The 43,493-nt window shown below is 49.3% G+C and carries 39 protein-coding genes and 1 other RNA gene; 18 read left to right on the plus strand and 22 right to left on the minus strand.

Annotated elements, in window-relative coordinates; genetic code table 11:
- Positions 1-49: 49 nt before the first annotated feature.
- From AC2215_RS18030 to AC2215_RS18045, 4 genes are all read right to left on the minus strand, one after another.
- On the minus strand, positions 50-862 hold the full coding sequence (locus tag AC2215_RS18030) for a tetratricopeptide repeat protein (protein ID WP_486811386.1): 813 nt from the start codon (positions 860-862) through the stop codon (positions 50-52).
- A gap of 223 nt (positions 863-1,085) precedes the next feature.
- Positions 1,086-1,529 (minus strand): tetratricopeptide repeat protein, encoded by a 444-nt coding sequence (locus tag AC2215_RS18035; protein WP_486811387.1) that lies wholly within the window; start codon positions 1,527-1,529, stop codon positions 1,086-1,088.
- Positions 1,519-2,166: an eCIS core domain-containing protein gene (locus AC2215_RS18040; protein ID WP_486811388.1), complete on the minus strand. Its 648-nt coding sequence runs from the start codon at positions 2,164-2,166 to the stop codon at positions 1,519-1,521. The genes AC2215_RS18035 and AC2215_RS18040 overlap by 11 nt, the downstream gene beginning before the upstream one ends.
- A gap of 215 nt (positions 2,167-2,381) precedes the next feature.
- On the minus strand, positions 2,382-3,245 hold the full coding sequence (locus AC2215_RS18045; RefSeq protein ID WP_486811424.1) for a shikimate dehydrogenase: 864 nt from the start codon (positions 3,243-3,245) through the stop codon (positions 2,382-2,384).
- Between the two features lie 570 nt (positions 3,246-3,815).
- On the opposite strand from AC2215_RS18045, the gene AC2215_RS18050 reads away from it, so the two are divergent.
- From AC2215_RS18050 to AC2215_RS18060, 3 genes are all read left to right on the plus strand, one after another.
- A complete protein-coding gene (locus AC2215_RS18050; protein ID WP_486811389.1) occupies positions 3,816-4,112 on the plus strand; it encodes a hypothetical protein in 297 nt (98 codons plus the stop codon).
- Between the two features lie 579 nt (positions 4,113-4,691).
- Positions 4,692-6,653: a hypothetical protein gene (locus tag AC2215_RS18055; RefSeq protein WP_486811390.1), complete on the plus strand. Its 1,962-nt coding sequence runs from the start codon at positions 4,692-4,694 to the stop codon at positions 6,651-6,653.
- A 24-nt stretch (positions 6,654-6,677) separates the two neighbouring features.
- Complete coding sequence (locus tag AC2215_RS18060) at positions 6,678-7,550, plus strand: formylglycine-generating enzyme family protein (protein WP_486811391.1); 873 nt, start codon at positions 6,678-6,680, stop codon at positions 7,548-7,550.
- A gap of 92 nt (positions 7,551-7,642) precedes the next feature.
- Here the strand turns inward: AC2215_RS18060 and AC2215_RS18065 are convergent, their stop codons facing one another.
- Positions 7,643-7,900, minus strand: coding sequence for a helix-turn-helix domain-containing protein (locus AC2215_RS18065; RefSeq protein WP_486811392.1), 258 nt, complete (start codon positions 7,898-7,900; stop codon positions 7,643-7,645).
- A 6-nt stretch (positions 7,901-7,906) separates the two neighbouring features.
- Positions 7,907-8,164 carry a helix-turn-helix domain-containing protein gene (locus tag AC2215_RS18070; protein ID WP_486811393.1) on the minus strand — a complete coding sequence of 86 codons (258 nt, stop codon included), beginning with the start codon at positions 8,162-8,164 and terminating at the stop codon, positions 7,907-7,909.
- 444 nt (positions 8,165-8,608) lie between these two features.
- Here AC2215_RS18070 and AC2215_RS18075 point away from each other — a divergent pair, with 444 nt between their 5' ends.
- Positions 8,609-9,562, plus strand: a complete 954-nt coding sequence (locus AC2215_RS18075; protein WP_486811394.1) for an Rpn family recombination-promoting nuclease/putative transposase — start codon at positions 8,609-8,611, stop codon at positions 9,560-9,562.
- 70 nt (positions 9,563-9,632) lie between these two features.
- Here the strand turns inward: AC2215_RS18075 and AC2215_RS18080 are convergent, their stop codons facing one another.
- From AC2215_RS18080 to AC2215_RS18090, 3 genes are all read right to left on the minus strand, one after another.
- Positions 9,633-10,172, minus strand: coding sequence for a pentapeptide repeat-containing protein (locus AC2215_RS18080; protein ID WP_486811395.1), 540 nt, complete (start codon positions 10,170-10,172; stop codon positions 9,633-9,635).
- A gap of 298 nt (positions 10,173-10,470) precedes the next feature.
- Positions 10,471-11,025 carry a pentapeptide repeat-containing protein gene (locus AC2215_RS18085; RefSeq protein WP_486811396.1) on the minus strand — a complete coding sequence of 185 codons (555 nt, stop codon included), beginning with the start codon at positions 11,023-11,025 and terminating at the stop codon, positions 10,471-10,473.
- A gap of 588 nt (positions 11,026-11,613) precedes the next feature.
- The gene (locus AC2215_RS18090; RefSeq protein WP_486811397.1) at positions 11,614-12,171 is read right to left on the minus strand and encodes a 2'-5' RNA ligase family protein; all 558 of its coding nucleotides are present in this window, start codon (positions 12,169-12,171) and stop codon (positions 11,614-11,616) included.
- Positions 12,172-12,214: 43 nt separating this feature from the next.
- Between AC2215_RS18090 and AC2215_RS18095 the strand changes: the two genes are divergently transcribed.
- The 5 genes from AC2215_RS18095 (at position 12,215) to AC2215_RS18115 (ending at position 15,525) form a co-directional block, all read left to right on the plus strand.
- On the plus strand, positions 12,215-12,481 hold the full coding sequence (locus tag AC2215_RS18095) for a YciI family protein (protein ID WP_486811398.1): 267 nt from the start codon (positions 12,215-12,217) through the stop codon (positions 12,479-12,481).
- 25 nt (positions 12,482-12,506) lie between these two features.
- Positions 12,507-12,603, plus strand: an RNA gene (gene ffs / locus AC2215_RS18100) — signal recognition particle sRNA small type.
- Positions 12,604-12,738: 135 nt separating this feature from the next.
- Positions 12,739-13,110 carry a phasin family protein gene (locus tag AC2215_RS18105; RefSeq protein ID WP_486811399.1) on the plus strand — a complete coding sequence of 124 codons (372 nt, stop codon included), beginning with the start codon at positions 12,739-12,741 and terminating at the stop codon, positions 13,108-13,110.
- A 53-nt stretch (positions 13,111-13,163) separates the two neighbouring features.
- Positions 13,164-13,670, plus strand: coding sequence for a hypothetical protein (locus AC2215_RS18110; protein ID WP_486811400.1), 507 nt, complete (start codon positions 13,164-13,166; stop codon positions 13,668-13,670).
- A gap of 241 nt (positions 13,671-13,911) precedes the next feature.
- A complete protein-coding gene (locus AC2215_RS18115) occupies positions 13,912-15,525 on the plus strand; it encodes a glycoside hydrolase family 10-like protein (RefSeq protein ID WP_486811401.1) in 1,614 nt (537 codons plus the stop codon).
- Between the two features lie 136 nt (positions 15,526-15,661).
- Here the strand turns inward: AC2215_RS18115 and AC2215_RS18120 are convergent, their stop codons facing one another.
- Complete coding sequence (locus AC2215_RS18120) at positions 15,662-16,252, minus strand: Uma2 family endonuclease (RefSeq protein WP_486811402.1); 591 nt, start codon at positions 16,250-16,252, stop codon at positions 15,662-15,664.
- Between the two features lie 105 nt (positions 16,253-16,357).
- Here AC2215_RS18120 and AC2215_RS18125 point away from each other — a divergent pair, with 105 nt between their 5' ends.
- The 6 genes from AC2215_RS18125 (at position 16,358) to AC2215_RS18150 (ending at position 20,084) form a co-directional block, all read left to right on the plus strand.
- The gene (locus tag AC2215_RS18125) at positions 16,358-16,936 is read left to right on the plus strand and encodes a Uma2 family endonuclease (RefSeq protein ID WP_486811403.1); all 579 of its coding nucleotides are present in this window, start codon (positions 16,358-16,360) and stop codon (positions 16,934-16,936) included.
- Between the two features lie 125 nt (positions 16,937-17,061).
- Positions 17,062-17,394: a nucleotidyltransferase family protein gene (locus AC2215_RS18130; protein WP_486811404.1), complete on the plus strand. Its 333-nt coding sequence runs from the start codon at positions 17,062-17,064 to the stop codon at positions 17,392-17,394.
- Positions 17,366-17,704, plus strand: coding sequence for a HepT-like ribonuclease domain-containing protein (locus tag AC2215_RS18135; protein WP_486811405.1), 339 nt, complete (start codon positions 17,366-17,368; stop codon positions 17,702-17,704). Before AC2215_RS18130 ends, AC2215_RS18135 begins: the two co-directional genes overlap by 29 nt.
- 147 nt (positions 17,705-17,851) lie before the next feature.
- Positions 17,852-18,097 (plus strand): type II toxin-antitoxin system RelN family antitoxin, encoded by a 246-nt coding sequence (locus tag AC2215_RS18140; RefSeq protein WP_486811406.1) that lies wholly within the window; start codon positions 17,852-17,854, stop codon positions 18,095-18,097.
- Positions 18,090-18,452 carry a type II toxin-antitoxin system RelE/ParE family toxin gene (locus AC2215_RS18145; RefSeq protein WP_486811407.1) on the plus strand — a complete coding sequence of 121 codons (363 nt, stop codon included), beginning with the start codon at positions 18,090-18,092 and terminating at the stop codon, positions 18,450-18,452. Before AC2215_RS18140 ends, AC2215_RS18145 begins: the two co-directional genes overlap by 8 nt.
- A 129-nt stretch (positions 18,453-18,581) precedes the next feature.
- Entirely contained in the window at positions 18,582-20,084 is a 1,503-nt protein-coding gene (locus tag AC2215_RS18150) for an RNA-directed DNA polymerase (protein WP_486811408.1), read from the plus strand.
- Between the two features lie 154 nt (positions 20,085-20,238).
- Here the strand turns inward: AC2215_RS18150 and AC2215_RS18155 are convergent, their stop codons facing one another.
- From AC2215_RS18155 to AC2215_RS18195, 9 genes are all read right to left on the minus strand, one after another.
- Complete coding sequence (locus tag AC2215_RS18155; protein ID WP_486811409.1) at positions 20,239-22,080, minus strand: adenylate/guanylate cyclase domain-containing protein; 1,842 nt, start codon at positions 22,078-22,080, stop codon at positions 20,239-20,241.
- A 1,043-nt stretch (positions 22,081-23,123) separates the two neighbouring features.
- A complete protein-coding gene (locus AC2215_RS18160) occupies positions 23,124-27,989 on the minus strand; it encodes a DUF4347 domain-containing protein (RefSeq protein WP_486811410.1) in 4,866 nt (1,621 codons plus the stop codon).
- 502 nt (positions 27,990-28,491) lie between these two features.
- On the minus strand, positions 28,492-29,286 hold the full coding sequence (locus AC2215_RS18165; RefSeq protein WP_486811411.1) for a sirohydrochlorin chelatase: 795 nt from the start codon (positions 29,284-29,286) through the stop codon (positions 28,492-28,494).
- Between the two features lie 174 nt (positions 29,287-29,460).
- A complete protein-coding gene (gene gifA, locus AC2215_RS18170; protein ID WP_486811412.1) occupies positions 29,461-29,661 on the minus strand; it encodes a glutamine synthetase inactivation factor IF7A in 201 nt (66 codons plus the stop codon).
- A gap of 170 nt (positions 29,662-29,831) precedes the next feature.
- Positions 29,832-30,821, minus strand: a complete 990-nt coding sequence (gene galT, locus AC2215_RS18175) for a galactose-1-phosphate uridylyltransferase (RefSeq protein ID WP_486811413.1) — start codon at positions 30,819-30,821, stop codon at positions 29,832-29,834.
- A 119-nt stretch (positions 30,822-30,940) separates the two neighbouring features.
- Positions 30,941-31,360 carry an NUDIX hydrolase gene (locus AC2215_RS18180; RefSeq protein ID WP_486811414.1) on the minus strand — a complete coding sequence of 140 codons (420 nt, stop codon included), beginning with the start codon at positions 31,358-31,360 and terminating at the stop codon, positions 30,941-30,943.
- Between the two features lie 60 nt (positions 31,361-31,420).
- Positions 31,421-31,870: a DUF3531 family protein gene (locus AC2215_RS18185; protein WP_486811415.1), complete on the minus strand. Its 450-nt coding sequence runs from the start codon at positions 31,868-31,870 to the stop codon at positions 31,421-31,423.
- A gap of 674 nt (positions 31,871-32,544) precedes the next feature.
- A complete protein-coding gene (locus AC2215_RS18190; protein ID WP_486811416.1) occupies positions 32,545-33,462 on the minus strand; it encodes a Sll0314/Alr1548 family TPR repeat-containing protein in 918 nt (305 codons plus the stop codon).
- A gap of 238 nt (positions 33,463-33,700) precedes the next feature.
- A complete protein-coding gene (locus tag AC2215_RS18195) occupies positions 33,701-34,090 on the minus strand; it encodes a hypothetical protein (protein ID WP_486811417.1) in 390 nt (129 codons plus the stop codon).
- Between the two features lie 459 nt (positions 34,091-34,549).
- Here AC2215_RS18195 and AC2215_RS18200 point away from each other — a divergent pair, with 459 nt between their 5' ends.
- Entirely contained in the window at positions 34,550-36,343 is a 1,794-nt protein-coding gene (locus AC2215_RS18200; RefSeq protein ID WP_486811418.1) for a CHAT domain-containing protein, read from the plus strand.
- A gap of 515 nt (positions 36,344-36,858) precedes the next feature.
- Entirely contained in the window at positions 36,859-37,578 is a 720-nt protein-coding gene (locus AC2215_RS18205; protein WP_486811419.1) for a lysozyme inhibitor LprI family protein, read from the plus strand.
- Here the strand turns inward: AC2215_RS18205 and AC2215_RS18210 are convergent.
- The gene (locus AC2215_RS18210; protein WP_486811420.1) at positions 37,575-38,558 is read right to left on the minus strand and encodes a succinylglutamate desuccinylase/aspartoacylase family protein; all 984 of its coding nucleotides are present in this window, start codon (positions 38,556-38,558) and stop codon (positions 37,575-37,577) included. The two genes, AC2215_RS18205 and AC2215_RS18210, sit on opposite strands and share 4 nt — an antisense overlap.
- A gap of 108 nt (positions 38,559-38,666) precedes the next feature.
- On the minus strand, positions 38,667-39,584 hold the full coding sequence (locus AC2215_RS18215; protein WP_486811421.1) for a UPF0104 family protein: 918 nt from the start codon (positions 39,582-39,584) through the stop codon (positions 38,667-38,669).
- A 40-nt stretch (positions 39,585-39,624) separates the two neighbouring features.
- Between AC2215_RS18215 and AC2215_RS18220 the strand changes: the two genes are divergently transcribed.
- Positions 39,625-39,816: a hypothetical protein gene (locus AC2215_RS18220; RefSeq protein WP_486811422.1), complete on the plus strand. Its 192-nt coding sequence runs from the start codon at positions 39,625-39,627 to the stop codon at positions 39,814-39,816.
- A gap of 727 nt (positions 39,817-40,543) precedes the next feature.
- On the opposite strand, the gene AC2215_RS18225 is transcribed toward AC2215_RS18220, so the two are convergent.
- A partial coding sequence (locus tag AC2215_RS18225) for an SdrD B-like domain-containing protein (RefSeq protein WP_486811423.1) occupies positions 40,544-43,493 on the minus strand: 2,950 nt, incomplete at its 5' end.

The following is a 43,493-nucleotide window of genomic DNA, read 5'->3' on the forward strand; positions in this document are numbered from 1 at the left end:
CCCTACACCCCACACCCTACACCCCACACCCCACACCCCGCGCCTAACATTAACTCAGATTTAAGAAGCTATCCAACGCCTCCACCATCGCCGGAGGCCAGCGGCGAATCCCAGCAACCCAGTCGAGATCTCGGTAGCGCGGATCTAAACCCACGGCAGCCACCCAGTTACTCTCCGCTTCCCCGATTTTTCCCTCACTCCAGAGAACGGCCGTTACCGCCGCTCGAACATCGGCAAATTGGGGATATCGGCGCGCCAGATTTTTGAAGTTGCGCAGTGCTTCTCGGGCATCTCCGAGTTGGTAGAGCATCAAAGCGTGGTTGGCGCGAGCAATCCCCAATCTCGGTTCTAACTCCATTGCTTTTTGATAGTCTGCTAGTGCCCCCTGCCAATTTTGCAGTCCGGCTTTGGCGTTGCCGCGATTGTTGTAGGCCGCCGCCTCCGACTCGTCGAGTTCCAGGACCCGATCGTAATCGGCGATCGCATCTTCCCACCGTTGCAAACCCTCATAAGCCGCACCGCGATTCAGATAGGGATCGGGGGTATCCGGGGCGAGTTCGACGGATCGATCGTAATCGGAAATGGCCGCCTCCAGGCGATTGAGACCGACTCGGACGTTACCTCGATTGCTCCAAAGTGCCGGATTGGTGGGAAATTCCTCGATCGCTTTGCTCCAAAATATTTCGGCCTCGGTAAAGTTGCCCCGTTCCATAGCACGAACGGCCTGAGTGCTGAGTTGCTCTAACTGGGCAAGTTGCGTTTGGGTGATGGGTGTGGGAGTGAGTGCGGGATGGGCAATCCCACCGAACCAGGAGAGGACGGAGAACGCGAGGGTACTCAGCCAAGCCAAAATAAAACTCATATAAATATTGCTTAGAAATTTTGCTAAAACTAGAATTGCTAGAATCGATCGCTGTTTTTTAGCTTAGCGCTAAATCTACTGGGATTCGAGATGGTTTTGGCTCGAGCCATCAATTAAGGGATTTGCGGGAAAATAATATACCAACCGTAGGGGTCAACGGCCGTTGACCCCTACGGTAAATTGTTGACAAACTGGGATCTTGTTTTTTTGCAAGTCTCTAAACTCACAAGTCAGTTGAATTCCGTAAGAATGAGCGAATCCATTGCATATACTTCAGGTCTTCTTCTTCAAAAATTCCCGAGCCACCTAAAATTAAAGCTCTGGCTAACTCATCTTTGGCTCTTTCAAAATCGTCTAACTCGTATTGAACTTGTCCCAATCTTAGATGAATGAAGGGGTTGCCGATCGCATCCGGACAATGCATGGCATCTTGAAGAAACTGTCGCGATTTTGGGTAGTCTTTTAAGATAAAGTAAAGATCGCCAATCGCTGTAAGTATCCAAGTCGATGCTTCCCAATCGGTTATCGGTTCCGGGATTAAGTCTAAAGCCTCTAAATATTTATCCAGTGCCCGATCGAACTTTTCTTCTTCTTCATCTTTCTGCCCCAACTCACACAATCGATCGATTTTTTCAAAAACGGGTTCGATATCAGGATTATCGTTCATTCCGTTTTTCTTGCTTCAACCAACGCGCGAACTTCTCCTCAAACTCAAAGGCTTCTTGCTCGAATGGATTATTTTTATAGCTTTCGTCAGCTCGCTTGTACTCTTGAAAATAGCGATAGCCAAACCCTTCTAAACTGCCATATTGTTCGTATTGTCGTACGTGAACTAGTTCGTGAGCCAGTAAAATTAATTGGTCTGTATCGTCAGGTTTGTAGGGGTCTCGCAGATAAATTCGATTGCCGTAAACTTGAGCGTTCGATTTCCCCACATCAATCCGGAAACTTGCAGAAACCCACTCATCCATCAGTTGGGCATTGTAAATAATATAAACCCGATCGACTAAATCGCCAAAATGAGGTCGCAAGTATCGTTTTTGAGTTTCATCTAAGCCTTGAGCGATACCGTTATGGGCAGCTAAAATCTGGGCGGAGGTTTGATAGCCAACGGCTCCTGCCTTTGCCCATGCAGATTCTGGCACTTGCTTGGGAACTTTTCCCTGACATAACTGCCCGGTAAACGTACTGGGATAATCGCAGAATTTAGTTGCTCGATAGACAACTGGTGCAATAATTAAACCCAGGGAAATACATCCCAACAACGCTCCAAAGTAACCGATAATTTTATGAGAGGTTTTCATTCTCTCAAGATAAAAATTCCTGTACGAGTGAGAAACACCCTAATGTTTCACGTTGATAACATTTGAAATGAGAATATTTGAAACTTGTGAAAATCTGAAGCTCGAACGGTTTATTCTCCTTTCTTTTTATATCATAAAGCTAACTTTACCGATCGCTCGATTCTGTCAAGCAGGAGACCGTTGAGCGGCACATCAGGCGGTAAAGTTCGATCGATTTAATCGCGACCCAACTTTTGGAGCAACGCTTGGCGCATCACATCCACGGGAACCGGCTGCTGCAACCACTTCTCTAATGCTGCCGCCCCCTGACATACCAGCATTTGAGAACCATCGATCGCTTTAATCCCCACCAGTTGCGCTTCCTTGAGAAATTGAGTGGGACTGGGGGTATAAATTAAATCGTAGGCGATCGCATCGGCAGCGAGTTTGGCAAAAAGCGTTGCATCCAAAGGCGATCGATCCACATGGGGAGACATGCCGACGGGGGTAGAATTCACCAGCAGCGTCGCTCCGAAAACTGCATCCGCAACGGCATCGGCGAGATAGGGCTTCAGATTGACTTCAATCGGCGAATCCTGCCAACTGGCGGCAAATCGATCGAGTTTTTCCGGATTTCGCCCGACAACGCGAATCTCTCGACAGCCGAGTTGTGCCGCACCAGCTACCACTGCCCGCGCCGCACCCCCATTACCCAGAACCACCGCCACGGTCTGACTCCAATCTCGATTCAGGGCGGTGAGGGGGGCGAGAAACCCTTCCACATCGGTATTCGTCCCTTCCCAGCCCCGATCGCTGCGCCAAACGGTATTCACTGCCCCCACCGCCTGCGCCACGGGGGAAATCTCCGCCAGAAGGGGGATGATGGCTTGTTTGTGGGGAATGGTGATATTGAACCCTACCAAGCCGATGGCAGCAAATCCAGCGATCGCCGTTTCCAGGTTTTCTGCCGCGATCGGGAAGGGGAGATAGACGTAATTGAGATCGAGGGCGGCGATCGCCGCGTTGTGCATGGCGGGGGAGAGGGAATGTTCGACGGGATCGCCGATGACCCCGAGTAGTTTGGTTTTTCCAGTAATCATCGGTTGCAGTATTGGTGACTCCCTGCCGCGAGCGACTTTTTCTAGCATAGATCGAATGGGAGACGGAGATGCAGAGGCGATCGCAGCGCGCACGTTTTTCGTCATGGTTTGGAGATTCGATCGCTTGTTTTAACGTCAGTTTTGGATAAGACCGTTTCGGGTGAGCTTAGGGTGACCGGGTGTGGGGCTTATGGGGTGGGGTTCGAGGTTTTCTACCCAGCACTCGAATCTACATCGCCTCGCTGGACTTTCAAGCATCCTTAACCCGAACTCACGTTGTTTTAAGAACATAACTCGTTCCCCATCACGGAAAATTTGTAACCACAAAGCGACCAAACTGCTATAAGTCTTAATTCAATTCGATCGAACGCCGCTGGATTGGAAAGGTTGCGTTAGCCTAGTTGACGCTTTGGATCGAGTTGCCCTGGCTGGGTTGAGGAGTCCTCCGTAACTCGATCGAAGCAATATTGACCATATCAATCGTGGATTAGGTCAGGGTGCGATCGCACCTGAAATACGATCGCACTTTTGGCCAATCCCATCTTGACTTTTCATCCAACTGGCAACCGCATGAAACAACCGAACTCGAATCCCAAACATAGCCCCATGTTCTGTTTTCGTGCCGACTGGCAGCGTTCGATCGATTTTGACGATCGCGCCGTTCCCGAGTGGTTCTGCGTTCAAACGAACTGGCAGGGATACGGGATTTCCACCGTTCCCTGGATTGCCGATGTCGCAAGGGAGTTGGGGTTATTACCGGCGGAAAATACCCCGGAATCCTGGATTGCCTATTTGGAGAGTTTGGGATTGCGGGGGGTGACAGTAGTCTCCTGCGAGGAGTTGTTTGAGGAGCGATTGTATTCTTGATGTCATATTTTGATGCACTCCACCAGAATTGAATGACATCAGCCCGATCTCTCCTGTCTGATTCAGATCTGGATTTCCGATCGCCAATCCGGATGAAAACGCCATTTTTCGGTAATACTTGGAAATATCGAGAGTTGTCGCCGACAAGTAATGCTGCATATCACTGCATTTTTGCAAAACTTCATGTGACGATTGCAGAATTGTCACAAAAAAATATGTTTTTGAAGTGAAGCGATAGAAGGAAAAATTTGAGGTTTTAAGGCGAGTGTCTTTCGGTATTACAAGGGTTTTCGCGTTTTTACATCGAACTTTAGTGCAAAAAGCAATAAAAACCCATAATGAAATCGTGTCAATACCCTACCACACCTCAAAATTCTTGTAAATTCGTTTTTTAAATGAGAATGGAGTCAATAAAAAATTGCTTGAAATTTACTAATTGATTGGAATTTAAAAACTAATCGATAGTATAGATAAGTATAAATTTTTAAAACCCACTTTCATTTCTATTTCCCCCCTGCCGACTCCCGACACGCAAGGCTATAAAATCGGATCGGCAAATTTTCCCCAGATGCAACTATCGTGAACTCACCGATCGCCCTCGAAGCTGTCGATACCCTATTTATTGCCCTGATTCTGGCAGTGGCGATCGCCGCAGGGGTTACCGAAGTTCGAGCGATTCGCGACTACCAAACCCGGCAATGTCACCCAGTTGCCGAGGCGATCGATTTTCTGCGATCGCATCCCCCCACCAAAGCGATCGAACGGGCGATACTGAGCGAAGCCTTATGGCGATGGCTGATCCAGCATCTCGACGGAACCCTCACCGGTAAACGATTTCATCCCCGCATTGAGGGCGAGCGCTTTGTTTGCCTCACCCCACCCGCCATCTTCAACCAACCCATTCCCCGCTCTCCCGTTGCCTTTGCCCCCACCCTGCTGACGGCGTTGGGGGTGTTAGGCACTTTCACTGGAATTTACCTCGGATTGCAGGGGGTAGATATTGGCGCGATCGCCGATCCCGATACCCTGCTGGCGAAGAGTTTGGCGCTGTTGGGGGGAATGAAAATCGCTTTCATCACCTCCCTGTATGGTTTGGGGGCAGCGAGTTTGTCGATTTTGGGGTTAGCTCTGGGGGAACGCATCCGCAAAAACCAGCGCGATCGCCTGCGATATCGGTTCGATGGGGTGGTTACAGTGGCAACGCCGGGGCGGCTGCTCTCGCGATTGGATAAAACCCTCGAGGCCAAAAAGGTTGGAGAGACGGGACGGGGAGAACTGACTCGGGAAGCTATTGGGGAAGCCATTGGCGAGGCGATCGGGCGATCGTTACATCCCCAGTTCGATCGCTTGGCAGAAGAATTGGCGCAAATCCGCACCGGGCAAACCACTCCCGAGGCAATTTACCAGCCGTTTCAACCCACTTTTGCCTCGATTTCTGGGGAATTACGGCAAATCCGGGAACGACAAGCCACCCAAGACAACACCCTAGAAAGGTTGCTGGGGCAAATGCGGCAAGAACTCATCGAACCGGTGGTGCAACGCCTCGATGAAAGTGCGGCGCTGACGCGGGAAGCCTCCCGATCGGTGAGCCAACTGCGCGGTTCTCTCGGGGAAATTAGCGCTAGTTTAGCCCACTCCATTCAAACCATCCAAAACTTCCAAACCGAAACCCTGGTGCAGTTACAAGAATTTGCCCAGAACTTGCAAAGTATCCTCGATGGATTTCGCCAGGAAACCGGGGCGGTGATGCAAGATGTTGCGATGCAAATCGATCGGGCGGTGAATGAAAGTATCGCCGGGATGGAAACACAACGCAGCGCATTTGAAGAGAGTGCGAATCGGGTTGCGGGGGCATTTATTCAACAAACGGAAACCCTGAAAACTGTCGGGCGAGAGGCATCGGATTTGATGCAAGATGCGCGCCAAAATTTACTCGAAACCCTGCAACAGATCGATACTCTGCTGCAAAAAACTCGCCAGACGGTGCAGGAAGAGTTAGCGACGTTTCGTTTGGAATACCAGCAGGAATTGCAGCAGTTTTTCGTCGAACAAAATAACCTCCTCGATGGGACGTTAAACCAGCAGCGAGAGGGGTTGAGTGGAGTTGCCGATAAATTACAAACGGTATTTCGCGAAGATGCTCCGAAATTGAGCGATCGCATTATTGAAAGTATGGCAAATATCGATCGGACGGCGACGGTGGTGATGGAGTTAGCGAATACGACGGGGTTGCAATCGGGAGAACGGTTGGCACAATTGCAACAACTGGCAACAACTTTGGGGGGAGAAGCCGATCGCATTGATACTGCCTATACTCATTTAGTCGATCGTTTAAATCGGAGTCTCCAAATGGGGAACGAACAGTTAGCGAGTTATTTACAACAAGCCAACGAAACCTACAGCCAAAGTCTGGAACATGTCGATCGCGCAGCGGCTGAAGTCTGCACGCAACTCCATTCCACTTCGCAGGGATTGATGGATGTTGCCAGTTATTTGGTTGCCGCCGCTGAGGATTTACGAAATAGTTCCCGTTTGGAGTAAATTGTGGGGTTTTAAGGATAACGAATGAAACTCAACACCTTTCAATTTGAGCTCGTGACGGTAGACGATCGAGGAGAAGAGATCGATCGCCGTTTGAGTGAAGCACGATCGTTTTTAGAATCGATCGACGGTGTTTTACTCGAAATAGTCGTGATTCCAGGAGGCAATCTTGAAATCGAACCATCGAACCCCAAATTTAAGGGTGAATCGTTGAGTCGCGAATATCCCCAACATCATGTTACCGTCCCTTCCTTTTTAATAGGCAAATATCCGATTACTCAAGCCCAGTGGCAAGCGGTTGCCAGCTTACCGAAAGTCGATCGAAATTTGAATCGCGATCCATCAAATTTAAAGGGAGAAAATCACCCGGTCGAAAATGTCTCCTGGTACAATGCCGCAGAGTTTTGTCAGCGACTCTCCCATGCAACCAGAAAACAATATCGACTCCCCAGCCAGGTGGAATGGGAATATGCCTGCCGTGCCGGAACAACTACCCCCTTTCACTTTGGTGCCACCCTCACTACCACCCTGGCAAACTACGATAGGACTTGGACTTTTGCCTCAGAACCGAAAGGGGAGTATCGCAAGCAAACAACAGAAGTCGGCAGCTTCCCCCCCAACGCTTTCGGACTCTACGATATGCATGGAAACGTTTGGGAATGGTGTGCCGAAAACTGGGATGAAAATTATCAACGATCGCTCAACGATCGAAACGAATGGAAGTTTGGAGACGACATCGCATGGCGATTTGAAGATGAAACGTCTTTTAAACGGCTGCGCGGTGGTTCCTGGAATAGCTATTCGGATTTCTGCCGTTCTGATGACAGTATGAATAATATCGTGAAGTTCGCTCTCGATGACGATATCGGTTTTCGAGTGTTAGGTACGCTGCCATAAACTCCACCGATCGCAATGGCTAACCGATTTTGACTGATGCCATAGGTTTTTAACACCTTTCTGAGTGCTTTCCCTGCTTTACCCATATCCACCTACGACGTCTCATCATCCGGTGGTGAAGTCTCCATCACCCGTCCCAAATAGAGAAATAGAAAATTCTTCGCGGCATCTTCGTCGAGGGTTTCGAGGGCGGCGACGATTTCGGGAATCGTCTCGGCGAGGGGATCGCGTTTTTCGTTCACCCAATGATTCACCGTCGATCGTCCGATTCCCATGACAACCGCAAGTTTATTCTGGCTGATGCCATAGCTTTGTAACACCTCTCGGAGAGCTTTTCCTGCTTTACCCATATCCACCTACGATGTCGCATCATCCGGTGGTGGAGTCTCCATTACCCGTCCTAGGTAGAGAAACAGGAAATTTTGTGCTGCATCTTCGTCGAGGGTTTCGAGGGCGGCGACGATTTCGGGAATCGTCTCGGCGAGGGGATCGCGTTTTTCGTTTACCCACTGACTGACGGTAGAACGATTGATACCGATCGCAATCGCTAAGCGATTTTGACTGATGCCGTAGGTGTTCAAAACTTGTCTGAGTGCTTTCCCTGCTTTGCCCATGTCCCCAATAGTGTCAGAGGGCGATCGGCAAGTAAATGGTTGCAAGTGAAAACGTTTGGGATATAATCGGGTTGTTCTCACTTGAGAACATTAAGAATGCAAAATTCAACCCTATGCCATGTCTTGTCATAAATCCAGCTATCCTAACCCAATTCCCGCGATCGCCAACCCATTCCTCGACGGCGACAACCCCGCCAACCGAATGATTTTAATGGGAAACCCTGAATGGATTCGGAGGGTTATTCACCGATTGCACTGTTTGGGCGTTGTTGAAGTGAGTGGTTGGAGTCCAATACTACCAATGGGTAAATCGGGAGAAGGAATGAGTCTTATGAAGTATTCGCAACCTAAAGATACCGCATCAAAATAGCAAAACCGGTACGTATAATAAGAAAACGTTCCCACATCCAGAGAGTCTAACTTATCGCATCTAAACTGACTGTCATGGCTTATCCCTTACAAGAGAAATACATCAATCTCCTCACAGATTTTGGCTTCAAACGGGTTTTTGGAACCGAACCCAATAAAGCCTTACTCGTTGATTTTTTAAATACTCTCTTACCCTCATACCATAAAATCAAGGAATTAACCTACAAAAGTAACGAAAATTTAGGCAGTACCGCCCTCGATCGCAAAGCCATTTTCGATATCTATTGCCAGGGAGAGAATGGAGAACGATTTATTGTCGAAATCCAAAAAGCAAAACAAAACTTTTTTAAAGATCGAAGCGTTTACTATGCGACGTTTCCCATCCAAGAACAAGCCCTAAAAGGCGATTGGAATTACAAGCTAACCCCAGTTTACACCGTGGGAGTCTTAGATTTTATCTTTGAGGAACACAAGAACGAAGAAACCTTTATTCATACGGTAGAACTCAAAAATCAAAATTGCGATGTCTTTTATGACAAACTAAAATTCGTTTATCTCGAGTTACCCAAATTCACGAAAACTCTCGAACAGCTCGATTCCCATTTAGATAAGTGGCTGTTTTTACTCAAACATCTCCCAGATTTAAACGAACCACCCCAAACGCTGCAAGAAAGTATCTTCGATCGACTCTTTGAAGTGGCAGAAATTGCCAATTTCTCACCCACAGAGCAAGATAGCTATGAAAATAGCCTGAAATACTACCGCGATTTGAATAATGTCGTTGATACTTCCAGGCAGGAAGGGCGAGAGGAGGGCTTGCAAGAAGGATTAGTTCGAGGGCGGCAAGAGGGCAGAGAAGAGGCTGCCAGAGCGCTGATTTTACGCCTTCTATCTCGTACCCTAGGAGAACTTCCCAGTCCTTTACAAGAGCAAATGTCTCAACTCTCCCTCGACGAATTGGAACAGTTGAGCGAGGCGTTATTAGATTTTGCGACCCTTGAAGATTTAAGGGCTTGGTTCGATCGATAATCCTCCCCTGCCTCCTCTGCCTCGCAAGAAAAACTGCCCACCCGATAACTATAACGGCCTGGATTCGAGATTACTCGGGACGACCGAAACAAGTCCGACCATCTAGGGGAACCGGTTGAACGCTGGCCATCGAACCGGTAGTTTGAGCGAATTGGGAATTCGGCGCGATCGTATCTTCGCTGAGGATAACCCCATCGAGATTGGTGGTTTCATCGACGATCGCCCCGCGAAAGGTTGCCGCACTCAAATCGGCCCCACTGAGGTTCGCACCACTGAGGTTGGCGTAGAAAAAATCGACATTTGACAGGTTTGCCCCGGATAAATCGGCCCCGGATAAGTCGGCACAACTAAAATACGATCCCCGCAGATCGAGATCGGTCAGAGTTGCCCCTTGCAAGTTCGTCTGCCGCAGTTTGACATTGTGATAGCGCTGCCAATCTTCCGGATCGGGGCTGAGGGTGACGCTAGAGAGATCGCATCCCTGGCAAGTATCCGAGGTGCCCTCAAGGAAAATCTCCCGAGCTTCCGGGTCGTTGCTTTGAGATAGCCCAGGAGCGATCGGTCCGAGTAAGACGATTAAGGCAGTCGATGCAGCAATTTGAAATTTCATCGTTGTTTAAAAGGCTATAAAAGGTATTTCCCGCAGGATGCGGGTATCGAAATTTGCCATCTCAAGTCTCAAGAAAAAACAATGTCAGCGACATCGCACGCAATGGGGGGAGTTTTGTGGTGGCTGACATTTGAGTCGGTCAAGTCTAGAACCGTCACGTCTCCCCTCAATGGATACCGAATCCAGATGAGAATGACGATCGCGACAAAAGCAATACAACAGCAATGTCTGAAGATACTATCCTTGCTTGAGCTGCGATCGCTCTCTGAAACCGTGGGAATTCGACCCGAACTCGATATTACTCCGATCGACCCAAGCAATAGGGGCGATTGTCGAAGGGAATCGGTTCGACGACATTCATCAGACCGGTATCCCGAGCAAATTGAGAATTCGGGGCGATCGTATTTTCATCGATCGTAATTCCCTCCAGGTTCGTATTCGCATCCAAAACGGCCCCGCGAAACGTTGCCGCACTGACGTTAGCCCCGCTGAGATTCGCCCCGCTGAGGTTGGTATAGAGAAAGTCGACATTAGACAAATCGGTCCCGGTTAAATCCGCCCCGGATAAGTCGGCGCAGGTAAAGTATGCCCCGCTGAGGTTGAGATTGCGCAGGGTGGCATTACTCAAGTCCGATTGTCGCATGGAGACGTTCTCGAAGCGATCGGGTCTTCTCGGGTCTTCGGTGAGGGTGACGCCACTCAGATCGCACCCCTGGCAGGAATCGGCTTCCCCAGCCAGAAACAGAGCCGGATCGTCGGTATTAAATCGAAGTTGGATTTGTTGCGCCAAAACCGGGGAAATGGCGATAGATGTTGTCACTAAACTGATGGCGGCGATCGTTTTTAATTTCATCGATCGAATCTCCTAAGTTTCATGAATTTAGTGTTGAGTTTTTTATCTGAAGTTGAGGGTGCAAAACTCGACCATCGATGAATTTCGATCGTCAATTTATGACCTCATACCAATTAGAAAATAGCAGTATTATATCAGGATGCTCGATCGAGTCAATGCCTGAGAAACCCGTTTCCTCTCGTTTGATGGTTCGAGGCTCGGAGTTGAGTTTTTGTAACCCCCTGTAGCATGAGTGCAGAGGTAATCTTTGCTACCGTTTAGTCAGCGTTATTTGAGTTTTGTGATGCTGGAGGGGACGCTTGAATAACTGTCCCAATCTTTGCCATCAGTTATCGCAATATCCCCTGTTTCTATGAAATTATCGCGAGCATTTAGTCCTCTGCGATCGGCAATCCTTCGCGCGTAGTCGCGCGCGCGAAGGGTTTTAGGCTCTTAGAGAAAGCCATAATTTCAGGAGTTTGAGCTTAGAAGAGGTTAAAGTTATCAGCTCGATGCCGACGTTGAAGCTGACGACTGATGGCCGATATCTAAATGCTTATCAATTCTCCAAAGGCGAAAAACCCAATCTCTAGATCTGACGATCTGATTTTATTGAACGGTAAACGGAAATTGAGTATCCAGATTCCAGTGACGTCCGTCATGACAGAGTAATGTCAGCTCGGGAACGGTAAATTTACGCTCGATCGATCGCTCTTTAAACTGCGGCCAAGCCTGGTGAAAATCTCGTTTCTTTAAATCCCGAAAGGCAACGGTCATGTGAGGAGAAAAAGCATGACGGGAGGGCTGGTTGGCGATGGATGCAAACCGTTGATGAAGAAACGTCTCTAACGCAGCTTGCACTTGCATTAATTCCGGAGTTTTGAAAACGTTGACGTAGATAACTCGAGGAGGAAACGCGCCGAAACCTGAAAGTATCAGAGGGATGGGAGCCTGCCATTGGGTAAATTCCGCCAGACTTTCCCTCAAGGTTTCAAGGCGATCGACCTCCCATGCAAACGGCGGTTGTAACGTCACGTGGGGCGGCGATTTTAGCGCGGCGCGACTATTATAATTTCGAGCAAAAAATTGTTTGATTTCAGTCACTTCCTCAGCCACCTCAACCGGGGGAAGTAACGCGATAAAATAAAGGTTTGCCGATGGTTTCACGAGCTACATCCTTCTAGAAAAACCGATTACCCACGAAATTAAAATGCCTTGGTTTGCCAAAATTGAAACCGGAATCGTTGAGAAATCCATTTTCGATCGATACGTTCCGGCTCACAAAGCCTACGTCCGAGACTTAATCGAGAAAGGACACCAAGCCCGATCGGGCTATTGGGAACGACGCGGCGGCGGAATGTTGCTGTTTCAAGCCGAGTCCATGGAAGAAGCCCAGGCGATCGTCTCCCGAGACCCCCTCGTCAGCAACGGCTGCGTGGAATACGAACTTTATCGCTGGTGCATCGTTGTCGAATGACAGTTCGATGGTATCATTATCTATAGACCTGGACCCATGCGGTCGCAACGCCCAAACCTTGTCAGGACCGGAAGGTAGCAGCAATACGGGATGCTTGTGGCAGGCGTGGACTCCGGGTCGCCTTATTTTGAGAGCCAAGATCGCCCCGCTTCCCCTACATTCGCTTCAATCTCACTGGGCAAATTCATCGGTTTTTTCTAAGCTGTAAGTAATAACGAGCAGATAACGCAGATACATTTTAAGGAGCCTAGATCGGTATGGCTGGTTTTGGAGATATGGTTCAAAAAGCGTTTTACCTGGGGGTGGGACTCGCTTCCTATGCCGGGGAAAAAGCAACGAGCAAGCTCTCAGAAGTGCGAGTTCAAGCTCAGAAACTTGCAGATGAAATGGTCGAACGGGGGGAGATGAGTACCGACGAAGCGCGTCGCTTTGTCGAAGAAATGATGCAGCAAGGACAGCCAACGCCCGGTACTGCGTCTCCTAAATCTGCCCCCGCAGAACCTCGGAAAATCGAAATTCTCGATGATGACGACCCAGCAGAAACTTCATCTGAGGGCGAGAATGTTTCTAAGTTGCACGAGCAGGTTCAAGAACTGCAAGACGAACTGCGTCGCTTGGAACGAGATTAGGATTGAGGGAGTGAGGGGGATTTCCGTACTTCTTCAAAATAAGAGCGGAACGATTGGCAATTGACACGACGATCGAATACGTCAATTTAATAATGGAAGATTGGGCCAAAGAATTTTTTAAAGCGATCGACACCTGGAGTGAAGATGTCGATCGCTTTTTCCAAGATATCGCCGACGAAGTCGACGAGGTGGTAGACGAGTGGGTGGAGTTCTCGGAAAACGTCGGCAAACAGGTCGAAGAAAGTCTGCGCGCCACATTACCCATCGATGAAATGGCAGCTGAATTCGATCGAGCCGTGCGGGAGTTCGTCGAACCGATGTTTGAGTTCTATCTCGATGTCGATTTCGATGTATTCGAGCTAGAAGAAGAGACCGACGAAACCGATCCCTTCGTACCTATCACCTACGTGCCGCCAACGGCCGATTCCAACCCCGCTTGTATCGGCTGCGAGAACTATCACGGTCATCTCTACGGCAAAAACCTACTCGTGTGCGGGATGCATCCCTACGGCCAGGAGGGAGACAGCTGTCCGGACTGGGAATCGAAAAATTTGAACTAACCGGCTGGGTTCTGGAGTTGAGAATTATAAAGCACAGACGGCTCGGATGTGCTAACTTATCCTATTAAGTTTCGATTTCGATGGCTTTGGGTCAAAATTGCTGCGAGCCGAGGTTTAGAGTCGGGTCGGCAGTTTTCTGGGTGGGAATCGAAAGTTTGCACCCATCGCCCAACTGTAAGGGTCCAACTCCATCGATCGAATCCTCCATTGTGTTTGCTCACGCACATCAGTACTTCAAGTAATGCGCCAACTTTTCACTCACCTGCGCCAGTTCCGATCGCAACGGAACTGGTTTTTTGCCGTGTTTCGATCCCTCCCCCATCGCCTCGGAGTCGCCATCCGCACCCGCCTCGTCCGACAAATTGCTATTTGGACCTGCCTGCTGCTGTTTAGCTTCACCGCCGCCCGAGTGTGGGCCAACCAAACCACAGCCAATGCTGGCATCGTTCGCACCAGCGACACCCTCCTCTACAGCGGTGTCGAACCCCAACGAGAGTTTCGCGGCGCCTGGGTTGCCTCCGTGGCGAATATCGATTGGCCTTCTCGATCGGGTTTATCCGTCGAACGCCAGCAAGCCGAACTCCTGGGCATTCTCGATCGAATGCAAGAGTTAAATCTCAACGCCCTGGTGTTGCAAATCCGACCCGCTGGGGATGCACTGTATGCCTCGGAACTCGAACCCTGGAGTTCTTGGCTGACGGGAACCCAAGGACAAGCCCCCCAACCCTATTACGATCCTTTGGCGTTTGCGATCGCCGAAAGTCACAAACGCAACATCGAACTCCACGCTTGGTTCAATCCCTACCGCGCCCAAAATGCCGACACCTACAGCTTGGCAGCCGATCACATGGCGCGGAAGTTCCCCCAATATGCCTATCGCTACGGGGATTTACTGTGGATGGACCCCGGTGCGGAGGAAGTTCAAGACCAAACCTATAACGTCATCCTCGATGTGGTGCGCCGCTACGATGTCGATGGCATTCACCTCGACGACTATTTCTACCCCTATCCCCAAGGTGGACTGGATTTTCCCGACGATCGCACCTACAACGCCTACCGCAACAAGGGGGGAACCCTGACGCGAGGGGACTGGCGCAGAGATAACGTCAACCGATTGGTAGAGCGCCTTTACACCGGGGTTCATGCCGTCAAACCCCACGTCAAATTCGGTATCAGTCCCTTCGGTATCTACCGTCCCGGACAACCCCCCGGCATCGAAGGCATGGACCAATACGCCCAGATTTACGCCGATCCGAAGTTATGGCTGGAACGGGGTTGGGTAGATTACATGGCCCCGCAGTTGTACTGGCCCATCGATCGATACGCCCAAAGCTACCCCGTACTTCTGGATTGGTGGCTGTCGAACAATCCCAATCGCCGTCACATTTACGCGGGGAACTATCTCAGTCAAATCGATGGCGCCGGCTGGCCGGTATCGGAATTTCAGCGTCAGGTGGATATTTCTCGCCAAGGTGCCGATCGCCTTTCTTTGGGGAATATCTTCTTCAGCATGAAGATGTTCTCGAACAATCGGCAGGGAGTGAACGACGTGTTCAAGGCTTCCGTGTATCCAACACCGGCCCTGACACCGAAAATGGAGTGGTTGGACGCACTTGCTCCCAATCCCCCCTCGCAAGTACAGGCGACTTCCAATTTAATTCGTTGGGATGGCGATGACTCCGGAGATGTTCGGTCTTGGTCCCTTTACTATAAGAAGGGTCAGACCTGGAGTTTGTGGAAAGTCCTCAATGCCGATACCGTCAGCGTGACGGTTCCACCGGGGGTTTATGCGGTCTCGGCAGTGGATGCAACAGCAAATGAAAGTCCGGCGGCGGTCATTGAAGTGGGGCAATAGACTGCAAGCCTAGAGAATCGCGATCGATTTTCGGATGATGCACCGACGATTTATCCCAACCCTGGGGAATCCATTAAAGGATCGAGATATCTCGATCCTTTAATGGATTCCCAAACTGCCCGCCAACCCCGAGGAATCAACGCCCTGCCTTGAGAACTCGATCGGCTGTTAGATTGAGATTTGGGAAGGTGGGAGAAGAAATTACCATTTGCTCGGTGAAACGTTGCTCTTCGTATGATGTTTCTTCAAGCGTCAGTACCAACACCACTTGGCGGTAGGGGTCTACGATCCAATATTCTTGAATGCCCCGTTCTGCGTACTCTCGCCGCTTTTCGATATAGTCGCGGTCGTAGTTTTTCTCTCCGGGTTCGCCGGGTGATACCACTTCCACCACCAGCATTGGGGCTGGCAAATCGGTATAGAGTAAAGCTTGTTTGAGTCCTTCGATTGCCTTCGCCGATTCTTCAGAGTGAACCATCAAATCGGGTTCGCGGGCGGTAACTTCGCGACTGCTGACGGCAATTTGCTGTTTGATGCCCAACCGATAGTAGGGAATTCCCATTTGCAAGAAGGTTGCCAGGAGGAAAATTGCAATCTGAGTATTAATCGTACTTTCGGCCCCCATCTCAACTAAGACCCCATCAACGAGTTCGTAGCGGGTATCGGTGCCGTCGTCATAGTTAAGGTACTCCTGAAGAGTCATTCGTTGGTGGGTGGAGAGCATCATAGATCGAGCCTCTGGCAATTATCCTTATTTTAGGGGAATGTTTGGGGTGGGCGCGATCGCGAATGCCTTTTATATCCTTAGAGCGTTAGGAGTTAATATCGCACCATGACACAAGCACTCGAACAACGAACCTACACGCCTCAAGAGTATCTCGAACTCGAAATTGCATCTGAAACTCGCAGCGAATACCGTCATGGAGAAATCATTCCCATGACTGGGGGTACGCCGAATCACAATGATATTGCTGGAAACTTATATATTCTTCTTAAATCTGATCTCAAAGGGAAAGACTACCGAACTTTCGTTGCGGATCAACGACTTTGGATTCCAAATGCCAGCCTCTATACCTATCCCGATGTGATGGTTCTGCCGAAACCTCTCGAACTTCAAACCGGACGCAAAGATACCGTTGTCAACCCTTGTTTTCTTGCTGAAGTTCTCTCGAAATCAACGCGAGATTACGACCGTGGTGACAAGTTTGCGGCCTACCGCAGCATCGAGAGTTTTCGCGAATATCTCCTCATCGACCAATATAGTATTCATGTCGAACACTATGTCAAAACGGCCGCGAATCAATGGCTGTTTTCAGAATACGACGATCTAAATGTCACATTATCGATGAGTACGTTTGAGGCTCAAATCTCGATCGTCGATCTCTATGAAAATATTGAGATTGACGCTTGATAATAGAGAAGGTGCGATCGCGCGCCGATCGTCCTTGCGATAACTGATATGAGCAACTTAAAGTGCTGGGTCTCTATCTGTCAATGAGAAAGATATTCAAAGAAGATAAGGAGGTAAACTCAAAGATGACCCTAACTGCGATCGATTTGCCGATGGAACAAATTGCTGAATTTTGCGATCGCTGGAACGTTGCTGAATTTTCCTTATTTGGGTCTGTGTTACGGGATGACTTTCGACCCGATAGCGATATTGATGTCATGGTGCAATTTCACGCCGAAGCTCATCCAACACTTTTTGACTTAGCCCAAATGGAGGAGAAATTAAAAGTGATGTTTCAGCGTGATGTTGACTTAGTCACTCGTAAAGGTATTGAAACAAGTCGTAACTATTTGCGCCGAAATGCTATTCTCTCTTCGACTCGGGTGATTTATGGAACGCGATCTACAATCTCTGCTTGACATACTGCAATCCGCACAAATTATTGTGGGTTATATTGCGGGGCGATCGCGAGATGAACTCAACAACGATCTCCAACTTCAAGATGCCGTCATTCGCAGGTTTTTAATTATTGGCGAAGCTGCCAGACGGGTATCTGAAGAAACTCGGCAAACTTTAACAACAATTCCCTGGACGGCAATGAATGGGATGAGAAATCGGCTGGTGCATGAATATGACGGTATCGATCTGGATGTGGTTTGGGATACCGCTGCGAACAGCCTCCCTATTTTGATATCGGAGTTAGAAAAAGTTGTTCCTCCCGAAGAATAGCAGCAGTAAGGCAGTTATTCTGGTTGAAACGTAGCTTGGGGTGGCGAAAATTGAGAAGAGCTATCGCACGCTGATAGTCCTTGCGATAACTTATATAAGCAATTGGAAGTCTTGGACATTAACCCATTACCCTCTAAAAGAGCAGAAATGAAAGCACTCAAGGTTATGGCAACCATCGACGAACAGGGACAACTGACATTAGATCGCCCCCTCTCCATCGATAAAAACAGTCGGGTTGAAGTCATTGTTCTCATTCCCGAAACCTCAGAACTTGATGAAGAAGAACAAACTCAAACCGAACTGCTAGAAGACTTTCAACAAGCTTGGCACGAAGCGATGACCGGACAAACTATCCCAGTTGCTCAACTTTGGGAGGGGCTTGAAGATGTCTGATAAGCCTATTGTCTCAGTTGAAGCTTCGCGATCGTTCCAGCGAAATCTCCGCACGCTTGCCAAGAAATATCGCCGTATTCGCAATGATGTGGAACCCATCATCAGCCAACTCCAGCAGGGAGAGTTACCTGGAGACCAAATTTCTGGAATTGGTTATACCGTCTTCAAGGTGAGAGTCCGAAATAGCGACATTCAGAAAGGTAAAAGTGGTGGGTATCGTCTGATTTACTATGCCAAAATGGCTATGGGCATTATTTTACTGACGATCTATGCAAAATCCGAACAAGTTGATATTTCTGCCGAGGATATTCGGAACATCATTACACAGTACGAACAAGGAGCGTTCGAAGATTGAGGGCATGGCTAAACAACTACGTGAAATTACTCACAAGCTATCAAATTACAATATAAGTAATTAATAATCTCTTTTTCCTTAAAATTCTCTTCTATCTATCTTCTATATATTCTGTGAAACGTTTGATGTATGAAAAAATTAGTTAAACTTGCAAACGAAGAGGCAAAACAGCACTTCTTAAAAGGAAGTAGCTACTTTAATGGAGATATGCCAAACTACATCAGCTTCGATCCAATCCTGAATGATGTTGATGCAGTCTTAAAAAGTCGAAGTTATCCTGAATTCAAGAACTCTAATCCGTGCGATTTGCAAGGTGTAAATTACAGCTTTATTGCAAATAAAGATGGGAGATTCGCGTGGAGACCATTAGAGCTAATGCACCCGGCTATTTATGTTTCCTTGATAAATACGATCTGTGAATCTCACAATTGGGAGCACATTACTCAGCGTTTTTCAGAGTTCGAAGGTGGAGCTGTTGACTGTTGTAGCGCTCCAGTAATGTCAGTTGACAATCAGACAGATGTGGCAACACAGATTAAGAGTTGGTGGCAAAGAGTTGAACAGCAATCCCTTAGCTACTCTCTAGAATTTAGTCATGTTCTCCACACTGATGTAACCGATTGCTATGGCTCTCTTTACACTCACAGCATTTCTTGGGCTCTTCATGGTATGGAAGAGGCTAAACAGAACAGAAGAAGAAATGCTCTCCTTGGCAACAAGATCGATTCACATATACAAGCAGGTCGGTATGGACAGACTAACGGTATTTCGCAAGGCTCAGTTTTGATGGACTTCATTGCGGAAATTGTGCTTGGTTTTGTTGACCAACAAATTCATAGCAAACTTGGTGAACCGAAGGATTTTCGAATTCTAAGATATCGTGACGATTACAGGATCTTTGCAAACAGTGACGATCGGGTCGAAGAAATCTTGAAAATCATCAGTGATGAATTGCGTTCTGTGGGCATGAAGCTAGGCGTTTCAAAGACTTTCATGAGCAAGAATGTTATTGAGGGATCGATCAAGCCGGATAAGCTAGCAGGCATTGATTTACAAGATCTTGGAGAGGCAAATGCTAAGACAATTCAGAAACAACTCCTACGGCTACATAAATTTGGTCAACGCTTCCCAAGCAGTGGTGCACTACGTCGTTTAGTGAGCGATTTTCATGTAAAATTATCGGAGCAAAGCGAGAGACCAGACGATCTAGAAGTACAAGTTGCAATTGCCACTGATATTGCCGTTGTTTCACCCAACACTTTTCCAGCGATTGCAGCTATCCTAAGTCATTTAATTTCGCTTGCCTCAGCTAATGAAAAAACTCACTTGTGGGACAAGGTACTGAATAAAATGAAGCGTGTGCCTTATAACGGCTACCTTGAAATCTGGTTACAGCGGGTAACGCAACCCAAGTCAGTAGGTATAGACTTTTCTAGTGATGAACGGATTTGCCAAATCGTGAACGGCGAGTCACCAGACCTATGGGAAAATACCTGGATTGCAAGCAATGAACTAAAAGCAGCATTAGATGTATCCCAAATTGTTGTCGGTTCAGTGGGTGAGGCTGAAGAAGTTATCAGCCCAGAAGAAGTCGCATTGTTTCAGCAGAATGCATGGGAATACCCTGTATAGATAAGTCAAAAAAGTTTAGATGCCACTAATTTATTTGATGCAAGCGATCGTATCATGGAAATTTTAGTCGTTGATTCGGTGGGGGTTCGAGGCGATCTACCGCTGCACACTTCACCTTCACCGTTACCCCCAATATTTTCGATCGTCTACCCTTTCACGGAATCGATTGATAAATTTCCTTCAGTTTTGCCTCCACCCCTGGCGAATAGGAAGTGAACCGAATCTCAAAGCATTTTTCCTCTAACTGCACCGATGTCACTTTGGCATACACTTCTTCGCTCGAGAAAGTGGGATCGTCCTTCCATAAATTGAGCTTGATATTGCTCATTTCCGGGGGGAGATCGTCTTTTCGCTTGAGATTCGTCTTGACTTGACCTCCCTTCAAAGAAAGTCCGACTAAAGACCCATCAAAGGTATTCGCCCCGAGATGTTTGCCTTCCAAAATCATATATTGGAGAGAAATGGGCATCGAAAGGGGAAAGAATGTCTCTTCTTCTTTCGGTAAAACCAGGTTATATTCACCGCGAACCCCTCCCACTTGATAGATGGTTAAGGGTTGTCGAACGCCTTTGGGGTGAATTTGCTTGTGCGAGTCAATTTGAACGATGTCTCGAACCTGTTGAAACGTCGATTCTGAAATTAAAATTTGCCCGCCGACGGTATAGGATTCAATTCGGTAGGTGAGATTCACTTGATTCCCGATCGCACTGTAATCCATGCGGGTTTCCGAGCCAATATTCCCCACCACCGCATCTCCCGTATTGATGCCAATCCCCATTTCCAGGGGAGGGTGACCCCATTCGTGCATGGTGTCGTTCACAGATGCCATCGCCAATTGCATGGCAACGGCACAAGCAACTGCCCGTTGCGCGTCATCATCTCGTTGGGTGGGTACGCCAAAAAAGACTAAAATCCCATCTCCCATAAACTTATTAATTGTGCCTTGATACTGCGCGATCGTCTCGGACATAGATTTGAGATAGAGGTTGAGAATCCGAACCACTTCTTCGGAAGATAATCGTTCGGATAAGGCCGTAAATCCTCTGAGATCGGAGGTTAAAATCGTCAGGGTTTTGCGATCGCCCCCCAATTTCAACTCTTCGGGTTTTTGCAGCAAATTAGTCACCACTTCCGCACTCAGATAGCGACCGAAAATCTGACCGATGAGTTGATTTTTGGCTTCTAAGTCTTGGTTGGCTTGGGCTAAATCCGCCGTGCGTTCCCGGACGCGCCGTTCTAATTCCCGGGCAATTCGCCGCAGTTTACCGATGGTTAACGCCAACCCAGACAGACCCAAGACGGATAAACCCCCCAACGTGATAAAGAGGCTTCTCAAACCGGTCTGAGTTTTGGCCATCAACCGGTCTACAGGTTGAGCGATTTCTATGATTCCCCGCACATCTCCCACGTTCCAATCCTTTTTCGGACTCTCGGGATGGCTGTTGTGACACGCCACGCAACTCGGTTCCATGACAATGGCTTCTGCATATCGAAACGCCGCATAACCGAGGGTGGTATCTTGACGAGAAAAGAGGGCGGTGGGATTTTCTCGCAAATATTCAAGGGCATCTCGCTCGAATTGGTCTCGCGGTCCCCCTTTTGCTTGTCGGTCGGGAAAAGGATAGTCGCTGTAGAGGCGAATGAAACTCCCCTCGAGTTCGTCACTGATACGCGCACCTAATTCGATCGTGTAGGTGGCTGGATTCGGAATCGCCCCGACAGTCGTTCGATAATCGTGGGTGACGGTGATTCCCTCAATAACGTTTGCCCGGTTAACCGCTTCGTCATTGTAGAGAATACGCGCCTCATTCATCACCTTCGCCGACAAGGTTGCATTTTGCAGAGCTTGGGCGACAATCAACCTGGAGGAGAGACTCGACATACTCGATAAAGCAATGCCAACCGCAAGACAAAATCCGATCGTCAGAACCCAAATAATCCGCTGAAAAATTAGGTTGAGTACCCGATTCCACCATTGAGCAATAACCTGTTGCATTCCAAAGAAATCTCAGCCAAAAGGGTTTTTTTCAATCTTATCCGCTTCGGTTATCCTCGGTCTGGGTTGAGGTGAGTTGGGTTCTATCGTCGCCGCCCAACGATCTCAACGGCGATCGCGATTGTCAGGAGTCTGATGGACGGCGAGCAGGGGGGACACAACCCCTCGCTCTCAAATCTGGTTGAATAACCATAACCTCAGTTCGGGATAAGACAGTTTCGAGTGAGGGGGGTGTGGGGTGTAGGGTGTAGGGTGTGGGGAAAGGGGTTCCAAGCTATCACTTCATACCCGGGTCGATCCTCCCGGGTATTGTTCGACCTCTTTCAACCCATTACCGGAACTGACCTTAACCATAATTCCAGTGGATGCGAGCAGCGATCGTACCCCGCATAATTACCAAAAAATAAGTAATTTGTCAATATCCTAAAGGCTATGACTCTTTTGCGTTACAAGAACTTGCGTTTTGAAATCGATCGTTGTTTTGGAGAGAGGACGATCGATGTCATGGAAGAATTATGGTTTGAGGTGAATTGGGGCAAATAGTAGCTACAACATTTAACCTAACCATGTCTCTAAACTTGACAAAATCCTATCATACCCTTGTAACCCTTGTAAATTGGTTCTCAATTACTTCTGCGATTCGCGATCGTTTGGAGGTAAAAAAGTGCCAACGATAGAAATATCTCATGGAATTGAGTCGTTGTGTTCCGGCTAGCTTGTCAATCTTCAGAGCGAGAATCCGGATACCGAACGAGTACCTCGATCGCAGTTGCCATTTCCAGTAGGGAGACTCCTGAATTGCGATCGGGTCTTTCCCTGCTCACCCTCGCGATCTCCTCATTGCTAACGTCAGGTGCGGGTTCAGCCGCAGATGGTAATGCCGACTTAGCGCGGACCCCATTTGGGAAAGCGATGTGGGTTAGGGCAATCGATCGAAGATCTCGCAACTTGGAACCTGGTTCCCCACACCCTACACCCTACACCCCACACCCCATCCGAGCCGGAAACGGTCCAATCGAACGCCTGACGTTAATGGCGATCGATTACACCAGGGCAAAATCATCAGAATCGATCGCGCTGACATTCACCCCTTGCAGAGTCACGGACAAGGCTCCAGTGGTAATTTGGGTATCGTTCCCCACTTGAGCGATACTCAACTGAGCAAAGGTTATCCCATCTTGGAGACCGATCAGATCTTCGCCGTCGGTAAAGTCGGTGATGATATTCGTGCCGTGGTTCGCTCCGAAATCGAAGCGATCGCCTCCCGCATCACCCGTAAGAATATCGTTTCCTTGCTCTGCACTGAGAATATCGCTTCCAGAACCACCAGTCATTGTATCGTTTCCCCGACCGCCGTAGAGTCGATCGTCACCGGAATTTCCCGTCAACTTGTCATCACCTTCGTTACCGAAAATGCGATCGTCTCCCGCACCGCCACAGAGCTTGTCATCTCCATCTGCGGTGTTGAGAGGATTGCCGTTGCTGCCGATGAGGGTATCGTCCCCATCGCCGCCGCAAACGGAGTCGTTGCCGAGGTCGCCGAAGAGCAGATCGTTTCCAGCTTCACCCCAAATCAGATCGTCTTGCTGTCCGCCTCGTACGGTATCGTTTCCAATGCCACCCACAATATTGTCGTTGCCGAGATTGCCATGAATGACATCGTCTCCAGCATTCCCGAAAATAACATCGCCATCATTGGAGCTTTCTGAATCGTTCGAGCGGTTCGTTCCGCCAAACATCGTATCGTTGCCAATATCTCCACGTAGCGTGTCGCTTCCTTTGTCTCCATAAATTAAGTCGTCATCTTTGCCGCCATATACCAAATCTCGTTCTTGACCGGCATAAATCGTGTCTTTTCCTTCACCCCCTTTAATCAGATCGTTCCCTTCATTTCCCGAAAGCCAATCTCGATCGCCGCTCGCACCCACGCCGTTCGTACGACCCAAACTCCCAAGAATCGTGTCGTCTCCCCGTTCGCCTTTGAGCGTGTCGTTTCCAGCTTCACCCGAGAGTAGATCGCCATCTTTGCCCCCATAGGCAACATCGTTGCCATCGCCACCGGAAATGGAATCGTTTCCCTGGTTTCCGTATAGTTCGTCGTTTCCAGCTCCCCCGTAGATTAAATCGATTCCGGGGTCGACGAAGTTGGGATCGTTCGTGCCACCAAAAACCGTATCGTTTCCTTGCTCTCCGAGTAACGTATCGCGACCCATCTCACCTTCAAGGCGATCGTTATCCTTTCCGGCGAAGACGATATCGTTATCCTGACCGGCCTCAATGCGATCGTTCCCCTCATTGCCGAGAATGACATCGTTTCCTCGGTTGCCGTAGAGAGTGTCGCGGTCTAAAGTCGAACCCACGGGAGCCGGACTCGACAATCCACCCACCAACAAATCGTCGCCATCGAAACCATCAGCGCGATCGTCTCCGGCGAGACCAAAAATGGCATCGTTTTCGATCGTACCCAGTTGGGAATCGTTGTGATTGGTTCCGATGAGGAAATTGGCAATATTCGGTAGTTGTTGCAGGGTATAGTCAAAGCCGGGAATCGGTTGAATCACGACCCCATCTAGGGTCGGTGGCGTGGGACAGCAACAAGTGTCATCTTCATCATGAGGGACGAGATTCGGAGGTGCGATCTCAACGGGGGTTTCAACTTCAGTTTGGGTAGGAGTACTGACTTGAGAAACCCGCGGTTCGCTCGGCGTACTGGTAGAAGGGGTTGGCGAATTTTCGGTAATCGTCACTTCGATTGGAAAATCAAACGTCCCTTCATCTGGATCGTTATTGGTAAAAGAAATCGTGCCGCCATAGGTTCCCGGTGTATTGGGATCTAACTCGATGGTGAAGGTTGCCGAACTTCCGGGAGTAATGGTTTCGGGAAAGTCTCCGACGAGAGTAAACCCATCGGGTAAGTCCAGGGAATCTCGATCGAGGATTAAATCGGCAGTTCCCGTATTATCGATGGTGAAGGTTTGAGTAAAGGGAGTACCAACCGGATGAGAACCTAAATCCTGAGGAGTGGGAGTTCCATCGAGAATATCGCTCGTCTCGGAAGTCGAAACCGCAATTTCCGGTTCTGACGTTGCAGTGGCAGGGGAATCGGTAGTCGGGGGAGTCGTGGGTGTTGTACCGCCGTCTCCTGGTGTCGCCGAACTGATATTTACGGTAATCGAACCCGTCCCGTTTTTCGCACCCCCCGAACCTTGAAGGTCACCGGTATTGCCATCGTTGAAGGTATAGTTAATTTGCGCAGAAGCCGGGGGAGTGCTGCTGCTGTTGCTGTAGGTAATTTGTTGCAGGACTTGGTTAACCAAAGTCTGGGTGGCGCTGTCGTTGAACGTCAGTTCCAGCGTGCCGCCACGATTCGTCGTCACCGTCCCGATGGGGGTTCCACCGACAACGAGATTTTCGCCTTCGGTGAGAGACGCTAAAGTGCCGCTCGCACCAAAGAGATCGTCCCCATTCGCTCCCCCATCGCGTTCGAGCGTGAGTGTTGCGCCGTTGTAGTTATCGGCTTCTGCAAGTTCGGGATCGGAAATCGTCGCGTTGTCATCGAGAACGATGGGACTGCCTTCTGGCGTGAAGGTGGGATTGTTGTCAAGTCCGCTAAAGGTCGGCTCGTCGTTAATAGAATCGATATTAAAGGTAATGGTGCTGTCGCTGCTGAAAGCACGACCATCGCTGACTTGGAAGTTGAAGGCAGAACTTCCCGTGGCATTTTCATCGTCGTCGGGAACGAATTGGAGATTGCCACTTTGAATGTCGGCAATGGGAATGACGTCCTCGTCGGCAACATCGACACCATTAAGTTGCAGCTTGCCTTTGGTAGGAAGGGAGGTGATTTTGACCTCTTGCAGGAGATCTCCATCATCGTCGCTAAAGCCAAAGTCCCGTGGAACGAAGGTATGGGGAGTATCTCGATCTGTGTCGATGGTGTTATCGCTAGCAGTCGGTGCGGTGTTGGAGGTATCGAAGGAAATCGTACTAACTGCGGTGTTGCTATTGGTGACACCATCGCTGACGACAACGTTAATCGTTCGATCGGTGGTATTGGGAGTCCCAGCCGTATTGTCATAGACGATCCCTGCAATCGCCTGTTGGTAAATCGATAAATCTGCCGGACCGGAGATCGTCAGTTCTCCCGTCGTGGGATTGTAAGCGGTAATCGTCAGGTTAGCATTGCTCGCAACGGTGGTGGCAGCCGGATTGAGGCTGAGGTCTTCTAAATTACCATCGAGAATATTGGTGAGGGTAATGGTTGCTGAAACCACTTCTTTCCCCGAGGTGGTTCCCGGTGCGTTGGTTTCCGCATTGCTAATTCCCACATCTGAATCGGCAATCGTTACGGCACTGCCGCCAGGGGTGAAGGTATTGGTATAACTCGTACTGCTGGTATTGCTATTATCTAAGTCGAGTTGGGGAGCGGTATTGATGACAAAGACTCCACCCCCACCAATTAAGTCGAGTCCACCGGTACCGCCTCCTTGGTTCGTGTCTGTGGGAAAACTATTAAAGTCTACGAGAGCGGCACTCGACGAGTTCCCAGCAATATCGTTGGCAAACAGCGAATAGCCATAGAAGGTCGTTGTGTCTGGAGTAGGAAGACCGTTGAGTAGGTCTTCATAACTGACAAACATCCCCGCAATGTCTTGAGGCGTGACACTATCGGTAGACCTCAGGTTTGCCTCACCGTTATCCCGGCGCATCACCTCCGTTGGAATTTTTGCCAATGAAGATCCGATCCATGCATCTTTACTGACAGAAATCAGCTTGCCAAATTCCGTCGGATTACCCTGGGCATCGATGTCCGTAATGGCTGCAATTTTAAACGCATCATTGCCACCGCGCTCGAGGATTAAAAAGCCAATTTCATTGAGGGAAGTTCCATTGGCAGACAATCCACCGGGACTCACAAAGTCAACCCGTTCGATATTATTGTTGTTCCCCTGGGGATTGCCTTGATTGCCAAAAATATTGTCGGTGCCTCGATTGATAATTTGGCTCAGTAGGATGTCTTCCATCGTGTTGGCAGACGATGGGTTGAGATTGATGGTTTCATTGGGAGTTGTCGACGTATCGATTTCCCCTTCAAACCAAATAACTTGTCTTTCTCCGGAGACGGGATCGCCAGCATTGGCATGATCGACTCGTCGAATTTTGATGTCGTCAACGAGGCTATCTAAGCTAAATTCAATAGTTTGATTCGTAACTGGATCGGTGTAGGTAAATCCATAGAGTAATAGGTTGTTGTTCTCTCCCACCTGAAACTTGTGGTCGAAGATTTGCGCGCCGTTGACCTCTTGGCTCGAATAATCTCCACTGGTATCGTCGTTGAGATCTTTATAAACGGCTCTAATATCGTTGACGCCAATGGGGAAGGCGAAGGGGTAGGCTGCCATTGCCTCTGAGGTGAATGCCAAATTCCCAGTAAAATTGGCGGTGGTAACTTCTAAGTTCCAGTCTGCACCGAGTGTGGTGTTTCCGGTACGTCGCGCCGAGGCGGCAATTTCGATTCCCGTCAGGTGGTGGAGTTTGGCGAGCAATTCTTCCCCGGCATCCCCAGCGGCGACGTTGCAGCCGTAGAGGAGAAGGTTAGATGCGCTGGAAAATGCAGTTTTGAGTGGGGTGGCGTGGCGATCGAGGGTTTCTAAATTCAGTTGGGTATTTCCCAGTTGCAAGCATCCCGGCGCACCGTGAGAGATGATGTGAATGTCCCTGTAGCGATTCTCTTCGGCAAGCGCTTGGGCAATCTGTTCGATGCCGTTTCGATGGCGATCGAGCAAAATAACTCGAATTCTCTCCTGAGTTCCAGTAACGAGGCTTCGATAGTCTTCAACACCGCGATCGATAAAAGCGATCGCCGTTTGAGCGTATGTGGAAAGAGTAGAGAATGTAGTACGTGTCACGATCGATCTGTATGAATAAACAGCGGTAGATACAGCAACAATCCCTGACGCACTCCAAGATCGAACTCGATTTCTTCCAGTGGTCTGTCAGAAGTTCGGAGTTATAATTGCAAGTTCGTTTTTTCGCAGCGCGGCACGCGAGCGATCGCCTCTAGAGCCGTTCAGCACGCTCGGAGGGGTTTTGAGCGATAAAAGTTAGGAAAGACTTAAAGATTGAATCCTCAGAAGTTGTCCGTGGATTCATTGACCAATAGAACAGAAGCGGGTAACTTTACGGCAAAATAAATGGGGACTGAAGTTAAGTGCGAGCGAGCGAAGGTAAGTATCCCGAAAAACAGACCTAATGCCAAGAGAATTGTCAGTCGAAGTGGTTTTTGAATGACCAACATTCTCTTCGTTCTGATGATGTTTCTACTTCAGTATATCGATGGAACTGTGAAGAAGTTGTGAAGGAAACCGTTCCAGAAGTTTGTTTTGGTAAAGATTTGAGAGACTTCGTTCGTTATTTCCGGTGGCACCCAACCAATTGGCGATCGGCTAAGTCGGTGACGATCGCGGCTAACCGGTTGCTGACTCCCAGCGGTTGAGCGAAGTGCAGCGCAGTTTGAGGAAATTGATTTTCCAGTTGCGCGACTTGTTTGCCGATCGCATCGACAATTCTCCCCGGAAATAAGAAGTAGGGAAGTACCTCAATGCGATAGTAACCGGCTGCCACCAACTCGCGAACGCGCTGTTCTAAAGAGGGGGCAACCGACCAGTACGCTGCTACAACCGGAATCTGGCATCGCCGATGCAACTTCTCGGTAATTTCTTCGATGGGTTGATTGCCTCCCGGACGTCGACTGCCGTGGGAGAGAACGATCTTCGCTTCAGGGGCTTTGAATGTTGCGGCGTCCTGGGCTAAGAGTTCGATGGTTCCTGAATGGCTGCCAAGGTAGGGTTGGATCGAAATTTCGAGATTATATCGATGGCGATCGAGATGGCGAGCGGCCAACTCAACTTCTGCGGGAATATCTTCCATCACGTGAACCCCCGGCAGCAGAAATAAGGGTACGACTCGAATGGTGCGAATTTGCCGGCGAACGGCACGATCGACAAGTGCCTGGATTTGCCGGTGGAGGGGTAGACGTTGCAACTCCAACGCTGCCGTTTCCACCAACGGTGGCAAACCGAATTTGGGCGATAATTGCCCACAGACCCGTCGTGCCAGGGTTTGGGCTGCGACTGCAGGACGCGGATCGCGGCTGCCGTGGGTCACCAGAAGATAAGCGGCGGATGGGGAAGCGAATGTATCCATCTAAGCAAGGCTGAGATTGAGTCTGACGCGCTGTTTTTCGATCGCATCCCTCATATTATGAAGTATTATGAAGCACTCGGACACAAAAATACCGCGCTCAAAGCATAAAGCACGGTAAAGTTCAAAAGGATTAAGAAGGACGTGTAGAGCGATAAACAATTAGAGAGAGCGTTATTAACTCATCGCCGCACCGGAGCGATCGTAAGTCACAGTACTGTTATGAGATGGTTTGCCTTGGATATGATTCCAGTTTTGAGCGATATCTTCGGGTAAGCCGACTTCTGCCGCCGTTCGAGTCAGTAACGATTGCTGGCGGTTTTTAATCAGGTGGTGGTGGCGATTCATCAAAGCACGGGAGCGATCGTAAACAGACATGGCAGGTTCCTCCGCTGAGATTCTAATTTCGATCGGATGCTTTTGCAAGCTCACTAGTAATATAACAAAAAAATCTGTAAAATTTTATACAAAATAAGTTTTGGTTGTAAAAATTTACAATTTAGTTCGAGTGCAGGATGCTCCCCACCCCCCCTCAATGCTCACCTCACTCAAACCCCTCTCAAAAAAGCAGCATTTTCTTCAGGCAAGGTACTGTTGACGTACATTCCACTTCCCAACTCGAATCCCGCAAGGATTCCCAGGCGGGGGATGATATCCACATACCAGTGAAAGTAGTCTGTTTCTCCGTCGCCTGTAGGAATCGATCGAATCACGTAGTTGTAAGCCGGATTATCGAGTCCGTCGTCGAGTTTTGCCAGTACCGTTTTCAGGATGAGTGCTAAATCGACGATTTCCGCGTCGGTAATCCGATCGAAGGAGGAGGCGTGGCGGTGCGGGAAAATCCACACCTGGAATGGAAATAGGGCCGCGTAGGGAACGAATGCGACAAAGCTACGGTTTTGGATAACAATGCGATCGCCAGCTGCGAGTTCCTCCGTCAGGATACGACAGCACAAACATTCCCCGGTGTTGTCGAAAAACTCGATCGCTTTTTGTTGGCGTTGGCGGATTTGTGGGGGAACGAAGGGGGTGGCAACGATCTGGGAATGGGGGTGAGCGATCGATGCACCAGACTCCTTGCCGTAATTTTTGTACGGGACGATCGCCGCCACGCGAGGATCGGTACGAATTTGGACGTATCGCTGGCGATAGACTCGGAGAATTTTTGCGACATCCTCCACCGGTAAGCGCGCCGTCGTGACGTGATGGTGGGGATGTTCGATAATCACTTCGTGAAATCCCACCCCCGAGACGCTACGAAAGAGCTGCTTGCCGCTGCGAGTGGGTTCTCCCGTGGGTGAGAGTGCCGGATACCGATTTTGTACCACCCGCACTTGCCAGTGATTCTCGTCCCCGAGGCGATAGGATTCGGCGGCGGTTTCCGTCTCGTTTCCCGGACAAAAGGGACAGTTCGATCGATGCTGGGGTTCGGTGGCGACAGACTGGCGATGGGTTTTAAACTCGTTGGGTTTTTGGGCGCGATCGGTCGAAATTGCCACCCAATCCCCAGAAATCGGATTGTACCTGAGTTCGCTCATGGGATATTAGACATCTGGAGGAAAAGGGTTAAGGGTTAAGGGTTAAGGGGGAAAGCCAGAAGAAATTCATCACTGAACCCTAGAGAGTGTCTGAATTTTTGATTTCGGTCAGATATCTATTAACAATATTGCAAAAAGCCATCGGGAACCAGACGCAATTCTCCCGATTCAAATCGTTTTCGATCGATCCAATAGGCTTTTTTCGATCGCGTTCCTTCGGAAAACTCAATTTCATCGAGTTGGTAGAATTTGCGATCGGCAAAATCACATCGATACAGCTGAATTATCTCGTGTTTGGATTTTTCTTTGAGGGTAAAGATGCTTTCGAGACAAGCAACATATTCAATATTGATGAGGTCTGCTTGAATTTCTTCTTGAAATTCCCGTTTGAGCGCGTCGAGGCTGGTTTCGCCGAAGTCAACACCGCCCCCTAACACGCGATAAAAATTGGTTTGGGCGATCGGATCGTAACCTTCTCCCACAAAAAGCCGATCGCTATCCTGGATAATGCCTAGCGCTAGTACTCGAATTTTACTCATACACTTTTTTCGGTTCGAGAGTCGTCGATTTCACGATTCTCTCGCGACAATTTTTCCATTTTAGTTGCGATCGGCGACATCGGAACGACTGCCTTGAGGAATCGGCCAATCGGCATTTTCACCCCCCACAATCAAAGTTTCGATGGTGACGAACTCTTCGCTGAGTTGAAACAGAGAATTCACTAAAACATCCAAAGCCACCGCATCGCTCGTTCCCAGATCGAACCAGCACCGTCCCCAGGTCCCTTGATACTCAAAATCCGACATATTGTGCATCAGAGCCATCATGCTGCGATCGGCAACTTTTTCGTTGTATTCCATATATCCAATCTCCAAACCCTCATCTTGAATTTGCAGATTTTCTGCATTGAATCCTCCTAGTTTTCCCAGAAAAAACCACGAATCGAATAACTCTTCAATATACTGCCGTTCTGCTGGGGAAGGAACCGTTGTAAATTCCAACCAAAACCAAACATCAAACGGGTTAAATTCGCGAAACTTAATTTTCATACCAATCTAGAACTTAATTTTTTGACCGAGATGGCGAATACTTCAGTTAGTGGATCTCGACAAAAATGATAATAAAACAAAATGGCAGGTCGCCCAAATAAAATTTAGGGTTAACGGTCTTTATTCTCGAACAAAAACTATAATTTTTGACAGAGATTTCAGAAACTGCGAACTTTTCGATATTTTGGGAAACATCATTGCAAAAGCCATTAGAGTTGTAACGCTTTTCCCATACTCTCCACGCCCATTCTATAGCTATGCGCGCCCTTTTCATGACACTTGTTTAAGAATAGGGAACGGGGAATGGGGAATGGAAAACACCTGCACGCGCACGATCGTGTAAATAAACTGCGGGCAGAGCCAAGGGGAGGGGAAGTCAAGGGGAGAGGTTGCACTGTAAGTATTAGACATCTGGTAGAAATCAAAAATTCGAGCGATATCGATGCCGAAGTTATGAATGTATTCTCTTTTTCCTCCTGAACCCTTAACCCTTTTCCACGCTGAGGTCGATTGAACCGAACCCGATCTTATAGCCATCGCCATAGCAATTAGGATGCTTGTGAAGGTGGGCAACGGGTGCTTCGAGGGGCAACGAGCGCAGGGGAGGGAAAGACCTCAGGGGAATTACACAATGGACTGGTGTTGTCTTAACTCCAATGGCGACCGTTATAACTCTACTCCTCCTGACAGAGTTTTTCCGATTCTGCGCGATTTGGGTTCACTTCTCGCTGGGCTTTATTGCACTCTCGCTTAATTTGCTTGCGCAAGTCATCGGGAAGCTGCGCTCTTTTATCCCATGCTTTTTTAAACCACTCCAAGCTTTCTTCGCGATCGTCGTTTTCCACGTAAATTTGAGCTTTTAGATACTGGAGTTCTGGATTGTCCGGTGTAATGTCGAGCGCTTTATTCACCTCAACTAAAGCCTCTTGGGGTCGATCCAAATCCCGATAGCCGATGGCCAATCCCCGATAGGCCAGATAATCCGGTCCGGCCTGATTTTGCAATCGTTCCAGGGAATCTTCAGGATTGGCCAGGGGGAGATTCACCGCCAGCATCAAGTCCATAAACCCCTTAATAATATTCAGTTCCGGATCGCTGGGATCGATCGCCTCCGCCTCTTCTAAATGGGCGAACACTTGCCGCAACTTCGACAACGCTGCGGGGGTTCCCCGTACCGTACCCTCGGTTTGTAGAGTGTGAGCGCCTTCGAGAAAATGCCCCACCGCTGCGTAGAGATTGCCTCGCAGGGGATTGGTGGGAATCAGTGCCTCCGCCGTCTCGCGGGTGTTGGTGGCATTGGTTTTGAATTCATCCCAGCCATCCTCGTAAAGGTATACCAGAGACGCCTTCATGGCGTGGGTTATCGGATCGTTCGATTCTGCGGCGATCGCCCCGTCAGCGGCTTTTTTCGCGCGATCGTAATCTCCATCGCGGAACATCGCATCAAAAACCGTCCGCGTTCGCGCACCCATATCGTACCCAGGACAGGTAGAAGCATCCCGGCAAAACGGGTTAGCCGCCAGCACCGGATGTGCCCAGGTTCCCAGAACCACAACGGCGGAACCGAACAGGCTAGAAGCAAGAGATGTCAACCTTCCATGTTTCATCAAACTCCTCCACAAAAAATACGCTCTCCAAAAATGCACGAAGAGAATTTATCTACTTATGCTAGTCTTTCGCGCCGGTTTTTGACTTTTCCGAATTCAACCCATGGGAATGAGGGGAGACTTCTGAGGTCCAATTCGATTGGATCGCGATAGTTCAGACAGAGGAGCCGCGGGGAGTAAATTGCTTTGCGATCTTCCCCGTGCCCCCAGAGGTCTACTCTTCTCACCGATTGTGCAACTCGATCGCGTCGAGACGTTCTTCAAATCCATCCAAGCGCAACTTGAGTTCGATAACCAAAGTGGCTAAGCGATCGAACATCGGATCGTCAGCCAGCGCAGAGACGTCTGAATCCGGCAAAGAGGGCGTTTCGGCAGCGTTCGATCGCCCTCTTTGCGATTCGCGCATTCTATCTCGACTCGAACGGCGCACGTCTGTTTCGAGACGATCGATCTGACGTTCGAGTTTATACAAGTCGGCTTCCAGATTCGAGAGGCGCGATTCGAAGGACGCGCGTGCGGGGGAGATGGTCAACAAGAGCACCAATCCCACGCACACACTGAAGCTCAATACCCAACTCCACTTTATCCAACTCCACTGACTCAATTTACTCATTGTCATTTACCCGACGAGCGCCGCTGATAGGAGTGCGGGAACTCGGTTACTCGGGTTCCCCGTCACCGTTAGCTTAGCGCAATGGATCTCTTTTTTAAGTGTCTGCATCCGGAAAATGCCCCCTAGCAAAATTGTTAAGCTAAAAACGGGGAAAAATACGGAAAAGGGAAACATCTCGAGTTGAGAGATTGGGTAAATCCACCTGCCTCAACTTACAATACCCGCACGAAAAAATTGAGGAAGATTTTTTGATGTTTTTGGGTGTGAATGTCGGTCTTCTCCAGGGTCAACAGGTCTAGCATGCAACATAATACGCGCGCGGTTTTTTTGACGAAACCAGTATTGAGACTTAGCCCTTCGCCAAATCAACCCCCCATATCCAGCTAACCATTGCAATTGGGTTGTGCCCTGAGACTTTTGCTGAACTTTAAAAATTGTAACTTTAAGTCTTGTAACTGTATGCGTGTCCAGCCAGTCATTCATCCAAAGAAAGCATTAGGTTTAGGTCTCTTGTTGCTCGGTATCGCCAGCACGCTCGGTGTATCTGGACCCTCAAAAGCGGGAACGATCACCTTTCAGGATGGAACTCAATGTGAAGGCGATTTTCAAAATAGTCAACTCAATGGATTCGGTCAATGTACGTATAATAATGGCAACCAATACGAAGGGGAATTTCGCGATGGAGAAGCGAACGGTCGCGGAATTTATACCTTTGCGAATGGAGATGTTTACGAAGGAGAATTTCGCGACGGACAGCGTAATGGTGTGGGTATTTTCACCTTTGCCAATGGCGATGTTTACGAAGGGGAATTTCGCGACAATCGCCGGAACGGTAAAGGCATTCTTTTATTTAGTAATGGGGATGCTTACGAGGGAGAATTTCGCGATGACAAGCGTAATGGTGTCGGAACGTTTACCTTTGCGAATGGAGATGTTTACGAAGGAGAATTTCGCGATAATAAAAAACACGGTCAAGGGGTCTTTATTTTTGCCAATGGCGATCGCATGGAAGGCACTTGGATCGACGATCGACTCTCGAACGAAGCATTTGAGAATGTAGAAAAAGACCGCAATGCTGAATTTTCCGCCTATCTGGGGGTTCAGCTCGATCGGGTCGATCGCCGATTATCTCAAGGTAACGCTCAAGCTGTCTTTCGAGAGATCGAGTCGCAAACGGGCAAAAAAATTGGCATTCTTTACGTCGTCGTACATCCTCGGCGATTGGAACTGGTCCTGATGTCATCCCAAGGTGCGTCGATCGTACGTCAAGTTCCCGGTGTAAGCGAGGAAGAAGTGTTAGAGGTGGCGCGGGAGTTTCGTCGGGAAATTACCGGGGGTAGTTTTCCGATCGATAATACGCGGTATCTACCCTCAGCCCAGCAACTTTATCAATGGACGATCGCCCCTTTAGAAAGTTATTTAGAAAAAGGCGAAATCGATACGTTGCTATTGTCTATGGATGCGGGTTTGCGGAGTCTTCCCGTTGCCGCTCTACACGATGGCGAGCAGTTTTTGGTTGAAAAATACGACATTAGCTTAATTCCCAGTTTTAATCTCAGTAATGTGGAATACGAACCCTTAGATGGCGCTCGTATTTTAGCAATGGGTGCATCGGAGTTTGACGAGCATCGACCCTTGCCGGCCGTTCCGGTGGAGTTGGAAAGGATTGCCTCTGTGTTATGGTCGGGAGAGGCTTTTTTGAACGAAGAATTTACCTTAGCGAATTTAACTTCGCAACGGGAAGCGGAACCCTTTCGAGTGATTCACTTAGCGACTCATGCTGAATTTCAACCGGGAACCCTGGATAATTCTTACATTCAACTTTGGGACGATCGTTTGACCCTGAATGAGTTGCAGAACCTGAACTGGAACGATCCGCCGGTAGAATTGTTGGTGCTGAGTGCCTGTCGGACGGCTCTCGACGATCGCCAAGCAGAGTTAGGTCTGGCAGGGTTAGCGGTGCAATCTGGGGCGAAAACCGTCCTCGCGAGTTTGTGGTACGTCAGCGATCGAGGGACATTGGCCCTGATGAGCGAGTTTTATAGCTTTTTGCGGGAATCGGCTACCAAAGCCGAAGCCCTTCGGCAAGCCCAAATCGCCATGATCGATGGGGAAGTGCGCTTGTCTGAGGAACGGGCGATCGGTCCGAGTGGTGAGATTTCCCTCCCTCAAGAGAGTGAAGGTCCGATGAATATCGCTCTATCTCATCCCTATTACTGGGCGGGATTTACGATGATTGGCAGTCCTTTTTAACGGGTTTAAACGATCGGGAGCGATGCCACGCTGGAATCGAGAGTGAAAGATCGCGCCTCTGATTCGGATACGGGCGATGGAGAAAATGCGATCGCCCGTACTTCATCTCAATGGCTGCCCAGAGCGCAGATCGTGAATTGTTCATATAGCAATTCTCGCCTCTTATGAGGTACACCCAAATTCTATTTCCGATTCCCCGTTCCCCGTTCCCTAAAACCAGAAACTCTGGACCTCGTGAGGCGCGAGAAGCGCTATATTAGACATTCTGGAACCTCACCGATAACTTGATTTAGCCGTACGAGTTCCAATTTACGAACCCGAAATTTGTCAGTTTACTGAATTGGATGTCGGTTAAAATTTTCGAAATCCCAGCCTGTTTAAGATTTAATTAGATAAATATACGAGCGATCGATATATTTTAATTTATCTTCAAATTAGAGAAGAGACTAACACTCAACTTGAGTCAAAAAATATGCCATAATATAATTTTAGATTTGGTAAAAAAACATATTACTATGTCTAATTTTTTTAAAAATTTTCCTCTCGAAAAGAAGCTTCATCATGTTTCTAGAGCGACTGTCGCGATCGCCCTAAGCTGGTGTGCGGGAAAAGCGATCGCAGCCGAGACACCTCAGAGTTTATCCCCAAATGTCTTACCCGAACTGTTGGCGCAACAACCCAACTGTGCGACGCCTCAAACCCAGCAAGAAATTAATACCTGTGCAAATCTAAATTGGCAAATTTCCGATCTCGAACTGCGCCGCTCTTACGAACGCCTTGCGCCCAACTTATCACTTTCTAGACGACAAGAACTCGTCGAATCTCAACTCCTTTGGGAAAATTTTCGCAATGCAGAGTGCCAGTTCTACGGCACTTTGCTCGACGGGTCAACAGCACAACCGGCACTCGAATATGGATGTTTGGCCGCTTTAACGCAAAAACGCACCACCGATTTAAACACTTACCTCAGAGGAGAGTTTTCCGGAGCCAGCAGCGAGAACGATCTCACCGTTGAAAATCAGTTGAATAAAGTGTACCAACTGCTGCAACAAAATTTGCCCGCCGATCGCCAGAATCAACTCGTTAACGCTCAACTCAACTGGATTGAATTTCGCAATTTCACCTGCAATTTCGAACGGAGTGGCGGTGGAAGTCTGGCATTAACCAATTGTTTGATTCGATCGACCGAACGGCGAGTTCGGCAGTTAGAAAATCATTTGGCCAATCTCGGTTAGACGGCGATCGCGTCGGGGAGATCGGACTCGGGTTCGAGTTGAGCGATATGGACGATACCATCACCCTGATTGACTAAAGGATTTTTGGTCAAACCAACGATCGCCCCGTCAATGGGAGCAGTGACTTTGACATTGGTCGTCCCAAAGGCATCGACGATCGACCCCAGCTTTTGCTTTTTAGTCACCTGTTGGCCGAGTTCGACATCGAGTAATAGGATGCCACTTCTGGGCGATCGCACCCATTGAGTTTTATGGGATTTTAAAAACGGCTGGGGAGTTCGTTCGCCTTGCATCGGGTACATTCCCAACGCCGCCATCACCCCCATCACTCCTTCGACTCCCACGGAGATCGCATCGGAGTCGAATCGTAGTGCTTCTCCCGCCTCGTACAGCAGTACGGGAATGCCGAGATTAGTGGCAGCTTGCCGCAGAGAACCATCGCGGGTGGTGGAGTGAATGGCGATCGGTGCACCGAAAGCTCTCGCACAGCGATCGGTTTCCGAATCGTTGAGGTTGGCTCGAATTTGCGGTAGGTTGGCTCTGCCGTTGGAACCTGTATGTAGGTCGATACCGTGGGTCGATCGATTGACAATTTCTCGGACGAACAAATTCGCCAACCGCGATGCCAGGGAGCCGCGGGGGGAACCGGGAAAGGAGCGATTGAGATCCCGGCGATCGGGCAAATAGCGAGACTGTTCGATAAAACCAAAAACATTGACGATCGGCACGGCCAGTAAGGTTCCAGTGAGTTCTTGCGGGGAAATCTGTTGCAAGACCTGACGGATAATTTCGACCCCATTAATTTCATCGCCGTGAATCGCCGCACTCAGCCACAACGTCGGACCTTCTCGAATTCCGTGGGCGGCAATCACCGGCAGTGACAGCATGGTTTGCGTCGGCAAGCGGGCAACGGGTAGTTCGATTTGTTGGCGGGAGGCGGGGGGAATCGCAACCCCCCCAATTTCCATCGGGCACGACATGGGCTTGAGTTGGGAAACGGGAGGAACTCGATGGTTGCGGTACAGCCAGTGTTACAGACTCGTGTGAGGGAGGCTCGCCATCGAGATCTAGCATACCGACGAACGTCCCTAGGCGCGCCAATATTTATCCAGCCAAGCCAACCCCGCCCCGCCGGTTTCTGCCAGGATACTGGTCACCCGATACAAGGCCAGGGCAATGAGAAGCGTTCCCGTTTGACCGGGAAAGTGCGGTTCTAAAAGTCCCAGGGCTGTCGCTTCAAAGACACCCATCCCTCCCGGTGCGCCGGGAACGATTAAACCAAACAGCCACGCCAGACTAAATGCTCCTAGGGGCAGTAGGATATGTTGCGGATCGAACAGACCCAACGCCCACAAAATCATCAAGAAACCGATTCCCCGACAGGTGACAAATCCCAATTCTCCCAGCCAAGGACGGAGGGGATAGTGCCGGATATGACAGCGAACGCGGTTTTTCTCAGTGGCAAAGGTTTTGGCTTTTACCCGACCCAGGTACTGGGCCACGGGGTTGATGATTCGAGGATGAATGCCAACGGCCACGATAACCAGGCTGAGAATTTGCAATTCTCGACCCCCCGCTTCAACGCTCAACATGGCAATCGGTAAAGCCGAAGCCATCATCAGCAGCGGTTCCAAAATGACGCTCAGGGTTGCGGCTTCCATGGCAATGCCGGTATCTTGCGTGGCGACAATGCGCTGGTAAAAGTGCCAGACATTCCCCGGTAAATATTTGGCAATATTGGTTGTGAGGAAGGTTCGGGTTGCCCAAGTCATATCGACGGGTTGGTTGAAGTCTTGGAGAATCCAACCCCAAACCCATCCCGCCCAGGTTTGCGCGAGGAGAGTTGCAGTAAACGCCAACCCCAACAAAACTCCACCTTGGAGATTAATACGAACCGAGGCCACTTCTTGCCAATGTTGTTTGAAGGTGGCCGCTAAAAAGAATAGGGTCGTCCCCAAAATGACCCAACGTAGATAGGGCTTGAGTTTCGAGATAATGCGTTTCATCAACTAAATCTCCCTCAACGAATTTCTCAGTAAATAAAATTTGACAGTCAAAATCTTCGGGTACGTTGGCAGATGCACGTACTCTACGGCAAAGTTACTCCGATCGATCGCAATCTGCGGTCAAATCTTAGACAGAATTGCCGTAAACCCCTCAATTCCAGCTGCGGCTTACTTGGAGATGGGAGAAATTTTGGGAGTGGGAAAGACGTTCGATCGCCCAGAAAAGCTGTAGAGCGGGTTGAGGCGATCGGTCACAAGGAATCTGTTGCGTTATCATAGGGTTTGAGTTGAGCTGCTTGCTTGAGTTTATTGTTCGAGTTCAGCGACTAAAACACCCTTAATATTACTGATGTCGAAAAACGTTTTTAGTTCCTCGATCGAGCAATACAAATAGTAGTTTTCGTTCGAACTCAAACGATCGAATCAGTGCTAAATCCTGCAAACGAGTCTGAAACATTACTTTCAAGTCAATCAATTGCTGCTATGTTTCCCTTAGGAATTGGAAATGAGTCAAAGGGTTGAATTTTGAAAATATTACCTAAAACTCATCTAGCTCTTGGTAGCTGACTTGACACCCTAAAATCAATTGTCAAATACCTTAGCGTACTTACGTATATACGTAAGTACGCTAGTGTGACACACAAACAAGTGTCCTATCGCAAAATCATTGAAAGATGCTTTATGATGGGCAAAGCTCTTCAAGGGCTTCCGACACGCCGATCGCATTCAGGACAATACCCGAGAAGCGATCGGTCTCAATGGTTGTCGGGAGAAGAACGTGGCGGAGAGGCAGGAGTACTGGGGGACTCTCTGGCTCGAGCTTACGTATAAATACGTAATTCTCATTACGGAAAATCCGCAAGCACGCGATCGATACGGCACTTGCGGAGATCGGAACTCATTCAAAAAAGAAAGTGATGTGAGAAGGGGAAGAAAACAGCTCCCCCTTCATTGGGTTTTTACAGACCCGATACGATATTCGAGGGTTGGCTCGGTCCAGCGAACACGTTCTCTTTCCCCTCGATAGCGAAGTAAACATCCACCATCTCGATCTCGCTGCCATCGGTCTTGAATGCCTCAGCGCGTTCTAGGAGGTAGTTACCATTATTGTAGTCGGGAACCTCATCGTACTCGAGGCTGAGGCTTGCAATTCCCTGAGATGAGAGAGAAAGCAGTTCGTCCGCATCGGTGTAGTGGTTCTCGTTGCTGTCTTTCCAGAGAATGAGGCCACCCGAAAGAATCTCGTCGGAGTCCACCAGTTTGTCGTTGTTGGTGTCGAAGGTGGCCAGTTTTGCAAAGCCATCGCCGAACGCACCACCGAAGAGTTCGGAAATATCGTCGATGACACCGTTGCCGTTGTTATCCACGGCGAGGAAGGCATCTTCTCCGGATAGCCAACCCGACTCAACCTTGCGATCTGGACCTTGACCCAAGAGGTCGAAGGTGCCTTCGGTCTCACCCAAAGCAGTGGTTTGCACGCCATCGCCATTCAGGTCGAGGGAAATGGGGCTGAAGAATTCGTAGTCGGTTCGATCGTTAATTTCGACTTCGAGATGGTCTTCGCAGTACTCGCTGTCTCCGGCGATAATCGACATCGAGAAGCTTTCAGTCCCCTCGTTATAGCCATGCTTGTTGCCCGCATCGTTATCAACGGCAACATCTTCCTTCCAAGTTTGAACCTCGAAAGACTCAGACACGGTCTCCCCTGCAGGCACTTTGACCACGATTGTATTGCCATTGCTAATAACACCATCGGAATAAATCGTGTAATCCCAGCTGGCGTCGCTTGGTCCATAAGCCTCGCGGTGTCCGTCGCTCAGGTATTGACCGTTGGGGATGCGGTTGTAGTGGGTTGAATGAACCTCTCCACCGATACCGTAACGGTAATCGAAGTAGCCACCCCACATGATGTCTTGGTTACTACCGTCGCCGTCATAGCGATTCGCGGAAATGTCATCGATTTGGATGGTGAAATAGCGATCGGTCTCGCTGACCCCATCCACTTCAATGGTGTAGCTGCCCTGGGCACCTTCATTAATTTCTGAGGTTCCCACGATTTCGGCGCACTCGTGGTTTTCGTCGGTGGGTGTTGCCGACTCAGTGATGATACCTGCATCCAAGGTGGGATTATACTCACCCGGATCTAGAATCACCACTTGGGTCTTGCCCGTCGTTGGGTCGGCATCAGAATCTTTCCCGTCCCGGTCACCGGCATTGGCTTGGGTGAACTCGTAGCCATCGGGCAAGTTAGAGAAGGTGACTTGGTATTTTTCGCCGGGATTGAGGTCGTCGAAAAGATACTTACCGTTGTTATTCGTGGTGTCGATCGCGGTGGTGTCGTCGCCGTTACCGAGGATGTTATCTGCCCCCGCCCCAGTTAGAGTAACAGTGACTCCTCCGACTCCGCCTTCTCCGGCATCTTGGATACCATCGCCGTCGGTGTCGTAGAACACCTTATTCCCCAGGCTCGCGGGTTTGGCGACGATGCCCGCATCAATGGTGGAGTTGTTTTCTCCCGGTTCTAGGGTTACGACTTGGGTTGCCCCCGTAACGGGGTCGGCATCGGAATCAGCGGTATCGTCGCCACCGGCGTTGGGTTGGGTGAACTCGTAGCCGTTGGGGAGGCTAGAGAAGGAGACTTGGTATTCTTCGCCGGGGTTGAGGTTTTCGAACCCGTACGTTCCCTCAGCGTCTGTGACGGTGGCAGTCGTCGTATCGTCGCCGCTGCCGAGGACACCATCCACACCGGCTCCAGTCAAAGTAACGGTTACCCCTTCAACACCAACTTCACCCGCATCTTGGATGCCATTTTTGTTGGTGTCTTCGAAGACTTTGTCGCCCAGGCTGGCGGGTTCTCCGATAACCTCGTGCTCTTCAAAGCACAGATGGGTAATCGCACCGCTACCTGCAAGCTGTACTTCCATCCGGGAGACACCGGTTGCTCCCAGGTGCAAGTCTGCTGACTCACCATCTCCCATGGTGGGAAGCGGAGTCGTACTCATCAACTGGTTGTTTTCATCGTAAAGCCGGACTTCTCCGCCGACTTCCTCGTTATCGAGCAGACCGAATCCTTCAATGGTGCGGGGACTGTCGAAGTTAAAGATGAGGGTTCCGCCGATGGCGGCATCGTCGGGATCGCTAGAATCTCCATCCTCCGAAATAATCAGAATCTTGCCATGCTCGGTACTGTAGAGATCGTCGTCTTCACCGGTAGGATTGGCCGAGTCGAAAATCATCGCCGGGTTGCCAGGATCGTCCTCGGTAGGAGGATTATGAGTGGTGACGGTAAAGCCTAATGCCGCAAACTCGTCATTAATCACCTGACCCACCGAGAGGGGATTGCCTTCTCCATCCACTTCAAAGAAGATCTTCTTGGGTGCCGGGGGTCCGACGATTTCGACGATACCCGCATCGAGGGTAGGGTTGTTTTCTCCCGGGTCGAGGGTGACTTTTTCGGTCTTGCCGTTGTTGGGATTGGCATCGGAATCGACCGTGTCGTCGCCCCCGGCGTTGGCTTGAGTGAACTCGTAGCCCTGCGGCAGGTTAGAGAATCGGACTTGGTATTCCTCTCCAGGATTGAGGTTCTCGAAGCTGTATTCACCAGCAAGATCGGTGGTGGTTGTGGCGGTGGTGTCATCGCCATTACCAATGATTCCATCTTGTCCGCCACCCGTCAGGGTAACGGTGACCCCAGCCACACCAGCTTCGCCAGCATCTTGGATGCCATCGCCGTCGGTGTCGTAGAATACCGTGTCTCCCAGGCTCGCGGGTTCGACGATTTCAACAATACCCGCATCGAGAGTGGGGTCGTCCTCCCCCGATTCCAAGGTCACTTTCTGGGTCATCCCAGTTTCGGGGTCCGCATCAGAGTCAACGGTATCGTCACCACCCACGTTAGCTTGGGTGAAC

Source organism: Zarconia sp., from assembly GCF_057467645.1.

Coding starts and splice junctions, on each gene's coding strand:
- AC2215_RS18030 (WP_486811386.1), bottom strand. CDS start 862: ATGAGTTTTATTTTGGCTTGGCTGAGTACCCTCGCGTTCTCCGTCCTC.
- AC2215_RS18035 (WP_486811387.1), bottom strand. CDS start 1,529: ATGAACGATAATCCTGATATCGAACCCGTTTTTGAAAAAATCGATCGA.
- AC2215_RS18040 (WP_486811388.1), bottom strand. CDS start 2,166: ATGAAAACCTCTCATAAAATTATCGGTTACTTTGGAGCGTTGTTGGGA.
- AC2215_RS18045 (WP_486811424.1), bottom strand. CDS start 3,245: ATGATTACTGGAAAAACCAAACTACTCGGGGTCATCGGCGATCCCGTC.
- AC2215_RS18050 (WP_486811389.1), top strand. CDS start 3,816: ATGAAACAACCGAACTCGAATCCCAAACATAGCCCCATGTTCTGTTTT.
- AC2215_RS18060 (WP_486811391.1), top strand. CDS start 6,678: ATGAAACTCAACACCTTTCAATTTGAGCTCGTGACGGTAGACGATCGA.
- AC2215_RS18065 (WP_486811392.1), bottom strand. CDS start 7,900: ATGGGTAAAGCAGGAAAAGCTCTCCGAGAGGTGTTACAAAGCTATGGC.
- AC2215_RS18070 (WP_486811393.1), bottom strand. CDS start 8,164: ATGGGCAAAGCAGGGAAAGCACTCAGACAAGTTTTGAACACCTACGGC.
- AC2215_RS18075 (WP_486811394.1), top strand. CDS start 8,609: ATGGCTTATCCCTTACAAGAGAAATACATCAATCTCCTCACAGATTTT.
- AC2215_RS18080 (WP_486811395.1), bottom strand. CDS start 10,172: ATGAAATTTCAAATTGCTGCATCGACTGCCTTAATCGTCTTACTCGGA.
- AC2215_RS18085 (WP_486811396.1), bottom strand. CDS start 11,025: ATGAAATTAAAAACGATCGCCGCCATCAGTTTAGTGACAACATCTATC.
- AC2215_RS18095 (WP_486811398.1), top strand. CDS start 12,215: ATGCCTTGGTTTGCCAAAATTGAAACCGGAATCGTTGAGAAATCCATT.
- AC2215_RS18105 (WP_486811399.1), top strand. CDS start 12,739: ATGGCTGGTTTTGGAGATATGGTTCAAAAAGCGTTTTACCTGGGGGTG.
- AC2215_RS18115 (WP_486811401.1), top strand. CDS start 13,912: ATGCGCCAACTTTTCACTCACCTGCGCCAGTTCCGATCGCAACGGAAC.
- AC2215_RS18120 (WP_486811402.1), bottom strand. CDS start 16,252: ATGATGCTCTCCACCCACCAACGAATGACTCTTCAGGAGTACCTTAAC.
- AC2215_RS18125 (WP_486811403.1), top strand. CDS start 16,358: ATGACACAAGCACTCGAACAACGAACCTACACGCCTCAAGAGTATCTC.
- AC2215_RS18130 (WP_486811404.1), top strand. CDS start 17,062: ATGACCCTAACTGCGATCGATTTGCCGATGGAACAAATTGCTGAATTT.
- AC2215_RS18135 (WP_486811405.1), top strand. CDS start 17,366: ATGGAACGCGATCTACAATCTCTGCTTGACATACTGCAATCCGCACAA.
- AC2215_RS18140 (WP_486811406.1), top strand. CDS start 17,852: ATGAAAGCACTCAAGGTTATGGCAACCATCGACGAACAGGGACAACTG.
- AC2215_RS18145 (WP_486811407.1), top strand. CDS start 18,090: ATGTCTGATAAGCCTATTGTCTCAGTTGAAGCTTCGCGATCGTTCCAG.
- AC2215_RS18150 (WP_486811408.1), top strand. CDS start 18,582: ATGAAAAAATTAGTTAAACTTGCAAACGAAGAGGCAAAACAGCACTTC.
- AC2215_RS18155 (WP_486811409.1), bottom strand. CDS start 22,080: ATGCAACAGGTTATTGCTCAATGGTGGAATCGGGTACTCAACCTAATT.
- AC2215_RS18165 (WP_486811411.1), bottom strand. CDS start 29,286: ATGGATACATTCGCTTCCCCATCCGCCGCTTATCTTCTGGTGACCCAC.
- gifA (WP_486811412.1), bottom strand. CDS start 29,661: ATGTCTGTTTACGATCGCTCCCGTGCTTTGATGAATCGCCACCACCAC.
- galT (WP_486811413.1), bottom strand. CDS start 30,821: ATGAGCGAACTCAGGTACAATCCGATTTCTGGGGATTGGGTGGCAATT.
- AC2215_RS18180 (WP_486811414.1), bottom strand. CDS start 31,360: ATGAGTAAAATTCGAGTACTAGCGCTAGGCATTATCCAGGATAGCGAT.
- AC2215_RS18185 (WP_486811415.1), bottom strand. CDS start 31,870: ATGAAAATTAAGTTTCGCGAATTTAACCCGTTTGATGTTTGGTTTTGG.
- AC2215_RS18195 (WP_486811417.1), bottom strand. CDS start 34,090: ATGAGTAAATTGAGTCAGTGGAGTTGGATAAAGTGGAGTTGGGTATTG.
- AC2215_RS18200 (WP_486811418.1), top strand. CDS start 34,550: ATGCGTGTCCAGCCAGTCATTCATCCAAAGAAAGCATTAGGTTTAGGT.
- AC2215_RS18205 (WP_486811419.1), top strand. CDS start 36,859: ATGTCTAATTTTTTTAAAAATTTTCCTCTCGAAAAGAAGCTTCATCAT.
- AC2215_RS18210 (WP_486811420.1), bottom strand. CDS start 38,558: ATGTCGTGCCCGATGGAAATTGGGGGGGTTGCGATTCCCCCCGCCTCC.
- AC2215_RS18215 (WP_486811421.1), bottom strand. CDS start 39,584: ATGAAACGCATTATCTCGAAACTCAAGCCCTATCTACGTTGGGTCATT.